Annotated in this window: 68 protein-coding genes, 1 rRNA gene and 1 other annotated feature (1 of these 70 cut by a window edge); of the genes, 67 read left to right on the forward strand and 2 right to left on the reverse strand. The window is 52.0% G+C overall.

The features are described 5' to 3' along the window. The first annotated feature begins 9 nt into the window (after positions 1-9). Both rrf and AC3Y2E_RS28735 read left to right on the forward strand, forming a co-directional pair. Positions 10-126 (forward strand): 5S ribosomal RNA (rrf, locus tag AC3Y2E_RS28730). Positions 127-839: 713 nt separating this feature from the next. Next, positions 840-1,952 carry a hypothetical protein gene (locus AC3Y2E_RS28735; RefSeq protein ID WP_379216649.1) on the forward strand — a complete coding sequence of 371 codons (1,113 nt, stop codon included), beginning with the start codon at positions 840-842 and terminating at the stop codon, positions 1,950-1,952. 29 nt (positions 1,953-1,981) lie between these two features. Here the strand turns inward: AC3Y2E_RS28735 and AC3Y2E_RS28740 are convergent, their stop codons facing one another. Beyond that, positions 1,982-3,238 carry a mannosyltransferase family protein gene (locus AC3Y2E_RS28740; protein ID WP_379216651.1) on the reverse strand — a complete coding sequence of 419 codons (1,257 nt, stop codon included), beginning with the start codon at positions 3,236-3,238 and terminating at the stop codon, positions 1,982-1,984. Positions 3,239-3,679: 441 nt separating this feature from the next. On the opposite strand from AC3Y2E_RS28740, the gene AC3Y2E_RS28745 reads away from it, so the two are divergent. From AC3Y2E_RS28745 to pssA, 7 genes are all read left to right on the forward strand, one after another. After that, positions 3,680-4,141 carry a CtsR family transcriptional regulator gene (locus AC3Y2E_RS28745; RefSeq protein WP_379216653.1) on the forward strand — a complete coding sequence of 154 codons (462 nt, stop codon included), beginning with the start codon at positions 3,680-3,682 and terminating at the stop codon, positions 4,139-4,141. 44 nt (positions 4,142-4,185) lie between these two features. Then, on the forward strand, positions 4,186-4,707 hold the full coding sequence (mcsA, locus tag AC3Y2E_RS28750; RefSeq protein WP_379216655.1) for a protein-arginine kinase activator protein McsA: 522 nt from the start codon (positions 4,186-4,188) through the stop codon (positions 4,705-4,707). A 62-nt stretch (positions 4,708-4,769) separates the two neighbouring features. Next, positions 4,770-5,792: a protein-arginine kinase McsB gene (gene mcsB / locus AC3Y2E_RS28755; protein ID WP_190931924.1), complete on the forward strand. Its 1,023-nt coding sequence runs from the start codon at positions 4,770-4,772 to the stop codon at positions 5,790-5,792. Between the two features lie 98 nt (positions 5,793-5,890). Continuing rightward, entirely contained in the window at positions 5,891-8,314 is a 2,424-nt protein-coding gene (gene clpC, locus AC3Y2E_RS28760; protein WP_190931858.1) for an ATP-dependent protease ATP-binding subunit ClpC, read from the forward strand. 223 nt (positions 8,315-8,537) lie between these two features. Further along, the gene (radA, locus tag AC3Y2E_RS28765; RefSeq protein ID WP_190931859.1) at positions 8,538-9,905 is read left to right on the forward strand and encodes a DNA repair protein RadA; all 1,368 of its coding nucleotides are present in this window, start codon (positions 8,538-8,540) and stop codon (positions 9,903-9,905) included. Between the two features lie 25 nt (positions 9,906-9,930). Beyond that, positions 9,931-11,007: a DNA integrity scanning diadenylate cyclase DisA gene (disA, locus tag AC3Y2E_RS28770; protein ID WP_379216659.1), complete on the forward strand. Its 1,077-nt coding sequence runs from the start codon at positions 9,931-9,933 to the stop codon at positions 11,005-11,007. A 99-nt stretch (positions 11,008-11,106) separates the two neighbouring features. After that, entirely contained in the window at positions 11,107-11,865 is a 759-nt protein-coding gene (gene pssA, locus AC3Y2E_RS28775) for a CDP-diacylglycerol--serine O-phosphatidyltransferase (protein ID WP_190931860.1), read from the forward strand. Positions 11,866-11,976: 111 nt separating this feature from the next. Here pssA and AC3Y2E_RS28780 read toward each other — a convergent pair whose 3' ends face one another. Beyond that, positions 11,977-12,372: a DUF1573 domain-containing protein gene (locus tag AC3Y2E_RS28780; RefSeq protein WP_190931861.1), complete on the reverse strand. Its 396-nt coding sequence runs from the start codon at positions 12,370-12,372 to the stop codon at positions 11,977-11,979. A gap of 267 nt (positions 12,373-12,639) precedes the next feature. Here AC3Y2E_RS28780 and AC3Y2E_RS28785 point away from each other — a divergent pair, with 267 nt between their 5' ends. From AC3Y2E_RS28785 to rpsI, 58 genes are all read left to right on the forward strand, one after another. Then, positions 12,640-13,728: a PIN/TRAM domain-containing protein gene (locus tag AC3Y2E_RS28785; protein ID WP_379216662.1), complete on the forward strand. Its 1,089-nt coding sequence runs from the start codon at positions 12,640-12,642 to the stop codon at positions 13,726-13,728. A 60-nt stretch (positions 13,729-13,788) separates the two neighbouring features. Next, positions 13,789-14,496: a 2-C-methyl-D-erythritol 4-phosphate cytidylyltransferase gene (ispD, locus tag AC3Y2E_RS28790; protein WP_379216665.1), complete on the forward strand. Its 708-nt coding sequence runs from the start codon at positions 13,789-13,791 to the stop codon at positions 14,494-14,496. Beyond that, entirely contained in the window at positions 14,493-14,975 is a 483-nt protein-coding gene (gene ispF, locus AC3Y2E_RS28795) for a 2-C-methyl-D-erythritol 2,4-cyclodiphosphate synthase (protein WP_379216667.1), read from the forward strand. The genes ispD and ispF overlap by 4 nt, the downstream gene beginning before the upstream one ends. Before the next feature lie 48 nt (positions 14,976-15,023). After that, positions 15,024-16,490, forward strand: coding sequence for a glutamate--tRNA ligase (gltX, locus tag AC3Y2E_RS28800; RefSeq protein WP_379216669.1), 1,467 nt, complete (start codon positions 15,024-15,026; stop codon positions 16,488-16,490). Positions 16,491-17,012: 522 nt separating this feature from the next. Further along, positions 17,013-17,738 carry a serine O-acetyltransferase gene (cysE, locus tag AC3Y2E_RS28805; protein ID WP_223837148.1) on the forward strand — a complete coding sequence of 242 codons (726 nt, stop codon included), beginning with the start codon at positions 17,013-17,015 and terminating at the stop codon, positions 17,736-17,738. Further along, positions 17,719-19,116, forward strand: coding sequence for a cysteine--tRNA ligase (cysS, locus tag AC3Y2E_RS28810; protein ID WP_379216671.1), 1,398 nt, complete (start codon positions 17,719-17,721; stop codon positions 19,114-19,116). The genes cysE and cysS overlap by 20 nt, the downstream gene beginning before the upstream one ends. A 13-nt stretch (positions 19,117-19,129) precedes the next feature. Beyond that, positions 19,130-19,540 (forward strand): Mini-ribonuclease 3, encoded by a 411-nt coding sequence (locus tag AC3Y2E_RS28815; RefSeq protein WP_379216673.1) that lies wholly within the window; start codon positions 19,130-19,132, stop codon positions 19,538-19,540. Positions 19,541-19,542: 2 nt separating this feature from the next. Further along, on the forward strand, positions 19,543-20,289 hold the full coding sequence (gene rlmB, locus AC3Y2E_RS28820; RefSeq protein ID WP_379216675.1) for a 23S rRNA (guanosine(2251)-2'-O)-methyltransferase RlmB: 747 nt from the start codon (positions 19,543-19,545) through the stop codon (positions 20,287-20,289). A gap of 21 nt (positions 20,290-20,310) precedes the next feature. Then, positions 20,311-20,823 carry an NYN domain-containing protein gene (locus tag AC3Y2E_RS28825; RefSeq protein ID WP_379216677.1) on the forward strand — a complete coding sequence of 171 codons (513 nt, stop codon included), beginning with the start codon at positions 20,311-20,313 and terminating at the stop codon, positions 20,821-20,823. A 123-nt stretch (positions 20,824-20,946) separates the two neighbouring features. Continuing rightward, positions 20,947-21,591: an RNA polymerase sporulation sigma factor SigH gene (sigH, locus tag AC3Y2E_RS28830; RefSeq protein WP_190931871.1), complete on the forward strand. Its 645-nt coding sequence runs from the start codon at positions 20,947-20,949 to the stop codon at positions 21,589-21,591. A 274-nt stretch (positions 21,592-21,865) separates the two neighbouring features. Further along, on the forward strand, positions 21,866-22,075 hold the full coding sequence (gene secE / locus AC3Y2E_RS28835) for a preprotein translocase subunit SecE (RefSeq protein WP_190931872.1): 210 nt from the start codon (positions 21,866-21,868) through the stop codon (positions 22,073-22,075). A 19-nt stretch (positions 22,076-22,094) separates the two neighbouring features. Then, positions 22,095-22,628: a transcription termination/antitermination protein NusG gene (nusG, locus tag AC3Y2E_RS28840; protein ID WP_190931873.1), complete on the forward strand. Its 534-nt coding sequence runs from the start codon at positions 22,095-22,097 to the stop codon at positions 22,626-22,628. 139 nt (positions 22,629-22,767) lie between these two features. Next, on the forward strand, positions 22,768-23,193 hold the full coding sequence (gene rplK / locus AC3Y2E_RS28845) for a 50S ribosomal protein L11 (protein WP_190931874.1): 426 nt from the start codon (positions 22,768-22,770) through the stop codon (positions 23,191-23,193). 74 nt (positions 23,194-23,267) lie between these two features. Further along, entirely contained in the window at positions 23,268-23,960 is a 693-nt protein-coding gene (gene rplA / locus AC3Y2E_RS28850; RefSeq protein WP_379216681.1) for a 50S ribosomal protein L1, read from the forward strand. A gap of 64 nt (positions 23,961-24,024) precedes the next feature. Further along, positions 24,025-24,182, forward strand: a sequence feature (ribosomal protein L10 leader region). Positions 24,183-24,267: 85 nt separating this feature from the next. Next, complete coding sequence (gene rplJ / locus AC3Y2E_RS28855; protein ID WP_190931876.1) at positions 24,268-24,777, forward strand: 50S ribosomal protein L10; 510 nt, start codon at positions 24,268-24,270, stop codon at positions 24,775-24,777. 49 nt (positions 24,778-24,826) lie between these two features. Then, positions 24,827-25,192: a 50S ribosomal protein L7/L12 gene (gene rplL / locus AC3Y2E_RS28860; protein ID WP_190931877.1), complete on the forward strand. Its 366-nt coding sequence runs from the start codon at positions 24,827-24,829 to the stop codon at positions 25,190-25,192. A gap of 79 nt (positions 25,193-25,271) precedes the next feature. Next, the gene (locus AC3Y2E_RS28865; protein WP_379216684.1) at positions 25,272-25,868 is read left to right on the forward strand and encodes a class I SAM-dependent methyltransferase; all 597 of its coding nucleotides are present in this window, start codon (positions 25,272-25,274) and stop codon (positions 25,866-25,868) included. A 498-nt stretch (positions 25,869-26,366) separates the two neighbouring features. Further along, positions 26,367-29,921 carry a DNA-directed RNA polymerase subunit beta gene (gene rpoB, locus AC3Y2E_RS28870; RefSeq protein WP_379216686.1) on the forward strand — a complete coding sequence of 1,185 codons (3,555 nt, stop codon included), beginning with the start codon at positions 26,367-26,369 and terminating at the stop codon, positions 29,919-29,921. 47 nt (positions 29,922-29,968) lie between these two features. Further along, positions 29,969-33,592 (forward strand): DNA-directed RNA polymerase subunit beta', encoded by a 3,624-nt coding sequence (gene rpoC / locus AC3Y2E_RS28875; protein WP_379216688.1) that lies wholly within the window; start codon positions 29,969-29,971, stop codon positions 33,590-33,592. A gap of 94 nt (positions 33,593-33,686) precedes the next feature. Continuing rightward, positions 33,687-33,938 carry a 50S ribosomal protein L7ae-like protein gene (locus AC3Y2E_RS28880; RefSeq protein WP_190931881.1) on the forward strand — a complete coding sequence of 84 codons (252 nt, stop codon included), beginning with the start codon at positions 33,687-33,689 and terminating at the stop codon, positions 33,936-33,938. A gap of 176 nt (positions 33,939-34,114) precedes the next feature. Continuing rightward, the gene (gene rpsL / locus AC3Y2E_RS28885) at positions 34,115-34,534 is read left to right on the forward strand and encodes a 30S ribosomal protein S12 (RefSeq protein ID WP_190931882.1); all 420 of its coding nucleotides are present in this window, start codon (positions 34,115-34,117) and stop codon (positions 34,532-34,534) included. Positions 34,535-34,594: 60 nt separating this feature from the next. Then, a complete protein-coding gene (rpsG, locus tag AC3Y2E_RS28890) occupies positions 34,595-35,065 on the forward strand; it encodes a 30S ribosomal protein S7 (protein ID WP_190931883.1) in 471 nt (156 codons plus the stop codon). Between the two features lie 73 nt (positions 35,066-35,138). Continuing rightward, positions 35,139-37,211, forward strand: coding sequence for an elongation factor G (fusA, locus tag AC3Y2E_RS28895; RefSeq protein WP_190931884.1), 2,073 nt, complete (start codon positions 35,139-35,141; stop codon positions 37,209-37,211). 33 nt (positions 37,212-37,244) lie between these two features. Then, entirely contained in the window at positions 37,245-38,435 is a 1,191-nt protein-coding gene (gene tuf, locus AC3Y2E_RS28900) for an elongation factor Tu (protein WP_190931885.1), read from the forward strand. Positions 38,436-38,807: 372 nt separating this feature from the next. After that, on the forward strand, positions 38,808-39,116 hold the full coding sequence (gene rpsJ, locus AC3Y2E_RS28905; RefSeq protein ID WP_006212922.1) for a 30S ribosomal protein S10: 309 nt from the start codon (positions 38,808-38,810) through the stop codon (positions 39,114-39,116). A 32-nt stretch (positions 39,117-39,148) separates the two neighbouring features. Next, positions 39,149-39,775 carry a 50S ribosomal protein L3 gene (gene rplC, locus AC3Y2E_RS28910; RefSeq protein ID WP_190931886.1) on the forward strand — a complete coding sequence of 209 codons (627 nt, stop codon included), beginning with the start codon at positions 39,149-39,151 and terminating at the stop codon, positions 39,773-39,775. Between the two features lie 24 nt (positions 39,776-39,799). Beyond that, complete coding sequence (gene rplD, locus AC3Y2E_RS28915; RefSeq protein ID WP_190931887.1) at positions 39,800-40,423, forward strand: 50S ribosomal protein L4; 624 nt, start codon at positions 39,800-39,802, stop codon at positions 40,421-40,423. Beyond that, complete coding sequence (gene rplW, locus AC3Y2E_RS28920; protein ID WP_190931888.1) at positions 40,423-40,713, forward strand: 50S ribosomal protein L23; 291 nt, start codon at positions 40,423-40,425, stop codon at positions 40,711-40,713. The genes rplD and rplW overlap by 1 nt, the downstream gene beginning before the upstream one ends. Before the next feature lie 26 nt (positions 40,714-40,739). Then, positions 40,740-41,570: a 50S ribosomal protein L2 gene (gene rplB / locus AC3Y2E_RS28925; protein ID WP_379216694.1), complete on the forward strand. Its 831-nt coding sequence runs from the start codon at positions 40,740-40,742 to the stop codon at positions 41,568-41,570. A gap of 40 nt (positions 41,571-41,610) precedes the next feature. Continuing rightward, positions 41,611-41,886, forward strand: coding sequence for a 30S ribosomal protein S19 (gene rpsS / locus AC3Y2E_RS28930; RefSeq protein ID WP_190931890.1), 276 nt, complete (start codon positions 41,611-41,613; stop codon positions 41,884-41,886). Between the two features lie 35 nt (positions 41,887-41,921). Further along, a complete protein-coding gene (gene rplV, locus AC3Y2E_RS28935; protein ID WP_190931891.1) occupies positions 41,922-42,254 on the forward strand; it encodes a 50S ribosomal protein L22 in 333 nt (110 codons plus the stop codon). Between the two features lie 13 nt (positions 42,255-42,267). After that, complete coding sequence (gene rpsC, locus AC3Y2E_RS28940) at positions 42,268-42,930, forward strand: 30S ribosomal protein S3 (RefSeq protein ID WP_190931892.1); 663 nt, start codon at positions 42,268-42,270, stop codon at positions 42,928-42,930. 2 nt (positions 42,931-42,932) lie between these two features. Continuing rightward, positions 42,933-43,370, forward strand: coding sequence for a 50S ribosomal protein L16 (gene rplP, locus AC3Y2E_RS28945; protein ID WP_190931893.1), 438 nt, complete (start codon positions 42,933-42,935; stop codon positions 43,368-43,370). Further along, on the forward strand, positions 43,357-43,554 hold the full coding sequence (rpmC, locus tag AC3Y2E_RS28950) for a 50S ribosomal protein L29 (RefSeq protein ID WP_190931926.1): 198 nt from the start codon (positions 43,357-43,359) through the stop codon (positions 43,552-43,554). Before rplP ends, rpmC begins: the two co-directional genes overlap by 14 nt. A 24-nt stretch (positions 43,555-43,578) precedes the next feature. Beyond that, positions 43,579-43,839 carry a 30S ribosomal protein S17 gene (rpsQ, locus tag AC3Y2E_RS28955; RefSeq protein WP_190931894.1) on the forward strand — a complete coding sequence of 87 codons (261 nt, stop codon included), beginning with the start codon at positions 43,579-43,581 and terminating at the stop codon, positions 43,837-43,839. 37 nt (positions 43,840-43,876) lie between these two features. Continuing rightward, complete coding sequence (gene rplN, locus AC3Y2E_RS28960; protein ID WP_190931895.1) at positions 43,877-44,245, forward strand: 50S ribosomal protein L14; 369 nt, start codon at positions 43,877-43,879, stop codon at positions 44,243-44,245. A 54-nt stretch (positions 44,246-44,299) separates the two neighbouring features. Further along, positions 44,300-44,653: a 50S ribosomal protein L24 gene (rplX, locus tag AC3Y2E_RS28965; RefSeq protein ID WP_379216700.1), complete on the forward strand. Its 354-nt coding sequence runs from the start codon at positions 44,300-44,302 to the stop codon at positions 44,651-44,653. A 33-nt stretch (positions 44,654-44,686) separates the two neighbouring features. Then, entirely contained in the window at positions 44,687-45,229 is a 543-nt protein-coding gene (rplE, locus tag AC3Y2E_RS28970) for a 50S ribosomal protein L5 (RefSeq protein WP_190931897.1), read from the forward strand. Positions 45,230-45,264: 35 nt separating this feature from the next. Beyond that, complete coding sequence (locus tag AC3Y2E_RS28975) at positions 45,265-45,450, forward strand: type Z 30S ribosomal protein S14 (protein WP_120751514.1); 186 nt, start codon at positions 45,265-45,267, stop codon at positions 45,448-45,450. A gap of 32 nt (positions 45,451-45,482) precedes the next feature. Then, positions 45,483-45,881, forward strand: coding sequence for a 30S ribosomal protein S8 (gene rpsH / locus AC3Y2E_RS28980; RefSeq protein ID WP_190931898.1), 399 nt, complete (start codon positions 45,483-45,485; stop codon positions 45,879-45,881). A 31-nt stretch (positions 45,882-45,912) separates the two neighbouring features. After that, positions 45,913-46,455: a 50S ribosomal protein L6 gene (rplF, locus tag AC3Y2E_RS28985; protein WP_190931899.1), complete on the forward strand. Its 543-nt coding sequence runs from the start codon at positions 45,913-45,915 to the stop codon at positions 46,453-46,455. 62 nt (positions 46,456-46,517) lie between these two features. Next, positions 46,518-46,886 carry a 50S ribosomal protein L18 gene (rplR, locus tag AC3Y2E_RS28990; RefSeq protein WP_379216703.1) on the forward strand — a complete coding sequence of 123 codons (369 nt, stop codon included), beginning with the start codon at positions 46,518-46,520 and terminating at the stop codon, positions 46,884-46,886. 29 nt (positions 46,887-46,915) lie between these two features. Then, positions 46,916-47,413, forward strand: a complete 498-nt coding sequence (gene rpsE / locus AC3Y2E_RS28995; protein ID WP_190931901.1) for a 30S ribosomal protein S5 — start codon at positions 46,916-46,918, stop codon at positions 47,411-47,413. Positions 47,414-47,426: 13 nt separating this feature from the next. Further along, on the forward strand, positions 47,427-47,609 hold the full coding sequence (rpmD, locus tag AC3Y2E_RS29000) for a 50S ribosomal protein L30 (RefSeq protein WP_190931902.1): 183 nt from the start codon (positions 47,427-47,429) through the stop codon (positions 47,607-47,609). Positions 47,610-47,664: 55 nt separating this feature from the next. Beyond that, entirely contained in the window at positions 47,665-48,105 is a 441-nt protein-coding gene (gene rplO / locus AC3Y2E_RS29005) for a 50S ribosomal protein L15 (RefSeq protein WP_190931903.1), read from the forward strand. Then, entirely contained in the window at positions 48,105-49,412 is a 1,308-nt protein-coding gene (secY, locus tag AC3Y2E_RS29010) for a preprotein translocase subunit SecY (protein ID WP_190931904.1), read from the forward strand. The genes rplO and secY overlap by 1 nt, the downstream gene beginning before the upstream one ends. A 50-nt stretch (positions 49,413-49,462) precedes the next feature. Beyond that, a complete protein-coding gene (locus tag AC3Y2E_RS29015; protein WP_190931905.1) occupies positions 49,463-50,113 on the forward strand; it encodes an adenylate kinase in 651 nt (216 codons plus the stop codon). Then, positions 50,113-50,874 carry a type I methionyl aminopeptidase gene (map, locus tag AC3Y2E_RS29020; RefSeq protein ID WP_190931906.1) on the forward strand — a complete coding sequence of 254 codons (762 nt, stop codon included), beginning with the start codon at positions 50,113-50,115 and terminating at the stop codon, positions 50,872-50,874. Before AC3Y2E_RS29015 ends, map begins: the two co-directional genes overlap by 1 nt. Next, complete coding sequence (locus AC3Y2E_RS29025) at positions 50,871-51,218, forward strand: RNA-binding protein (protein ID WP_379216708.1); 348 nt, start codon at positions 50,871-50,873, stop codon at positions 51,216-51,218. Before map ends, AC3Y2E_RS29025 begins: the two co-directional genes overlap by 4 nt. Positions 51,219-51,220: 2 nt before the next feature. After that, positions 51,221-51,439: a translation initiation factor IF-1 gene (gene infA, locus AC3Y2E_RS29030; protein ID WP_110843848.1), complete on the forward strand. Its 219-nt coding sequence runs from the start codon at positions 51,221-51,223 to the stop codon at positions 51,437-51,439. Between the two features lie 120 nt (positions 51,440-51,559). Beyond that, positions 51,560-51,673, forward strand: a complete 114-nt coding sequence (gene rpmJ / locus AC3Y2E_RS29035) for a 50S ribosomal protein L36 (protein WP_190931908.1) — start codon at positions 51,560-51,562, stop codon at positions 51,671-51,673. A 20-nt stretch (positions 51,674-51,693) separates the two neighbouring features. Beyond that, positions 51,694-52,062: a 30S ribosomal protein S13 gene (gene rpsM, locus AC3Y2E_RS29040; RefSeq protein WP_190931909.1), complete on the forward strand. Its 369-nt coding sequence runs from the start codon at positions 51,694-51,696 to the stop codon at positions 52,060-52,062. 18 nt (positions 52,063-52,080) lie between these two features. Beyond that, a complete protein-coding gene (rpsK, locus tag AC3Y2E_RS29045) occupies positions 52,081-52,479 on the forward strand; it encodes a 30S ribosomal protein S11 (protein ID WP_190931910.1) in 399 nt (132 codons plus the stop codon). 126 nt (positions 52,480-52,605) lie between these two features. Further along, complete coding sequence (locus AC3Y2E_RS29050; protein ID WP_379216712.1) at positions 52,606-53,550, forward strand: DNA-directed RNA polymerase subunit alpha; 945 nt, start codon at positions 52,606-52,608, stop codon at positions 53,548-53,550. A 70-nt stretch (positions 53,551-53,620) separates the two neighbouring features. Further along, the gene (gene rplQ, locus AC3Y2E_RS29055) at positions 53,621-53,989 is read left to right on the forward strand and encodes a 50S ribosomal protein L17 (protein ID WP_190931912.1); all 369 of its coding nucleotides are present in this window, start codon (positions 53,621-53,623) and stop codon (positions 53,987-53,989) included. Positions 53,990-54,183: 194 nt separating this feature from the next. Then, positions 54,184-54,939 (forward strand): tRNA pseudouridine(38-40) synthase TruA, encoded by a 756-nt coding sequence (gene truA / locus AC3Y2E_RS29060; protein ID WP_379216732.1) that lies wholly within the window; start codon positions 54,184-54,186, stop codon positions 54,937-54,939. A 185-nt stretch (positions 54,940-55,124) separates the two neighbouring features. Then, positions 55,125-55,562, forward strand: a complete 438-nt coding sequence (gene rplM, locus AC3Y2E_RS29065; RefSeq protein ID WP_190931913.1) for a 50S ribosomal protein L13 — start codon at positions 55,125-55,127, stop codon at positions 55,560-55,562. A 19-nt stretch (positions 55,563-55,581) separates the two neighbouring features. Further along, positions 55,582-55,666, forward strand: partial view of a 30S ribosomal protein S9 gene (rpsI, locus tag AC3Y2E_RS29070; protein WP_190931914.1) — the start only. 308 nt of this gene lie beyond the right edge of the window; the window shows 85 of its 393 coding nt (coding positions 1-85); its start codon is at positions 55,582-55,584; its stop codon lies off the right edge, out of view.

The following is a 55,666-nucleotide window of genomic DNA, read 5'->3' on the forward strand; positions in this document are numbered from 1 at the left end:
TCATAATCGTTTGGTGATGATGGCGGAGGGGATCCACGCGTTCCCATCCCGAACACGACCGTTAAGCCCTCCAGCGCCGATGGTACTTGGACCGCAGGGTCCTGGGAGAGTAGGACGTTGCCAAGCGGCAAAAGCCTTTAAAGGTGTCACACCTTGAAGGCTTTTTTTGTTTATACGGAGGCATGCTCCTTGACGCCAATCAATGCGGGGAAGCCAGGAGACTCCAATGATTCCTTCTGCAGCGACGGTTCAAGAAAAACCCGGCGCTCGCTCTATTCATGAATGGTTTCGATATAAGTTTTATTCCAACAACCATCTCGCTACTTTCAAACTACTGTAAACCTCATCGGCTATACCCTCGCCTCCTCTATCAAACAGCGTCATTCGCTTCAGTCTGCCTACATCCAAGCAACACGATAAAATTTTCCAAACAGCACGTAACTTTTTGTATCGCCATGCAGTCTTTTATATGGGTAGGATCTGTGACCCGGCACCTGCTTGAAAATACGATAGACACCCCTTACAGAGGAGTACGAACAATGAACCGGTTCTTACCCGAAAGGTATGGAAGCATCCCCCAAGAGAAGCCATCCAGTAAAGCCGCTGAGATCCGGCTTGCTGTACCACAATCAAATCATCGCCGGCGGGTATCCAATTCCGCCTTCTCCATACGCGAATCCAGATGGATTTCGTTAATGGGTCTAGCTCTAATAATCCTTTTGTTGGTTTATGGCTGGGCGCAAATGACGACAGACGGTAAAAATCGCCGGGAGCCTTCACCAGTACTGTCCCCCGTCCAATTAACGAGCAATGAGAAGCATGACTCGGATGACGATAGGATGGAACATGCGGCCGACATCCGCCTCGTCAAAAACGGCCGTGAAGTAGGAAAAGGACCTGTATCCCGAATCGACACAGCGATAGGCGGTATCCGGCTTGGCGATACGCAGGAACAAGTACGGGCCATGCTGGGGGAGCCGACGGAGCGTTCCCAGGCGGGAGGTACGCCCTACCCCCAGTGGTATTATCGCGATCAGGACATGTATGTTCTGTTTTATCGCACGGGCGAGAATGAAGTTCCGGGAGGGGCCGTCTCGATCCGCATCCACGAACGCTCGCCTTCCGTGCTGAGCGACAGACGAACAGCGCCGAAGCTGGCGATCGGAGACAACCTGGAACAACTGTTGAAGGTATACCGCCCGGTAGACGGCACTTCTGCTGAAGGACTGGTAAGGAACTTTTGGATCAGGGGCTCTGAACAGGCAGGAAGCGGATTTTACAAGCCGGTTGTACAGATTAGGATGAAAGAAGGTCGGGTCGTAAGTATTGGGCTGGAGAACGAAGACGAGGACCCGAATCCGGGGAAGCGGGGGCTGCTGATTACAGAAGAAATGCCTCGCGCTCGTGCCGAGGGGGATTCCCGCTACGGCCGATTGGTCGTGCTGCCTGACGATACGGAGCAGATTGAGCCGCTGGGTTCCTACTCGTGCTTGGGCAGGGAGAGCGATTACCGGTTTGAGGCCTCGTATCGCACTTATTTTCTTCCTGACGAAGGAGGGCAAACGTCGTTGTCTGCCGAGCCGATTCCGTCGCTGATTTATCCTTCTTTAGAACCGATTCCGCTGGGGGTATTGGAATTCGATGACTTTGAAGCCTTTTATTTGATCCCGGCTTACGCCGATTGTCATGGAGTGTCCTTTTATATGTATGGGGTTGATGAAGAGGGGGCGTTTCCGTTCCGGTTCGAGCTGAAGGACGGCAATACTTCGAATACGTTTTACGTGCTCCCCTCCACCAAACCGATCGTGGAGAATAACTACCTGATCACGTACGGCGGAGGGGGAGGCGGGCACGACGGTTATTTGCGATATACGTTCAAACCCGATCTGCAATCACAGACGATGATCTTGGTGCGCACGGAAGCAGTTGGGGACGGGGAGCCGTTCGAATAGACGCTCCGGATGGTCTGGACAGCTCGAGTCTAGGCCATAAACGAATAACCGTTGAAAAATCCGATCGTCGTAATAACATTGAGACAGGCGAAGAAGATTTGATAGGCGAACAGCACATTTTCCCGATTCGCAGTCAGTTTGACCAGATACAGATAAAATGGAATACATACCATCATGTACCGGACGACGCTGGCCAAATACCAAGGCTGGCTCGAAAACGGAATAACGATCAGCAAAGCGCCGTATACCCATAACAGCAGACGATGAGGTTGCCGGATCATGTTCTTCCCATTGACGCCCAGGTACGTCAAATACACGATAAACACGGCGGTAGATACCACGAAAGCGATGAGACCGTTGTCCCAGCCGCCTGGCGCCATAAAGTAAGGCTTATCAAAGTAATTCACGTAATTGGTAAACGGGGCGGCGGTGTACCGGTACCAGCTCAAGCTTTGTTCGTGGAACGGGGCCAGGAAATCGCCGGTCAAGTATTTCATGTACAACAAGTACAAGCCCATTGGCACTAAAGAGAGCAGGCCGTACAGCACCGGCTTGATGTACCGTTTCGTCAACGGAAATCCTTCATGCAGGATGACGGTCCCAACTACGAAAAATAAGTTGATAAAGCCGGGAACCCGAGTGACGGTAGATAAACTTGCCGCCAAAAAGGCAAGAGCATACCGCTTGTCCGTAGCATAATAAATAGAAGCCGCAGACAGAAGGAGAAATAAGCTTTCCGTATAAGGCAGCGAATAAAATACGGATGTTGGATACAGCAGCATCAAAATCAAGACCGTTCGCGCCTGTCGTTCGTTCAGGCCGTGTTTGAGGCTAAGGGCGTACACGTAAATGAGACTCAGGCAAAACAGCAGATTCGAAAGCAGCATGCCCAATATAGCCGAATCGACTTGAGCAAATAACCCGACGATCGCACCCGATGCATAAAGAAGCAGAGGAAATAACGGGAAAAAAACCCAGTTGGCGGGCGGATGCGGCTCGTCTATGGCATACTTGTCGTAACCTTGGGTTGCAATTTTCAAATAGAGGTAACTGTCAAACGTGGCGATATGCGACAACTTAAATCCTTCCGTCTCCTTCAACAGATGCGGAAGTTTCATTGCCGTTTCGGGAATAACGCCCGGGGCCTGGTTCTCGTATACAGCCGGCTCGGTGTAGGAGGCGAATAAGTTGATGCCTATGTATCCGGTGAAGGCTAAAGCAGCCCGGCTTATAATAACAAGTAAGAAGATCGATATAATCGCCTTTCGGGTCAATCCGGTTTCCATGATGATTCGGCTCCTTTCCTGCTTCATTACTCCTGTTCGCTCTGTTCGAAACCCCGCTGTCAGTCTATATTATACCATTGAGCCCGATTGAGGCCGAATTTCCCAAGTGAAGATTTGGTTAATGCATGGAAAAAAAGCATCAATTGGAGCGTTCTTCAACGGTAAAGCGGGGTATTTATGTATATACTTATAATCAGAAACGGGAAAGAAGCGATCGACACCGCAGCCCCGCTAATCCACTGGCGCGAACTAAGCCTTCGTTAATTTGACGTATGCATCGGATGGTTTTCTAATAGTATTTGTAATCCGGATACTTGGCAAACGTGGGAAAACCGTATATAATGTTGTTAAAGTCAAAGAAAGTCAAAGTCAATGAGACGAAACTTTCAGACTTTTCAGTTATGGCTTCGGCTGCACAACTTTCATTTGGAGGTTCTTTAGATGCGTAATGTCTCTGATATCATCGAACAATATCTGAAGAACATTTTGCAGCAAAGCCCGGATGGAGTCGTAGAGCTGCAGCGGAGCGAGCTAGCCGAACGGTTCCAATGCGTTCCTTCGCAGATCAACTACGTGATTAGTACCCGGTTTACGCTTGAGAAGGGGTACGTGGTCGAGAGCAAGAGGGGCGGCGGAGGATATATCCGCATACAGAAGGTGGAGCTGCCGTCCAAGGAAGCGATCCATGCGCACATTTTTCGCACAGTGGGCATTCAGATCGATCAAGCTTCCGCCGAAGGCATCGTATACCAGCTGAAGGAAGGCTGTTTCATTACGGCCAGGGAGGCGGACATGCTGAAGGCTGCCGTATCCCGGGACGTGCTGAATTTGAAGCTTCCGCTGCGCGACGAGGTTCGGGCAAGGCTGCTTAAGGCCATGCTGATCACTTTGCTTAGCAAGTAAAGAACCATTCGGTTCGATACGGCGATACCAAAGGAGGGACTCCTGTGCTCTGCCAAGAATGTAATAAGAGACCGGCAACGCTGCATTTTACGAAAATTGTGAATGGGGAAAAAACCGAATTTCACATCTGCGAATCGTGCGCCCGGGAAAAGGGCGAGCTGATTCCGGGAACGCCGAACGGCTTCTCCATCCATAATCTGCTGTCAGGACTGCTCGATTTCGATCCCGCTCAGGCGATCGGGGCCAAGCAGCAGCAGCAGCTACGCTGCGAGCAATGCGGACTGACGTACAGCCAGTTCAGTAAAATCGGACGTTTTGGATGCAGCTCCTGCTACGAGCAATTTTCCGGCAGGCTGGATCCGTTGTTCAAAAGAGTGCACGGCAACACGGTACATGTAGGCAAAGTGCCTAAGCGCACCGGAGGCCTGATTCAATATAAGCGGGAAATCGACAAGCTGAAGCAAGAGATGCAGATGAGCATTACCCGCGAAGAATTCGAGCAAGCGGCCAAGATCCGGGATCAGATCCGCGAACTCGAGACGAAGCTTAACGGTTCAAACGTGTAGGGACAAGGAGGCATACCATCGTGGATCGGACGAATATATTCGAGAATGCGCTCAGCGATTGGATGAAGGGAAGAGGCCCGGAATCGGACGTGGTCATCAGTACCCGAATCCGGCTCGCCCGCAACTTGCGTTCCCTCCCTTTCCCGATGCTGGCGACCAACCAGCAATCCGGGGAGGTGCTGGAGAAGATCGTACGCGTTCTGGACAGCGACGAGCTTAGTACGGTAAGCGGATTTGCCCTATACAAGCTGGATTCGCTCGATGAGCTTCAGAAACGGGTGCTGGTGGAAAAACATCTGATCAGTCCCGCGCTGGCGGACGAATCGCGTAACGGCGCCGTGATGATTAACGATAACGAATCGGTCAGCATTATGATCAATGAAGAAGATCATCTGCGGATTCAATGTCTCAGCCCAGGCTTCCAGATTCGCGAGGCTTGGGATCTGGCCAATCAGATCGACGATATTTTCGAGTCGGAGGTCGACTACGCTTTTGACGAGCAGCGAGGATTTTTGACAAGCTGTCCGACGAACGTAGGTACCGGCATTCGCGCATCCGTGATGATGCATTTGCCCGCGCTTGTGCTCACTCAGCAGATGAACCGGATTTTGCAGGCAATCAATCAGGTGGGGCTTGCGGTACGGGGACTGTACGGCGAGGGCAGCGAGGCAATCGGCAACCTTTTTCAGATCTCCAACCAGATTACGCTGGGACAGTCGGAGCAAGAAATTATCGACAATCTGTACGGAGTCGCAAAGCAGATCATCGAGCATGAACGGGCTGCCCGCCAGAAGCTGCTGGCTGAATCGCGCATGCGTATATCCGACCGGGTGAACCGTTCTTACGGCATCTTGTCCTATGCTTCCATTATGGATTCCAAGGAGGCCGCACAGCGGTTGTCAGACGTTCGGCTTGGTGTCGACCTCGGGTTGCTTGCGCATGTATCGCCGAATATACTGAACGAATTAATGGTGATGACTCAGCCCGGATTTTTGCAGCAATACGCCGGGGCAAAGTTATCGGCCGATGACCGGGATGTTCGCAGGGCGGAATTGATCCGCGATAAAATTACCGGCTCGGAATGAATCGTTCAAGTATACGGTGTTTAATAAAGAATAGCGAAGTTTAATGTTCCTATCCGTTTCTTACATGTTTCCTATAGAATCCGTTGGAGGTGCTTTCCATGATGTTTGGGAGATTTACTGAACGCGCTCAAAAGGTGCTCGCTCTCGCTCAAGAAGAAGCGGTAAGACTGGGCCACAACAACATCGGCACGGAGCATATTTTGCTCGGCCTGATCCGTGAAGGAGAAGGCATCGCCGCCAAGGCGCTCGTCGCTTTGGGTCTGAGTCTGGAGAAAATTCAGGATGAAGTGGAGTCCTTGATCGGCAGAGGACAGGAGCAGCCAAGCAGCATCGCCTACACGCCGCGAGCCAAAAAGGTGATCGAGCTGTCGATGGACGAAGCGCGCAAATTGGGTCATACGTATGTGGGCACCGAACATATCCTGCTCGGTCTCATCCGTGAAGGAGAAGGCGTAGCGGCACGCGTGCTGAACAATCTCGGCGTCAGCCTGAATAAGGCGCGCCAGCAAGTGCTCCAGCTGCTGGGCAGCAGCGAGGCCGTTTCATCCAGCCATTCGACGGCGGTGAACGTTAATACGCCGACCCTGGACGGCCTGGCCCGCGATCTGACGGCATATGCCAAAGAAGGCAACCTGGATCCGGTCATCGGACGCAGCAAAGAAATCGAGCGCGTGATCCAAGTGCTTAGCCGCCGGACCAAAAACAACCCGGTACTGATCGGGGAGCCCGGCGTCGGGAAAACGGCGATTGCCGAAGGGCTCGCCCAAAAAATCATCAATAACGAAATTCCGGAGACGCTGCGCGATAAGCGCGTGATGACGCTGGATATGGGGTCGGTCGTAGCCGGCACGAAATATCGCGGCGAATTCGAAGACCGGTTGAAAAAAATTATGGATGAAATTCGTGCGGCCGGCAACATTATCCTGTTCATTGACGAGCTGCATACGCTAATCGGAGCAGGCGGCGCCGAGGGAGCGATCGATGCCTCCAATATTTTGAAGCCGGCTCTGGCTAGAGGCGAGCTGCAATGCATCGGGGCGACCACGCTGGACGAATACCGCAAATATATCGAGAAAGACGCAGCCTTGGAGCGCAGATTCCAGCCGATCACGGTCGATCAGCCTACTCCGGAGGAAGCGATTCAGATCTTGCACGGGCTGCGCGACCGCTATGAGGCGCATCATCGCGTGAAAATTACGGATGAAGCGATCGAGCAGGCGGTGAAGCTGTCCGACCGTTACATTACCGACCGGTTCCTGCCGGATAAAGCGATCGACCTGATCGACGAAGCCAGCTCGAAAGTGCGGCTTCGCTCGTACACCGTACCGCCGAACTTGAAGCAGTTGGAAGTTCAGCTGGAGAACGTCCGCAAGGAGAAAGACGCGGCGGTGCAAAGCCAGGAGTTTGAGAAAGCGGCCTCGCTCCGCGATACCGAACAGAAAATGCGCGACGAGCTCGATTTGACCAAAAACGAATGGAAAGAAAAGCAAGGGCGCACCGATTCCGAAGTGACGCCTGAAGATATCGCTCAGGTGGTAGGCAGCTGGACCGGCATTCCGGTCAGCAAGCTGGCGGAAGAGGAAACCGAGCGGCTGCTCAAGATGGAGAGCATCCTGCACAACCGCGTGATTGGCCAGGAAGAAGCGGTTAAGGCGGTCAGCCGGGCGATCCGCCGCGCCAGAGCCGGGCTTAAAGATCCGAAGCGTCCGATGGGCTCCTTCATTTTCCTGGGTCCGACCGGAGTAGGTAAAACCGAGCTGGCCCGCGCGCTTGCGGAGTCGCTGTTCGGCGATGAGAATGCGGTGATCCGCATCGATATGTCCGAATATATGGAGAAGCACTCGACTTCCCGCCTCGTCGGAGCGCCTCCGGGATATGTCGGCTATGAAGAAGGCGGCCAACTGACCGAGAAAGTGCGCCGCAAGCCGTATTCGGTCGTCCTGCTTGACGAGATCGAGAAGGCGCATCCGGAAGTATTCAACATCTTGCTGCAAGTGCTGGAAGACGGCCGCTTGACCGACTCCAAAGGACGTACGGTTGACTTCCGCAATACGCTGATCATCATGACGTCGAACGTCGGGGCCGAAATGATCAAGAAAAACTCGACGCTTGGCTTCATGGCGGCAGCAGATAGCGGACGCGATTACTCGAACATGAAGGACAAAGTGATGGGCGAGTTGAAGAAAAGCTTCCGTCCGGAGTTCTTGAACCGGATCGATGAGATCATCGTGTTCCATTCGCTCGAAGAATCTCATATCGCCGAGATTGTCAGCCTGATGTCCGACGAGCTGGCCAAGCGGCTGCGCGAGCAGGAAGTGGAATTTACGCTCACGGATAAAGGCAAGGCGTTTCTCGCCAAGGAAGGATTCGATCCGACCTACGGCGCGAGACCGCTGCGCAGAGCGATCCAGAAGCATATCGAGGACCGTCTGTCCGAAGAGCTGCTGAAAGGCAACATCGCCAAAGGCGATTCGCTGACGATCGACGAAGTAGATGGGGAACTAGTCGTCCAGAAACACTAACGACAAGTCCGACCCCGAACCAAACCTAAGCAATCCGATTATCGGCAGTGCCCGTAAGGGGCTCCTGCTTCCCTGGGCTGGGGAAGCAGGGGCTCTTTATTGCGTCTGGCGAGCTATAAGGCGGTATTCCACAACGGCTGAAAGGAATTGATGAAAGCAGGGTTTTCATTGGTTCCTGGTAATGGTACACTTTGGATAATATGAGGCAGTGAGGGGATGAATAATGTCGAAAACGAAAACGAAATTTTGCTGCCAGGAATGCGGAACCGAATCCCCGAAATGGCTTGGCAAATGTCCCGGCTGTAACTCCTGGAACACGATGGTGGAAGAAATCGAGATCACCGGAAAAGCAAAAGGATTCCAGTCCTCGCTGACCCAGACGAAAGAAAAGGCGACCTCGATCATACATATAGAAAGCAGCCACGAAAAGCGGATTTTGACGGAAATGAACGAGCTCAACCGGGTGCTCGGCGGAGGTGTCGTTCCCGGTTCGCTCATTCTGGTCGGGGGCGACCCCGGAATCGGGAAGTCGACGCTGCTGCTGCAGACTTCGAACCAGCTGGCCGCCATGGGGCTCAAGGTGCTGTATATATCCGGAGAGGAATCGACCCGGCAGATCAAGCTCCGGGCGGATCGTCTGGGAGCTCTGTCGGAACATTTGTTCGTGTTGTGCGAAACGAATGTGGAGATGATCGGAGAAGCGATCGAGAACGTACAGCCCGATTTTATGGTTGTCGACTCGATCCAGACCGTGTTCCATCCGACCGTGACGTCAGCTCCGGGCAGCGTTGCGCAAGTTCGGGAATGCACCGGGCACTTTATGCGAATAGCTAAAATAAGAGGAATCGCTACCGTCCTGGTCGGTCATGTGACTAAGGAAGGGGCGATCGCGGGCCCCCGGCTGCTCGAACATATGGTCGACAGCGTGCTTTATTTCGAAGGGGAGCGCCACCATTCGTACCGGCTGTTGCGGGCGGTCAAAAACCGGTTCGGATCGACGAACGAGATGGGTATTTTCGAGATGGTCGAGACCGGCCTGCGTGAAGTGACCAATCCGTCCGAACTGTTTTTGTCCGAACGCCCTCTCGGCGTATCCGGTTCCACTGTCGTGGCCAGTATGGAAGGGACGCGTCCTGTGCTCGTCGAGCTGCAGGCGCTCGTCTCCAGCACGAACTTTCCGAGCCCGCGCCGGATGTCCGCGGGTATTGATCATAACCGGCTCTCTCTGATTATCGCTGTATTGGAGAAGCGGGTAGGTATGTTTCTGCAAAATCAGGACGTTTACTTGAACCTGGCCGGAGGCGTCAAGCTGGATGAGCCTGCGGTCGATCTGGCTGCTGCGGTGGCGATCGCCTCCAGCTTCCGGGACCGTCCCACCCAGCCGTACGACGTCGTGTTCGGCGAGATCGGCCTGACCGGGGAAGTTCGGGGCGTCTCGCGGATCGACCAGCGGGTGAAAGAGGCGCAAAAGCTCGGGTTCAAGCGGGTTATTATGCCACGCAAGAGCATGAAGGGCTGGACGCCTCCCCAAGGGCTGGAAATTATAGGCGTGGATACGGTGTCCGAAGCTTTGAAGGCGGCACTGGAATGAACGGGTGCGATAGGGGGTTACTGAGGTGAAGGAAGACACGAAGCGGGACGTCATGACGCAAATTTTGCAGCTGGTCGCTCCCGGTACTCCGTTCCGCGAGGGACTTGAGAACGTGCTCCGGGCGAAGACCGGGGCTTTGCTTGTCGTCGGGTACAGCCCGGAAGTGATGGAGATTGTGGACGGCGGCTTTTCGATCAACTGCGATTTTTCCCCGAACTATTTGTACGAGCTGGCCAAAATGGACGGTGCGATTATCCTGAGCGAGGATATCAAACGTATTCTGTATGCCAACACGCAGCTTATACCGGATTCGTCCATTCCTTCGATCGAGACCGGGATTCGCCACCGGACGGCCGAGAGGGTTGCGAAGCAGACGGGCAAACTGGTTGTCTCGATTTCCCAGCGGCGGAACGTGATCACCGTCTATCAGGGGAATCTCCGGTATTCGCTGAAAGATATCGGCGTCATTCTGACGAAGGCGAACCAGGCGATTCAAACTTTGGAGAAATATAAAACGGTGCTCGATCAGGCGTTCACCAACTTGGGTGCGTCCGAGTTCGAGGAGCTTGTCACGCTGCATGAGGTAGCGAACGTTATCCAGCGGTTGGAGATGGTGCTTCGCGTCAAAAACGAAATCAAAAGGTATATCAACGAGCTGGGCACCGAAGGGCGGCTGATCAGCATGCAGCTCGAAGAGCTGGTCGGTAATACCGACGCCGAGGCGCTGCTGCTGATCAAAGATTACTGCCGCGAATACACGGAAGAAAAGGTGCGCGAGATATCGGCTTCGCTCAAGAGGATGAGCTCCGAGGAGCTTCTCGACCAACAGCATATAATCCGGCTGCTCGGTTACCCCTATACCAATACGATGATGGAGGAGACGGTATCTCCCAGAGGGTACCGGATGCTGCATAAGCTGCCTCGGCTGCCGGCTGTCATTATCCATAATTTAGTGGAACGGTTTGAGCGGCTGCCCCACACGGTTATGGCTACCATCGAGGAGCTGGACGAGGTGGACGGGATCGGAGAAGTACGCGCTCGGGCTATCAAGGAAGGGCTGAAGCGGATCCAAGAGCAATTGTTCATTGACAGACATATCTAAATTGCCTACAATCAGAAGATAGGTTCGCGATCCCCAAGGGGCTTGCAGCATGCTCTGCGAACGATTGGGGCATAGTATGATTTAGAGGTGGAGCCTTTCATGATAAGAAATTCGATTCCCAGCATGTTTACGGTAGGTAATCTGTTTCTGGGGATTATCGCAATTATTTTGGCGTTTAATTCGGGTGCGGATAACAGCAATGCGGAACTGGCCGCTATTTTTGTTATCGTAGCCATGCTTCTGGACGGTTTGGACGGACGTGTGGCGCGCGCGTTAAATGCTCAAAGCGAGTTCGGCAAAGAGCTGGATTCGTTGTCAGATGTCATTTCGTTCGGCGTTGCGCCGGCTTTTATTATGTACGTCGTTGCTTTTCAACAGATGGAGACTTCAGCTTTGGCGTGGATCGTCACCGCGATCTTCCCGATCTGTGGAGCGCTGCGTCTGGCCCGCTTTAATGTCGTATCCAGCATGCCCGGCTACTTTATCGGGTTGCCCATTCCGGCCGCAGGCAGCATTCTTAGCACGCTTGCACTGTTCCACAACGAGATTCCGTCGGCCGTACTGCTTGCGAGCACACTGGTATTGTCGTTCCTGATGGTGAGCACCGTCAAGTACCCGAACTTCAAAAAGGTAGGCATTCCCAAAACCGCTATATGGCTGACGCCGATCATTGTCGCAGGTGCTGTCGCGCTTGCCGTGATTTATCCGGGACTTCTGTCGAAGCTTATTTTTATCCCGCTGGTTATCTACGCCTTGTACGGACTGAACGGTCTAAAAAAAAACGCTAGAAGGTTATTCCGCCGCCGCAAGCGGATGAAGAACATGGACGAACCGACGAAAAACGAAACGCACGGGTAACTATCCCGTTCGCTTACAGAAGACCATATCGAAGATAAAAAGCATTTATTTTCCGGATCACCGAGAAAATAAATGCTTTTTTTGTTGCACAGCGGCGGGAAGTAACTGCTGTCAGGACAAATTAAACAACCCGAGCGTGGAGCATTTTTTCGATTCCTTGTCGAGGATGTCGTCCAAATCCAGCTCCAGCAAATTGCATAAGGCCGACAAATAGAACAGTTGCTTGCCAAGCTGTACCGTAATGGCATCGGCGCAGTTCTCACACAGCTCGCCGTTAATATGGGTCTGGATGAGAGCCTTCGCATCTTCAAGCGACAGGTCCTCGGGATAAGGTTGTTTGTTGGCTTGCAGTGTGATGCATCCGCATTCGGTGACGGACTTGATGACACTGCGATTAACGGATGCGCTCGACTGCTGCGATTTGGACAGAACGTCCAGTACACTTCGGTGACGGAGTAGCAATTCGGATACTTGCTCTTGAAACTGCTTTAATGTTAAGCCGCTCATTCCATTCACCCCGAGTTTCCATAATATCACTAAGGTTCATTATAAAAGAAACATAAGCAAAGTTCAATTTGTATCCGAAAGTTACCGGGACGGCAGGATGCGCGGAATTAGGAAGAGCCCCCCAACTGCCTAGCCTTTTCTCTATACGGGAGGCCATAAAGCAGATCCGTTTGGACAAATATACCAATCATTCCGTATAGCGCCGCCCAAATTGGATCATAATTGGTAATGGGAAACATGAATTGGAATTTGGAGGTGAAACCAGGTATGACGAAACAACGGCTTCAACTACTATTGACCGTGATCGGAGGGTTACTTGGATATCGGTGGAATGAAGCGATCGGGCAATTTTTGTTAGGTATTGGAAGTCCTTTGTTCGGAATTGAACAATTACGGGGCCAGCCGTACTGGTCGGCAGCCATCGGCGCTCTTCTGATTCTCGGGCTGTCCGGCTGGTTGCTGGGGTCCGGAGCGTCGCGCATGCAGAGCTGGGAAGACCGCTTGGCCAAAGCGCCGTCGCTTGAACTGCTGTCAGGGATAACCGGACTTATTCTCGGATTGGTCATCTCCGTGCTGCTCGTTCCGGTATTGACCGGAGCAGGATGGGTCGGCACAGTGGCCGCTTGGGCGCTTACCGGAGTGCTTGGCGTATACGGATTTCGCATCGGGTACAAAAAGCGCGAAGATTTGGTTCATTTCGTGTCGTGTTTGTTCGGAGACAAGAAGAAAAAGGGCGGCCCGCAAAAGGACGAGCACAAAATATTGGACACGAGCGTCATTATTGACGGCCGTATCGCCGACATTTGCAAAACCGGATTTATTGAAGGAACGCTGGTTATCCCGGAATTCGTATTGGAGGAGCTTCAGCACATCGCCGATTCGTCGGACTTGCTCAAGCGCAACCGCGGGCGGCGCGGCCTGGATATTTTGAACAAAATCCAGAAAGAGCTGGACGTGAAGGTACTTATCTACGAAGGCGACTTCGAGGAAATATCCGAGGTGGACAGCAAGCTGGTGCGGCTGGCCAAAGCTCTTCAGGGCAAAGTGATCACCAATGACTTCAACCTGAACAAAGTATGCGAGCTGCAGGGCGTGTCGGTGCTTAATATTAACGATCTGGCCAATGCGGTCAAGCCGGTCGTGCTGCCCGGGGAAGAAATTATGGTGCAGGTGATTAAAGACGGCAAGGAGCACGGACAAGGCGTCGCTTATTTGGACGACGGCACGATGATCGTGGTGGAAGGCGGCAGAGACTACATCGGGGCTACGATTGAGGTGCTCGTGACGAGTGTGCTGCAAACCTCCGCGGGCCGGATGATCTTCGCCAAGCCGAAACTGTTGGAAAAAGCGCTGTAAAACGATTATGATAGGAATGGGAAGTATCGATCATTACGTAAACAGCGGGGTAGGGAGATCATGATAAGGTGCGGCGTCGTCGTGGTGGCGGCGGGAAGAGGGACCCGGATGGGCACCTCGGAGAGCAAACAGTTTTTGCAGCTTCGCGGCAAGCCGATTCTCGTGTATACGCTGGAACTGTTCCAGCGGATGCCTCTCGTCGAATCGATCGTGCTGGTGACGGGAGCGGACGAGATCGCAAGATGCGAAGCGTTCGTTCGCGACTATTCACTTGCGAAGGTGTGCGCCGTCGTAGCGGGCGGATCGGAGCGCCAGCATTCGGTGCGGATCGGCCTGGACAAGCTGCCGGCCGGCATTGACGTGGCGGCGGTTCATGACGGGGTTCGTCCTTTCGTGACCGAAGCCGAAGCCGAGCGATGCTTACATAAAGGGTATGAGGCCGGAGGAGCGGTGTTGGCGGTGCCGGTCAAAGATACGATTAAAGTCGTCGGATCGTCCGGAAGGATCGAATCTACGCCGGATCGGAAGAGCTTGTGGGCGGTGCAGACCCCACAGGCTTTTCGTCTTGATCTGCTGCGGGAAGCCCATGTGCAGGCGGAACGCGACGGCTTCGTGGGCACCGACGATGCGATGCTGCTGGAGCGGCTCGGTCACGAGGTGTACGTTGTCGAGGGCGCCTACACGAACATTAAGATTACGACGCCCGACGATTTGATGTGGGCGGAACGACTGCTGCAACAACAAATGGAGAGGACGGATCGTTCATGATACGGATCGGACAAGGCTTTGACGTGCATCAACTGGTGGAAGGGCGCAAGTGCATCATCGGCGGAATCGATATCCCTTACGAGAAAGGGCTGCTTGGTCATTCGGACGCCGACGTTCTGCTGCATGCGATTAGCGATGCGATTTTGGGAGCGCTCGGGCAAGGGGACATCGGTAAACATTTTCCCGATACCGACCCGGCTTATCTCGATGCGGACAGTGTAAAGCTGCTGGAACACGTCTGGGAAATCGCGAAGTCGATGGGCTATCGTCTCGGCAACATCGATTCCACGATTATCGCCCAGAAGCCGAAGATGGCGCCATACATTCCGCAGATGGTCGAGCTGATCGCCCGTGTGCTGGAAGCCGACCCGTCCCAGGTTAACGTCAAGGCGACGACGACGGAGAAGCTCGGGTTTACGGGCCGCGGGGAAGGCGTTGCGGCACAATCGGTAGTTTGTTTGCAGAAGGCTGCACTTTAACCGTTACGGATTAGAGAGCAGGCAGTTCACATTGAGAGGGGATCATCCATGACCAGACCCATTCGTGTCCGTTACGCGCCGAGTCCTACAGGGCATTTGCACATCGGCAACGCCCGGACCGCACTTTTTAACTATTTGTTCGCCCGCCATCATAACGGCAAGTTCATTATCCGCATCGAGGATACCGATGTGAAGCGAAACGTAGCAGGCGGAGAGGAAAATCAGCTCACCTATTTGAAATGGCTGGGCATCGACTGGGACGAGAGCATCGACGTCGGCGGCCCGTTCGGCCCATATCGTCAGACGGAACGTCTCGATCTGTACCGGAAGTACGCCGAGCAGCTAATAACCGAAGGACGCGCTTACTTGTGCTACTGCACGGAGGAAGAGCTGGAGCGGGAGCGGGAGGAACAGACGGCCCGCGGAGAGACGCCCCGGTATTCCGGCAAGCACCGCCATTTGTCGGATGAGCAGCGCAAAGCTTATGAAGCCGAAGGACGGGTGCCGAGCATCCGGTTCCGGGTGCAGGAAGGCAAGTCGTATACGTTCCACGATTTGGTTAAAGGGGACATTACGTTCGAATCGGACGGCATCGGCGATTTTGTAATTGTGAAGAAAGACGGGATTGCCACTTACAATTTCGCTGTTGTGATCGATGATTACTTGATGGAGATTTCGCACGTGCTGCGGGGCGAGGATCATATCTCCAATACGCCGCGCCAGCTGATGATCTACGAAGCGCTGGGCTGGGAGCCTCCGCAGTTCGCGCACATGACGCTGATCGTGAATGAGCAGCGCAAGAAGCTGAGCAAGCGCGACGAGTCAATCATCCAGTTCATCGAGCAGTACGACCAGCTTGGCTTCCTGCCCGAAGCGATGTTTAACTTTATCGCGCTCCTCGGCTGGTCGCCTGAAGGCGAGAATGAACTATTCTCGAAGGAAGAACTGATCGCGGTATTCGATGCGGACCGGCTGTCCAAAAGTCCGGCTGCTTTCGATACGAACAAGCTGAACTGGATGAACAACCAGTACATCAAAAAAGCCGATAGCGGCCGTATCGCCGAGATGGCGATTCCTCACCTACAAAAGGCGGGGCGCCTTCCGGCCGAGCTGGATGACGGGCAGCGGGAATGGGCGGCGGCGCTGGTGGCGCTTTATCAGGAGCAGATGAACTGCGCGTCGGACATCGTGCCGCTGACCGAAGTCTTTTTCCGCGATGCGCCGGAAGACGATGACGAAGGCCGCGCTTTGCTCGGCGAAGAACACGTTCCGGCCGTGCTGCGCGCTTTCCTGGCTCAGATCGAGCAGGCTTCGGCATTTACGCCGGAGACGATCGGCGGGCTGCTCAAGGCGGTTCAGAAGGAAACCGGGTATAAAGGGAAGCAGCTGTTCATGCCCGTGCGAGTTGCCCTGACGGGACAAATGCATGGACGCGACTTGAACCAGACGCTTGCGCTCCTGGGACAAAGCCGTGTGGTGGAGCGGCTTCAAAAGCGGTTGTCAGAAAGAAGCTGATCATGTATACTTGGTGTAATTTCAAGTTACGCTGCAATTATCAAGCCTGTGATAATTGTCAACATACGGTTGCAATTAGCGAGCTTTGATTATTGTCAACAGACGATTGCAATTATCGGGTATGTGGTAATTGTCAACATACACCATAATGGCTTTGATCGGGAAAGTACGTGTCGGCCCGGGTTTTACAGAGAGGGCAATCGGCGGATAGGTCGCCGGCTGCAAGTTGCCCATTCCCGCCTTCATCGGAAATGCACCCGTGAGCCGCACATCCGAGCTGTCATCCGGCAGGGTAGGGGGTGCCGTCCGTCCGCGTTAAGGACATGAAGAGGGATAGCGAACACATCCGGGTCCGCGCCGCATGTAACGTGCGTGCGTGTATCAAGAGGCGCTGTCCAAGCAGAGTGGAACCGCGTGTCGACGTCTCTGCAGCCTAGGCTGCAGGGGCTTTTTTGTTTGGATGGGCGAATATCGGAAGTATAAAACCAGGGGTCCGCGCATACGGTCAAGCGGCTTCAGCTGCTGCCGTTTCCGTTACGGGGGCGACTAAAAGCAGGTGACGACATGTTCCGCACCATGAAATCGGACATTCAGGCCGTTTTCGACAACGATCCGGCCGCGCGCAGCGTATTTGAGGTCGTGCTGACCTACTCGGGTTTGCACGCCATATGGGCACATCGGGTGGCGCATTGGTTTTATGTCCGCAGATGGTTTATGATCGCCCGAATCATTTCCCAATTCAGCCGGTTTATGACCGGCGTCGAGATTCATCCCGGCGCCAGGATCGGCCAGCGGCTGTTCATCGACCACGGCATGGGGGTTGTGATCGGTGAGACTTGCGAGATCGGCGACGACGTTCTGCTGTTCCAGGGAGTTACACTCGGGGGAACGGGCAAGGAAAGCGGGAAGCGCCATCCGACGATCGGAAATCATGTCGTCATCTCCTCCGGCGCCAAAGTGCTGGGTTCGTTCACGGTGGGCGACAACTCCAAGATCGGAGCGAATGCGATCGTCCTAAGCGAAGTCCCGCCGAACAGCACCGTCGTCGGACTGAAAGCGCGCGTCGTCAAGCGCGACGGCGTCAGCCTGAACAAGCTCGATCACGACAAGCTGCCGGATCCGCTCATCGATCTGTTTCAGCAGATGGAGACGCGGATACAAGAGCTCAAACACGAAGTCGAGCAGCTAAAAACAGAGATGCGTAACCAAAACGGAGGGGTTCAACCTTATGAGTCTAAAAGTGTATAACACCATGACTCGGGCTAAAGAAACGTTCGTACCGCTTAACCCAGGCAAAGTGAATATGTATGTGTGCGGTCCGACGGTATACGATTATATCCATATCGGCAACGCCAGGCCGGCTATTTTCTTCGATGTAGTCCGAAGATATCTGCAATTGACCGGGTATGAGGTTAACTATGTAGTGAACTTTACTGACGTCGACGACAAGCTGATCCGCAAATCGGAGCAAACCGGACAACCGGTGCCGGAAATTGCAGATACGTTCATTGCCGCTTATCATGAGGACATCGAAGCGCTCGGGATTCGCAAGGCGGATATGAATCCGCGGGTAACCGAGAATATCCCGGAAATCGTACGGCTTATCGAAGAGCTGGTCACGGGAGGATTCGCTTACGAGAGCGAAGGAGACGTGTACTTCCGTACCGAGAAGTTCGAAGAGTACGGGAAGCTGTCCCATCAAAATCTGGGCGAACTGCAGTTCGGGATTCGCGTCGAGGTCGACTCGCGCAAAGAAAACCCCCAGGACTTCGTCCTGTGGAAAGGCGCCAAGCCGGGCGAGATCCGCTGGTCCAGTCCTTGGGGCGACGGGCGTCCGGGCTGGCATATTGAATGTTCGGCAATGGCCCGCAAATATTTGGGCGTTACGCTCGACATTCACGGCGGAGGCCAGGACTTGCAGTTCCCGCACCATGAGTGCGAGGTAGCGCAATCGGAGTGCGCGAACGGGCATCCACTCGCCAAATATTGGATGCATAACGGATACATCCATATCGATAACGAGAAGATGTCCAAGTCGCTCGGCAACGGGATCAACGTCAGGAAGCTGCTGGAACGGGTGAAGCCTCAAGCTCTTCGTTTCCTGTTTTTGTCGACGCACTACCGCAATCCGCTTAACTTCAGCGAAGAGGGGCTGGAGCAGGCGGCCAACGGGCTTGCAAGAATCGAGAACGGAGTTGCCAATTTAAAGCATCGGCTCAAAAGCGCGGAAAAAGGTGCGGTGAATGAGCAGGTGTCGGAAGCGGTGGAACGGATTAAACGGACGTTTCACGAAAAAATGGACGACGATTTCAACACGGCCGATGCGATCACAGCTGTATTTGACCTGATCTCGGAAGGTAATGCCTACCTCGCCAAGGCGGATGCGAACGCAGAGACGATCGGACTTCTGCTCCAGGTGCTGCAGGAGTGGGATTCGGTATTGGGCATACTAGCGGAAGAGAAAGAAGAATTGCTGGATGACGAAATCGAGCAGTTGATCGCAGAACGGACGGAAGCCCGCAAAGCCAAAAACTGGGCGCGTTCCGACGAAATCCGCGACTTGCTGACGGCTAAAGGCATTGTGCTGGAGGATACGCCTCAAGGCCTCCGCTGGCGGCGGAAATGACGGGGCGGCGCTGATGGATGTCAATCTGTTCCGATTCGATCCCGCCAAGGACCCGTCCCAGTTAAACCCGCTGGTTCTGGCGTATATCGGAGATGCGGTATTTGAAGTATACGTCAGGCAATACGTCATATCGAGACCGAACCATAAGCCGAACCACCTGCACAGGGAATCGGTAAAATTCGTCTCGGCCAAGGCGCAGGCGAAAACGCTGAGATTGTGGCTGCCGCTGTTGACTGAAGAAGAAACGGATATGGTGAAGCGCGGCCGAAACGCCAAGTCCGGAACGATGCCGAAAAATGCGGACGTACTGGATTACCGGCACAGCACCGCCTTCGAATGTCTGATCGGATATTTGTATTATAAGAAACGGTTCGATCGGCTGGAGCAGCTGCTCGAGCTCATGTTGGAAGAACCGGGAGGATAACGATGGAAGAAGAATTTATTGCAGGCAAACATTCCGTGCTGGAGGCGCTGCGCTCCGGCCGGACGATTCATAAAATCTGGATTGCCGAGCAGGCGCAGAAGCATCATACGCAGCCGGTTATCGCAGAAGCGAAAAAACAGAGCGTCGTCGTTACGCAAGCCGACAAGCGCAAGCTGGATCAGCTCGTACCCGGCGTGCAGCATCAGGGTGTAGTCGCCCAAGTGGCCGCCCACGATTATGTGGAAGTGGAAGATTTGCTGGAGAGGGCCAGATCCCGGGGCGAGGTGCCGTTCCTGATCCTGCTTGATGAGATCGAAGACCCGCATAACCTCGGCTCGATCCTGCGCACGGCCGATTGCACGGGCGTTCATGGAGTCGTCATTCCGAAGCGGCGTTCGGTCGGCCTGACCGCAACCGTCTCGAAAACTTCGGCCGGAGCCGTGGAATACGTTCCAGTCGCACGCGTGACCAACATGGCCCAGACGATCGAGTCGCTCAAAAAAGAAGGGATCTGGGTCGCGGGCGCAGACGTCGAGGCGAGCCGTCTTGTCTATGACTTTGACTTTAAAATCCCGCTGGCGATCGTCATCGGCAACGAGAATCAAGGGATCGGCAGACTGATCAAAGAAAAATGCGATTTTCTCGTCAAGCTGCCGATGGCCGGGCAGATCAATTCGCTCAACGCTTCCGTGGCCGCATCCGTATTGATGTACGAGGTCGTCCGCCAGCGCGGCGCGGCGATCTCGTAACCGTCCGCCCCCCGGGAGAGCATGAAACAAGTTGTCATCGTAGACGGCTATAACATTATCGGAGCTTGGCCGGAGCTGCAGAAGCTGAAGGACATCAGTCTGGAAGAGGCGAGAGACAGGCTGATCGACATGCTCGCCGATTATCAGGCTTACAAGGGAAGCAAAGTATATGTCGTGTTTGACGCCTACCAGGTGCCGGGCCTTGGGGGAATCTACCGGCAGCATCAAATCGAGGTGCTGTACACGCGCGAGAAAGAAACGGCCGACGAACGGATTGAGCGGCTGGTAACGGATCTGAGAGGAAGAAGAACGCAGATCTATGTCGCGACATCCGACTCGGTCGAGCAGAACGTGACGTTTGGACAAGGCGCTCTTCGCCTTCCGGCGAGGGAATTGCGTCTGGCGATCCGGGAGATCCGCAAGGAAATCCGTGTCAAGATCGAGGAGTCGGCGGCACCGGCCAAAAACACGTTCGAAAGTAAATTAAGCGGCGAGCAGCGGGATTTGTTCGAGAAGTGGCGCAGAGGCAAATAAGGAACCCGGAGCCTAGTACTCTAGCGGGGCTTTCGGTTGACGATGTTAGATTACATAATGTATACTAGTCCTATCTTTTGTAGCAACGTCGCCAGGTTTAGCTTGCAGCCGGAGGGATATTGGGTGAGCATCGACCTCAAAGAACTGAGAATGCACGATTTCGACTTGAAGTCCGACGAAGAAGTCGTCGAATCGGTCCGCGATGGCAGCAGCGAAGCGCTGGAGTACTTGATCAACAAGTACAAAAACTTTGTTCGTGCTAAAGCCCGTTCCTATTTCCTGATCGGAGCCGATCGTGAAGACATCGTCCAGGAAGGCATGATCGGCCTGTACAAGTCGATCCGCGATTTTCGCGAGGACAAGCTCGCCACGTTCAAAGCTTTCGCCGAACTGTGTATAACCCGCCAGATTATTACCGCTATCAAAACTGCCACCCGGCAAAAGCATATTCCTTTAAACTCTTACGTGTCGCTGGACAAGCCTATATACGACGAGGATTCGGACCGAACCCTTCTCGATGTGATATGCGGCACCCGTGTCACCGATCCTGAAGAGTTGATTATCAACCAGGAAGAATTTAGCGGTCTGGAAGACAAGATGGGCGAGATCCTAAGCGATCTGGAACGCAAAGTGCTTATGCTGTACTTGGACGGCCGGTCGTATCAGGAAATTGCTGTCGATTTGGACCGTCACGTCAAGTCGATCGACAATGCATTACAGCGTGTCAAGCGCAAGCTTGAGCGTTATTTGGAAGTGCGCAACATCTAGGAGGACATTCTTCACTCCGTCCCGGAGGTAAGGATGTCCTTGTTGTTTTGCAGCTCATTGCCGCTGGCAGGGTGTAAACCTCTTCTTTCATGACAGGTTTGCATAGGGGCAACTTGGGCCAAACTGGTAGAAGAAGCCGACAGGCGCGGCACACACGAGCGCGTTTTCTTGACACGCTTGGAAGACTGTGATAAAGTAGTTCAGGTAGCCCTATTTCCGGGGGTTTTTTGTTATGGACCGGTAAATGGCTAGCCGTAGGTTTGGAGGGGTAATCGTGACGTTTGTGCAAAGAATGAAGCGAGGTTTCGGCTCTACGTTTTCGTTTCTTACCGACAGTTGGTCGGAGCTTAAGAAAGTCAAATGGCCGAGCCGTAAAGAGCTCATCAGTTACACCCTTGTGGTGCTTGTGACGTGCACGTTCATGACCATCTACTTTTGGCTGATTGACCTCGGACTGAGCGAAATCCTGCGCCTGTTCGAATGATGGGAGCCGGGTGACGATAATGGAGAAAAGATGGTACGTCGTACATACCTATTCCGGGTATGAGAACAAAGTTAAAGCCAACTTGGAAAAACGCGTCGAATCGATGAACATGCAGGACAAAATTTTCCGTGTGCTCGTTCCGATGGAAGAAGAAATCGTGAACAAGGACGGCAAGAAAAAAACCGTCATGCGGAAAGTGTATCCGGGCTATGTGCTCGTCGAGATGATTCAGACGGACGATTCCTGGTATGTGGTGCGCAATACGCCGGGTGTAACCGGCTTTGTCGGATCGACCGGTTCCGGTTCGAAACCGACGGCGCTGCTGCCTGAGGAAGTCGATGCGATCCTGAAGCATATGGGGATCGAAGAGCCGAAGCCGAAGATCGACTTCGAGCTTAAGGAAACCGTACGCGTCAAGGTGGGACCGTTCGCGAACTTTGTCGGCACGGTAGAAGATATTTTGACCGACAAGGCCAAGCTCAAAGTGCATGTCAACATGTTTGGACGGGAAACCCCGCTTGAGTTGGAATATACCCAAGTGGAGAAGATATAAGGATTTTTCGTGATCGGACTTCCGGTCATGCTGGAATCTGTCTGGTTTCTGGGCTTATTCCGCTAGAGTAAGCCTTCAATCGTGGGAGGGTGCCGCAAGGTCCCGCTCGCACCACATTATGCGCAAGGAGGTGTGTCGCATGGCTAAAAAGGTAATTAAACTGGTTAAGCTGCAAGTTCCAGCTGGTAAAGCGAATCCGGCTCCGCCAATCGGTCCGGCACTCGGTCAAGCAGGGGTCAACATCATGGCTTTCTGTAAAGAGTTCAACGCGCGTACCGCTGATCAAGCAGGCTTGATTATTCCGGTTGTCATCACAGTATTCGAGGACCGCTCTTTCACTTTCGAGACGAAAACTCCTCCGGCTGCTGTTTTGCTTCGCGTAGCCGCCAAGATCGAAAAAGGATCCGGCGAACCGAACAAAAAGAAAGTTGCAACTGTGAAGCGTGACGTTGTTCGTCAAATCGCCGAACAAAAAATGCAGGATCTCAATGCAGCATCCGTTGAAGCTGCAATGCGGATGGTTGAAGGAACAGCCCGCAGCATGGGCGTTGTTATTCAAGACTAATGGTTTTGGGTGCGGAGTTCATCCGCACAAGTGGGAGGATTTTCCGCTAACACCACAAAAGGAGGAATACGAACATGGCAAAACGCGGTAAGAAGTACCAGGAAGTTGCCAAGCTGGTCAATCCGGACGCTAGCTACGAGCCGGCGGAAGCGATTGAACTTGTTAAAAAAGCAGCTCCTGCTAAGTTCGACGAAACCGTCGAAGTAGCCGTTCGTCTCGGGGTTGACCCGAAAAAGCAAGACCAAGCCGTACGCGGTGTAGTCGTGCTTCCGAACGGAACAGGTAAAACAAAGCGCGTCCTCGTGTTCGCAAAAGGCGACAAGGCGAAAGAAGCCGAAGCGGCCGGAGCGGATTTCGTAGGCGATCAAGATTTGATTGCAAAAATCCAGCAAGGCTGGTTCGATTTCGACGTCTGCGTCGCTACGCCGGACATGATGAGCGAAGTCGGTAAACTCGGCCGTCTGCTTGGGGGCAAAGGCTTGATGCCGAACCCGAAAGCCGGTACGGTAACGTTTGATGTAGCTAACGCCGTGAAAGAAATCAAAGCCGGTAAAATTGAGTACCGTCTCGACCGTGCTGGACAAATTCACGCGCCGATCGGCAAAGTATCGTTTGGTGCCGAGCAACTGCAAGAAAACTTCCGCGCATTGGTGGAAGCTCTTGTCCGTGCTAAGCCGGCAGCAGCCAAAGGCGTATACTTGCGCAACATCGCCGTTTCGTCCACGATGGGACCGAGCGTACGCGTAAACGCCCAAACCTTCAGATAAACCGTGCTGGCGAACTTCGCCATTTGCATTTTGCAAACGGACATGGTAATCTGTTAAAGGTTCTTAAAACGAATATAGTTGACCGTAGACAGTAGGTGCCGCGAGGCTTAATTTCCTACCGAGGTGTTACGATACAATGCAGCGTGCTTTTTCTGTCTAAGAGAAAGTTGCAGTGGAACGTTATGCCTCCGTCTAACCCGCGGAGGCTTTTCTATTGGCTGCTCGTCTTCATCGCTCTGATGGGGACGGACTCCGAAGTCTCTCGGTCAACGATAGGTTGAAAGTAAGTTCTCAGGAGGTGTAACATATGCCAAACGCAAAAGTACTTCAAGAGAAACAACAAGCGGTTACCGAAGTATCGGCAAAGCTGCGCGAGAGCGCAAGCACAGTCGTAGCGGATTACCGGGGATTGAACGTCGCGCAAGTGACGGAACTCCGTAAACGTCTTCGCGAAGCTGGTGTTGATTTTCAAGTATTGAAAAACACATTGGTACGCCGTGCGACTTCTGATGCCGGACTGACGGAGCTCGACAGCGCTCTGACTGGACCGACAGCAGTTGCGTTCAGCAAAGACGATGTAGTGGTAGCTGCAAAGATTTTGTCGGAATTCGCGAAGAAAAACGATGCGCTGAAAGTAAAAGGCGGCGTCGTTGAAGGTCGCGTTGTAGACGCAGCTCAAATCAAGGCGCTGGCGGATCTTCCTTCCCGCGAAGGACTTCTGTCCATGCTTCTCAGCGTCCTTCAAGCACCGATCCGCAACTTCGCGCTTGCGGTTAAAGCGGTATCGGAAAAGCAAGAAGGCGGAGCACAAGCTTAATCGGATTTTCAACGTACAACAACATATTTCCTAATTGGAGGGTTAACTCATGAGCAAAGAGCAAATCTTGGAAGCCATCAAAGGCATGTCCGTTCTTGAACTGAACGATCTCGTGAAAGCAATCGAAGAAGAATTCGGCGTAACTGCAGCAGCACCTGTAGCAATGGTAGCTGGCGGCGGCGCTGCAGCTGAAGTTGAAGAGCAAACCGAATTCGACGTTATCCTCGTCGAAGCTGGCGCTTCCAAAATCAACGTTATCAAAGTCGTTCGCGAAATTACAGGTCTTGGCCTGAAAGAAGCGAAAGACGTAGTAGACGGCGCACCGAAGCCGATCAAAGAAAAAGTATCCAAAGAAGATGCGGATGCGGTTAAAGCGAAGCTTGAAGAAGCTGGCGCAAAAGTAGAAGTGAAGTAATTCGGATCACAGATCCCCTTTGGAGCCTAACCGCTTCAAGGGGGATTGTTTTTCGTAACCGAAGTGGCGGAGGGATCTTATGGCGGACCATTATTATTCGAGAAAACCTACTGCGGCCAGCGACAGACATACGATTCAGTGCGAGCTTCGAGGGCGCAAATTTGTCTTCGTAACCGACGCCGGGGTGTTTTCCAAGGAAGGGATTGACTTTGGCAGCAGGCTTCTGATCGATACGATGGATATCGCCCTTACGGATGAAGTGCTGGACGTAGGCTGCGGGTACGGTCCTATCGGGCTTTCGGCTGCGGCACTTGCCGAGCAAGGCCGGGTTACAATGGTAGATATTAATGAAAGAGCGGTGGAACTGGCCAAAGAAAATGCGGCCCGCAACGGAATCGGGAATGCGGATATCGTTCAGGGCGATTTGTTTGAGGCGGTTCAGGGCAGGACGTTTACGAAAATTTTATCCAATCCCCCGATCCGGGCGGGCAAGCAGGTGGTGCATCGTATTTTTGAAGAAGCTTACCATCATCTGACCGAAGGAGGACAATTGTGGATCGTGATCCAGAAGAAGCAGGGTGCTCCGTCGGCGCTCGCCAAGCTGGAATCGCTTTTTGAAAATGTGCGGGAAGCGGATAAGGACAAGGGCTACCGGATTTACTGCGCGACGAAATAAGGTTAAGGGTTGACGAACGCCCGAGTAAGTTGTATTTGACTCGCGTTGCTGGTTGTGGTAATATTATAAAATGTCAGTATTAGGATGGGTGTTATGTCTTTATTTCGCTAAAATGTCAAGTCTTTTTTTTACAGAGGCATGAATAAAAATTAGCGAATGAAGTATAATGTTTACATTTTGGGGAAAATCTACTTAAATGTGAACATTGGGAAAGGCTGCCACGTTACCGCAGAAAAAAGGTCTCATGCAATGCCGTTAAGTGTGAGTTCAAAAAGTCCGGTTTTCAGCACCGAGAAGATTGGATGAAGCTAGGAAATGAGGAGCGGAGCGTAGTGGGAGCTACGTGAGCACCGGAAGTTCCGGCTGAATTCAATATTCGATGTCGAGTAAGCTTCCTGATCTGCTTCGTGATCAAAAGTGGACTTTTTGAACAACCTCGTTAAGGCTAACCAATCGAGGCTTTTCTTCTTTTTTGTTTGCAGTATTTTTTGAGTCGATGTGAGGGGTGAAGGAAAGTTGGCGGGTCATACTGTTCAATACGGACGTCGCGAGCGAAGAACGTACGCGCGGATTAACGAGGTACTGGAAGTCCCGAACCTGATCGAGATCCAGCAGAAATCGTACCAGTGGTTTTTGGACGAAGGCTTGCGCGAAATGTTCCAGGATATTTCGCCGATTCAGGATTTCACGGGTAACTTGGTGCTGGAATTTATCGATTACAGCCTGGGAGAGCCGAAATATTCCGTCGATGATTCAAAGGAACGTGATGTCACGTACGCAGCTCCGCTGCGCGTCAAGGTACGTTTAATCAATAAAGAGACCGGAGAAGTAAAGGAGCAGGAAGTGTTCATGGGCGATTTCCCGCTCATGACCGAGACCGGAACCTTTATTATTAATGGTGCCGAACGGGTTATCGTCAGTCAGCTCGTTCGTTCCCCCAGTGTTTATTTTAGCACAAAAGTCGACAAAAACGGCAAAAAAAGTTACACCGCAACCGTTATACCGAACCGGGGAGCTTGGCTGGAGCTGGAGACGGACGCTAAGGACATTATCTACGTACGGATCGACCGGACGCGGAAAATTCCTGTAACCGTGCTTCTTCGCGCACTCGGATTCGGAACTGACGCAGAGATTATCGATCTGCTCGGAGATGACGAGTATATCCGCAATACGCTGGATAAAGACAATACCGATACGACCGAGAAGGCGTTGATCGAGATTTACGAGCGGCTCCGCCCAGGCGAACCGCCTACGCTCGATAATGCCAAAAGCTTGCTGATCGCCCGCTTCTTCGATCCGAAGCGATACGATCTGGCGAACGTCGGCCGCTACAAGATCAATAAAAAGCTGCACATCAAAAATCGTCTGTTCAACCAAAGATTGGCGGAAACGCTGGTCAATCCGGAAACGGGCGAGATTATTGCGGAAACGGGTCAGGTGCTGGACCGCCGTCTGCTGGATGAAGTGCTGCCTTTTCTGGAGAAAAACGTAGGCTTCATCGAGTATGGCGTCAGCAACGGCGTCCTGGATGCGGACCGTATCCCGATGCAGGCTATTAATGTATACTCGCCGGTGGAAGATGGCAAAGTCGTCAAAGTCATCTCCAACGGGATCATCGATAAATCGGTCAAGAACATTACGCCGGCGGATATTATTTCGTCGATCAACTATTTCATCAACTTGCTGCACGGCATTGGCAGCACGGACGATATCGACCATCTCGGCAACCGTAGACTGCGTTCCGTAGGGGAACTGCTGCAAAATCAGTTCCGTATCGGTTTGTCCCGGATGGAACGCGTTGTACGCGAGCGGATGTCGATTCAGGACGCAAACGTCATCACGCCTCAGGCGCTGATCAACATTCGTCCGGTTATCGCATCGATTAAAGAGTTTTTCGGCAGCTCGCAGCTGTCGCAGTTTATGGATCAGACGAACCCGCTTGCGGAACTTACGCACAAGCGCCGTCTGTCCGCTCTCGGCCCTGGCGGTCTGACCCGGGAACGCGCCGGCTTCGAAGTCCGCGACGTTCACCATTCCCACTATGGACGGATGTGTCCGATCGAGACCCCGGAGGGACCGAACATCGGTCTGATCAACTCGTTGTCGTCGTTTGCCCGCATCAACGAGTACGGCTTTATCGAAGCTCCATATCGTTGGGTCGACCCGAAAACCGGTCAAGTAACTGAGCAGATCGCGTACTTGACGGCCGACGAGGAAGACAACTATGTGATCGCTCAGGCGAACGCCGAGCTGAACGAGGACGGAACGTTTACGAATGATTCGGTTATCGTTCGTTACAAGGACGATATTTTGACTCTTCAAAAAGAACGTGTCGACTATATGGACGTATCTCCGAAGCAGGTCGTTTCAGTCGCTACCGCGCTTATTCCGTTCCTGGAGAACGACGACTCGAACCGTGCTCTCATGGGATCGAACATGCAGCGGCAGGCGGTTCCGCTTCTTATACCAAAGTCGCCTCTCGTAGGTACCGGAATGGAGCACAAAAGTGCAAAAGACTCCGGGGTGTGCGTCGTCAGCAAGCATGACGGTTATGTAGAACGCGTATCCGCCAACGAAGTTTGGGTGCGCCGCCGTCAGGTGGTAGACGGACGTATGGTAGAGGGAGACTTGATCAAGCACCGTCTGCACAAGTTTATCCGTTCCAACCAAGGGACTTGCATTAACCAGCGTCCTATCGTGCGTAAAGGACAGCCTGTCAAAGTCGGCGATATTCTGGCCGACGGTCCGTCGACCGAGCTGGGCGAACTGGCTCTTGGCCGCAACGTCGTCGTAGCGTTCATGACTTGGGAAGGCTACAACTATGAGGATGCGATCCTGCTTAGCGAGAAGCTCGTGAAGGAAGACGTCTATACGTCCATTCACATTGAAGAATACGAGTCCGAAGCCCGTGATACGAAGCTTGGACCTGAAGAAATTACACGCGATATTCCGAACGTGGGCGAAGACGCTCTGCGCAACCTTGACGAGCGCGGTATTATCCGCGTAGGCGCCGAGATCAGCGCGGGAGACATTCTCGTCGGCAAAGTTACGCCAAAAGGCGTTACCGAGCTGACAGCGGAAGAACGTTTGCTTCATGCGATTTTCGGCGAGAAAGCGCGTGAAGTCCGCGATACGTCGCTGCGAGTACCGCACGGTACGGACGGGATCGTCGTGGATGTCAAAGTATTTACCCGGGAGAACGGTGACGAACTGCCTCCTGGCGTTAACCAGCTCGTTCGTGTTTATATTGCCCAAAAACGTAAAATATCCGAAGGCGACAAAATGGCAGGCCGTCACGGCAACAAAGGGGTTATCGCCCGCATTTTGCCGGAAGAGGATATGCCGTTCCTGCCGGACGGTACGCCGGTACAAGTCGTGCTGAACCCGCTTGGGGTTCCGTCGCGGATGAATATCGGTCAGGTGCTTGAAGTGCATCTTGGCATGGCCTCGCTGCGGCTTGGTATTCATACTGCCACTCCGGTATTCGACGGAGCGCGCGAGTATGACGTGTTCGATACGATGGAAGAAGCCGGCATGCAGCGCAACGGCAAGACGATTTTGTACGATGGACGCACAGGCGAGCCGTTCGAGCGTGAAGTAACAGTCGGCGTCATGTACATGATCAAGCTGGCGCACATGGTCGACGATAAGATCCATGCCCGTTCCACCGGACCATACTCGCTCGTTACCCAGCAGCCTCTCGGCGGTAAAGCCCAGTTCGGCGGCCAGCGTTTCGGGGAGATGGAAGTTTGGGCGCTTGAAGCATACGGCGCAGCTTATACGCTGCAAGAGATATTGACAGTCAAATCCGATGACGTCGTCGGACGTGTCAAAACGTACGAGTCGATCGTCAAAGGCGAAAACGTACCTGAACCGGGTGTTCCGGAGTCGTTCAAAGTTTTGATCAAAGAGCTGCAAAGCTTGGGTATGGACGTCAAGATTTTGTCGGAGAACGAAGAAGAAATCGAGATGAAGGAACTGGACGACGAGGACGATGTGTCCGGCGACAAGCTCAATCTCAACTTGGAAGGCACCGAAGTCGGCATGGAATAATCGTGCGGATGGCGCGATAGCAGCACACACTAGAGGAGGGTTGCTCCTTGTTGGATGTAAACAATTTTGAGTACATGAAGATCGGCCTTGCTTCGCCCGATAAAATCCGTTCCTGGTCCCGAGGGGAAGTTAAAAAACCGGAAACAATCAACTATCGTACGCTCAAACCGGAGAAAGAAGGTTTGTTCTGCGAGAAAATTTTCGGACCGACCAAAGACTGGGAATGTCATTGCGGCAAGTACAAGCGTGTCCGTTACAAAGGCGTCGTCTGCGACCGCTGCGGCGTCGAAGTGACCCGCGCTAAAGTGCGCCGCGAGCGTATGGGCCATATCGAGCTGGCTGCTCCGGTTTCGCATATTTGGTACTTTAAAGGAATTCCGAGCCGTATGGGGCTTGCGCTCGATATGTCTCCCCGTTCACTCGAAGAGATTATCTACTTCGCATCCTATGTGGTAACCGATCCGGGCGACACGCCGCTTGAGAAAAAGCAGCTGTTGTCCGAGAAGGAATACCGCAGCTACCGCGAAAAGTACGGGTATGCCTTCCAGGCGGGAATGGGTGCGGAAGCGGTCAAGAAGCTGCTGCAGGATATCGATATCGATAAAGAAGTCGATCAACTAAAGGAAGAGCTTCGTACGGCCCAAGGCCAGCGCCGTAACCGTGCAATCAAGCGTCTTGAAGTCATGGAGGCGTTCCGGAATTCGGGTAACGAGCCGGAGTGGATGGTACTGGATGTGCTTCCAGTCATCCCGCCGGAGCTTCGTCCTATGGTACAGCTGGACGGCGGACGTTTTGCGACGTCTGACCTGAACGACTTGTACCGCCGCGTTATTAACCGGAACAACCGGTTGAAGCGGCTGCTCGATCTCGGGGCGCCGGACATTATCGTGCAGAACGAGAAAAGGATGCTTCAAGAAGCAGTGGACGCGCTGATCGATAACGGCCGCCGCGGTCGTCCGGTCACTGGACCGGGTAATCGCCCTCTGAAGTCGCTCAGCCACATGCTGAAAGGGAAGCAAGGACGTTTCCGCCAAAACCTGCTCGGGAAGCGCGTTGACTATTCCGGACGTTCGGTTATCGTCGTAGGACCGAGCCTGAAGATGTACCAGTGCGGACTTCCGAAGGAAATGGCGCTTGAGCTGTTTAAACCTTTCGTCATGAAAGAACTGGTTAATAAAGGGCTTGCCCATAACATCAAGAGCGCGAAGCGTAAAGTGGAGCGCATCAGTCCCGAAGTATGGGACGTGCTTGAAGAAGTCATCAAGGAGCATCCGGTTCTGCTGAACCGTGCCCCTACGCTTCACCGTCTCGGGATTCAGGCGTTCGAGCCGATTCTCGTAGAAGGTCGCGCGATCAAGCTTCATCCGCTCGTATGTACGGCTTACAACGCCGACTTCGACGGTGACCAGATGGCCGTACACGTTCCGTTGTCTGCCGAGGCTCAGGCGGAAGCCCGCATCCTGATGCTGGCATCCGGCAACATCCTGAACCCGAAAGACGGCAAGCCGGTCGTGACGCCGTCGCAGGATATGGTACTCGGAAGCTTCTATTTGACTATGGATAATGTGGAAGCTCCGGGATCGGGTACGATTTTCCGCAACGTTCATGAAGCTGTGTCGTCGTATCATCGCGGAGCCGCTACCTTGCACTCGCGCGTAGCTATACCGGCTAGAGCGCTCGGCAAAACGAGCTTTACCGAAAAACAGCAAAATTCGCTTATTGTTACGACGGTAGGGAAAATCATCTTCAATGAAATTTTCCCGGCCGACTTCCCGTATATTAATGAAGCGACGAAGGCGAATTTGTTCAACGGTACGCCGGACGAGTATTTCATTTCCGAAAAAGGCGCCAATGTACAGGAAATCCTTCGGGGATTGCCATCGCGCGGCGCAGTGGGCAAAGACTACCTCGGAGCGATTATCGGAGAATGCTTCCGTCGTTACCATACGATGGAGACGTCCGTTATTTTGGATAAAATCAAGCAAAACGGTTTTACGTATTCGACGCGCGCAGGGATTACTGTTGCTGTCTCGGATGTAATCGTCCCGCAGGAGAAAGAAGTTGTCCTGAGGGAATCCGAAGAAAAAGTAAAAGTCGTTATGCAGCAATACCGTCGCGGTCTCATTACCGACGACGAGCGCTACGCCAAAATTATCGACATCTGGGGCCAAGCGAAGGACCGGATTACCGACGTCCTCATGAAATCGCTCGAAAAGTTCAATTCGATCAACATGATGGTCGAATCGAAAGCGCGCGGTAACAAATCGCAGATTACCCAGCTGGGCGGCATGCGGGGTCTGATGGCTACGCCATCCGGACGGATTTACGAGCTGCCGATCAAATCGAACTTCCGTGAAGGCCTGACTGTATTGGAGTACTTTATCTCCACACACGGTGCTCGTAAAGGTTTGGCGGATACCGCGCTCCGTACGGCGGACTCGGGCTACTTGACCCGCCGACTCGTAGACGTCGCTCAAGACGTCATTGTCCGTGAAGACGACTGCGGAACCGATAAAGGGTTTGTCGTCAGCCGGATTCAGGACGGTAAGGAAGTAATCGAGGATCTGTTCGACCGGATCGAAGGACGTTATTCGTTCGAAACGATTCGTCATCCTCAAACGGGCGAATTGATTGTTGGACGTAACGAACTGATCGAGTCGAAAATTGCGGATGCGATTATCGATGCCGGAATCAAAAAGCTGCAAATCCGTTCCGTGCTGAGCTGCCGATCGCGTCATGGCGTCTGCAAGAAGTGCTATGGCCGTAACCTGGCGACAGGTACGCATGTAGAGATCGGCGAAGCGGTCGGTATTATCGCGGCGCAATCGATCGGAGAGCCGGGAACCCAGCTCACGATGCGTACGTTCCATACCGGGGGCGTTGCCGGAGACGATATTACGCAAGGTTTGCCGCGTATCCAGGAGCTCTTCGAAGCGCGTAACCCGAAAGGGCAGGCGACGATCTCCGAAATCGACGGTAAAGTTAAAGATATTCGTGAGGGCAAGGACCGCCGCGAGATCGAGATCGAAGGCGAAGCCGAGTCGAAGACGTACGCCGTCACCTACGGTTCCCGTATCCGCGTAGCGGTAGGGCACCAGGTAGAGGCAGGCGACGAGCTGACCGACGGTTCGATCGACCCGAAAGAAATGCTGCGAATCAAAGGCATTCGCGGCGTTCAAAACTACATTTTGCAAGAAGTTCAGCGCGTTTACCGGAACCAGGGCGTTGAGATTAACGACAAGCATATCGAAGTTATGATCCGTCAGATGCTGAGGAAGATTCGCATCGTGGACAGCGGTAATACCGTCCTGCTCCCGGGTGCATTCGTAGATATGCACGAGTACGAGGAAGCGAACCGCCAAGTGTTGTTGTCTGGTGAGGAGCCGGCGGTTGCCAAACCGGTACTTCTCGGGATTACAAAGGCGTCGCTGGAGACGGATTCGTTCTTGTCAGCCGCTTCTTTCCAAGAGACGACCCGTGTCCTGACCGATGCGGCAATCAAAGGCAAAGTGGATCAGTTGCTCGGTCTGAAGGAAAACGTCATTATTGGGAAACTCATTCCGGCCGGTACGGGAATGAACCGTTACCGCAGCATTCGGGTCATCGATCCGAATGAGGAAGAGGAAGCAGAGGGCGAAGAAACGAAGGAAACGGTAGCAGTCGAATCTTAAGTTTTCGTCCTTGACACGTGTTTTTCGAAGTGCTAAACTAGCAAAGTGTGTGTCGGATGCTCATTTTCACTCCTGTTCCTTTGGAGGATGCGCAATGTCTTATGATAAAGTTAAGCAGGCGGAGAAAATAGCGATAGGCACGAAGCAAACGACAAAAATGGTAGAGCAAGGTATGGCTGCCGAAGTGTTTGTCGCCAGTGATGCAGATCCTAGAATTACGGCCAAGATCGTGAACCTTTGCAAGAAGATGGGGGTTCAAGTGACATATGTCGATTCGATGAAGCAGCTTGGCAAAGCTTGCGGAATCGAAGTGGGTGCGGCGATGGCCGCAGCGGGGAACGAATAACGAAGCATTGCGGATAGATCGCAGCTCATAACATGTTTTTGCCGCCAGCTTAAGCTGGAAGCAGCTGAAGGCGGGCGGCAAAAACTTTTCGTTTGCCAATACGCGAACCACCTGGATCTGTGGACTTGAATAAAGACGACGCTAGCACGTCTTAGAAATGGGAAGGAGGTGGCGACATGCCAACTATCAATCAATTGGTTCGTAAAGGCCGCACGGCTAAAATCACCAAGTCGAAGTCCCCTGCTTTGCAAAGAGGCTTTAATGCTCTTAAGCGGGAAGCTACCGATATCAGCGCTCCACAAAAGCGTGGTGTTTGCACTCGTGTAGGCACGATGACGCCGAAAAAACCGAACTCTGCACTGCGGAAATATGCCCGCGTACGCTTGACCAACCGCGTCGAGGTAACGGCTTATATCCCGGGGATCGGGCACAACCTGCAAGAGCACAGCGTGGTACTCATTCGCGGAGGCCGGGTTAAAGACCTTCCAGGGGTACGTTATCACATCGTGCGCGGCGCATTGGATACTTCCGGCGTAAACAACCGGAAACAAGCCCGTTCCAAATACGGAACGAAACGTCCAAAAGTGAAGAAATAAGATTAACGGTCATACTATGACCGATTACTTGGATGAAACTCGCAAGAAAGGGGGATAACTATGCCTCGTAAAGGTCCAGTACCGAAAAGAGATGTTTTGCCGGATCCGATTTACAGCAGCAAGCTCGTTACCCGACTGATTAACCGGATTATGATTGATGGAAAGCGCGGAGTTGCTCAGACGATTCTGTACAATTCGTTCAATTTGATCAAGGAACGTTCCGGGAAAGAGCCTATGGAAGTATTCGAGCAGGCTATCAAAAATATTATGCCTGTACTCGAAGTAAAAGCTCGCCGCGTCGGCGGCTCGAACTATCAGGTGCCGATCGAAGTTAAGCCTGAGCGCCGTACAGCGCTTGGTCTTCGCTGGTTGGTACACTACTCGCGTCTTCGCGGCGAGAAAACGATGGAAGAGCGTTTGGCGGCTGAAATTTTGGACGCCAGCAACAACACCGGTGCTTCCGTTAAAAAACGCGAAGACACTCACAAAATGGCGGAAGCCAACAAAGCGTTTGCACACTATCGCTGGTAGGAATGTGAGAAAGGCTTCTTGAAGGAAGTCTTTCTACATACAGCCCAGGGACATCTTGAAAGGAGACGGTTATATGGCAAGAGAGTTCTCCTTAGAAAAGACGCGTAATATCGGGATCATGGCGCATATCGATGCCGGCAAAACCACCACGACTGAACGGATTCTGTTCTTTACAGGCCGTACCCACAAAATCGGCGAAGTGCATGAAGGTGCCGCGACGATGGACTGGATGGAGCAAGAGCAGGAGCGCGGAATTACGATTACTTCCGCCGCTACGACTTGCCAGTGGAAAAACCACCGGGTTAATATTATCGATACGCCAGGACACGTAGACTTCACGGTTGAAGTTGAACGTTCCCTGCGCGTTCTTGACGGAGCGGTTGGCGTATTCAGTGCCAAAGAAGGCGTTGAACCCCAATCCGAGACCGTCTGGAGACAAGCGGATCGCTATGGAGTACCGCGGGTTGCGTATGTCAATAAGATGGATATCATCGGCGCCGACTTCCTTGGCGTTATTGGCCAAATGCGCGATCGTTTGCGTGCTAATGCTGTAGCTATCCAGCTTCCGATTGGAGCGGAATCCGACTTTGCCGGAGTTATCGATCTGGTCGAGCAAGTCGCTTACATGTTTAAAGACGATCAAGGCAAGTTCGAAAAAGAAGAAATCCCGGCAGAATTCCTTCCGAAAGTTGCCGAGCTTCGCACCGAGCTTGTTGAGAAAGTTGCCGAGTTGGACGAAGAGCTTACGATGAAGTACTTGGAGGGAGAAGAAATCTCCGTCGAAGAAATCAAAGCGGCTCTACGCAAAGGCGTATGTGAAGTGAAAATCTTCCCTGTCTTCTGCGGTTCGTCTTACAAAAACAAAGGTATCCAAATGATGTTGGATGCCGTCATCGATTACTTGCCGGCGCCGGTCGACGTTCCAGACATTCGCGGAACGCTGGAAGACGGTTCGGAAGTAATTCGTAAATCGAGCGACAATGAGCCGTTCTCGGCGCTTGCGTTCAAAATCGCGACTGACCCTTATGTAGGTAGATTGACATTCTTCCGCGTATACTCCGGTATTCTTGCATCCGGCTCTTACGTATTGAATGCTACCAAAGGCAAGCGCGAGCGGATCGGACGTATTCTGCAGATGCACGCCAACAGCCGTCAAGAAATCAGCGAGGTATACTCGGGTGATATCGCGGCTGCGGTAGGTCTGAAAGATACGACTACCGGCGACACGCTTTGCGACGAGAAACACCCGGTCATTCTGGAGTCGATGAACTTCCCGGAGCCGGTTATCTCCATCGCCGTCGAGCCGAAAACGAAAGCCGACCAGGACAAGATGGGCGTTGCTCTCTCCAAGCTGGCTGAAGAAGATCCGACTTTCCGTTACTTTACGGATGAAGAAACGGGCCAAACGATCATTCAGGGTATGGGCGAGCTCCACCTTGAGATTATCGTTGACCGTATGCTTCGCGAATTTAAAGTGGAAACAAACGTGGGTAAGCCGCAAGTTGCTTACCGCGAGAGATTCCGCAGCCCGGCGAGAGTCGAAGGCAAGTTCGTGCGTCAGTCCGGCGGACGCGGTCAATACGGTCACGTATGGATCGAATTCGAACCGCTTGAGCCAGGCACGGGTTTTGTTTTCGAAAACAAAATTGTCGGTGGCGTAGTACCAAGAGAATACGTTCCTGCCGTTCAGGCCGGTATCGAAGAATCGATGAAAAACGGCGTACTTGCCGGATATCCGCTCGTGGATCTGAAAGCTACTATCGTAGACGGATCTTACCACGATGTCGACTCCAGTGAGATGGCGTTTAAAATCGCAGGATCGATGGCTCTGAAAGCAGCGAAAGATAAATGTAATCCGGCCATCCTAGAGCCGATTATGAAAGTCGAAGTTACCGTTCCGGACGAGTACATGGGCGATGTTATGGGTGACTTGAACTCCCGCCGCGGCCGCATCGAAGGTATGGATGCCCGTGCAGGCGCACAAGTAATCCGCTCCAAAGTGCCGCTCTCCGAAATGTTCGGCTACTCCACGACTCTTCGCTCGCGTACACAAGGCCGCGGCGTTTATTCGATGGAAATATCCCATTATGAAGAAGTGCCTAAGAGTATTGCAGACGAAATTATTGCAAAGAACAAGGGCGCATAATCATACTCTCTTATTAGAGGAGGAATTGTTGTCATGGCAAAAGCGAAATTTGAACGCACCAAACCGCACGTTAACATCGGTACCATCGGTCACGTTGACCATGGTAAAACTACGCTGACGGCGGCAATTACTACGGTTTTGGCGAAAAAATACGGAGGAACTGCCTTCGCATTCGACCAAATCGACAAAGCTCCAGAAGAGCGCGAGCGCGGTATTACGATCTCGACGTCCCACGTTGAGTACGAAACTCCTAACCGCCACTACGCACACGTTGACTGCCCAGGGCACGCCGACTATGTTAAAAACATGATCACCGGTGCTGCTCAAATGGACGGCGCAATCCTGGTTGTATCCGCAGCTGACGGCCCTATGCCGCAAACTCGCGAGCACATCCTGTTGTCCCGTAACGTAGGCGTTCCTTACATCGTCGTATTCTTGAACAAATGCGACATGGTTGAAGACGAAGAGCTCCTTGAGCTTGTTGAGATGGAAGTTCGCGACCTTCTGAACGAGTATGAGTTCCCAGGCGACGACACTCCAATCATCCGTGGTTCCGCTCGTGAAGCTCTGCAAAACCCGGATGGCGAGTGGGCTAACAAAATCGTTGAGCTGTTCGAGCATGTTGACAGCTACATCCCAGAACCAACTCGTGACACTGACAAGCCTTTCTTGATGCCTGTCGAGGACGTGTTCACGATCACGGGTCGCGGTACAGTTGCTACCGGACGCGTAGAGCGCGGCGTTGTCAAAGTCGGCGACGAGATCGAAATCGTTGGTCTTGCTGAAGAAACTCGCAAATCCATCGTTACTGGCGTTGAAATGTTCCGTAAGTTGCTCGATTCCGCTCAAGCGGGCGACAACATCGGCGCATTGCTCCGCGGCGTAGAGCGTAAAGACATCGAGCGTGGACAAGTTCTGGCTAAACCGGGTTCGGTTAAGCCTCATATGAACTTCACTGCACAAATTTACGTTCTGACCAAAGAAGAGGGTGGCCGTCATAAGCCTTTCTTCACAGGCTACCGTCCACAGTTCTACTTCCGTACAACTGACGTTACAGGCATCATCAACCTGCCAGAAGGTACAGAGATGGTTATGCCAGGCGACAACATCGAAGTTACGGTTGAACTGATCTCCTCAATCGCTATCGAAGAAGGTACTCGCTTCTCGATCCGCGAAGGTGGACGTACAGTTGGATCAGGCGCTGTTGTAACAATCACGAAGTAAGCTGCTGTGGGCGTTCGCCCGCAAAGCTGAAGGCGGCTCTTTTACGGAGACGCTATATAATAGAAGAAACAGTCCCTGACGATTTCGTCAGGGGCTTTTTTTGCTTTTTTGCTCCAGAAAAGGCAAGAACGATTTCATGAACAAGGTTCCATTTTGGGCTTCCAAGAGGACTGAATTGGCGTCGTGAAAATTCTTTGAAAAATTTCTTGCTTTCCGTCCCGGTTTTTTATATAATAGTGAACGTTGGTCTGTGACGTTGCGATGATGCGAGAGGTTGCTGACACACCCGGCCCCTTTGCCATGGTAGGTGGTCAGGAGATTTTCGCGGAGTATGTCCGATAATCAAATTGGGCGATAAAAGGAGGGAACAATATGGCAAAGCAAAAGATTCGTATCCGCTTGAAGGCATACGATCACAGAGTGCTCGATCAATCCGCAGAGAAAATCGTCGAAACGGCGAAACGTTCCGGTGCAGGTGTATCTGGTCCGATTCCGTTGCCGACTGAGAAGCAAATCATTACGATTTTGCGCGCGGTGCACAAGTACAAGGATTCCAGAGAGCAGTTCGAAATGCGCACACACAAGCGTCTGATCGACATCGTGAATCCGACTCCGCAAACGGTCGATGCTTTGATGCGCCTGGATCTGCCATCTGGTGTAGATATCGAAATCAAGCTGTAAGGAATTAAACGCAAAAGAAATGAGGTGTCAACATGAAGGGTATCTTAGGAAAAAAACTGGGTATGACTCAGGTGTTCGCCGCTGACGGTACAGTAATTCCTGTAACAGTAATCCAAGCGGGTCCATGCGTCGTTCTTCAGAAGAAAGACCAAGATAACGACGGATACGAAGCGATCCAAATCGGCTTCGACGACAAAAAAGAAAAGAACGCAACAAAACCTGCGATTGGCCATGCTAAGAAAGCCAATGCCGCACCTAAGCGCTACATTAAAGAGATTCGCGGAGTAAACCTTGGCGAGTACGAAGTTGGCCAGGAGCTCAAAGCAGATCTTTTCGCCGAAGGCGAATATGTTGACGTGACAGGTACTTCCAAAGGTAAAGGAACAGCCGGTGCGATCAAACGTTGGGGCTTCTCCCGCGGACCGATGTCTCACGGCTCCAAATATCATCGTGGTGCAGGTTCTCTTGCCATCGCCCGTACTAGTAACAAAGTACCGAAGGGTAAGAAAAATGCCGGCCGCATGGGCAACGAAACGATTACGATTCAAAAATTGCAAGTTGTTAAGGTCGACACAGAGCGCAACGTGATTCTGGTGAAAGGCTCCATTCCGGGACCTAGAAACAGCTACGTCAGCGTAAAAGCGACTATAAAGCAGTAAGGTAGCGAGAAAGGAGGAACACACATGCCAAAAGTAGCACTGTATAACGTGAGTGGTGCGCAGGTGGGCGAAGTGGAGCTTGCGGAATCCGTTTTCGGAATCGAGCCGAACAAGCACGTCGTTCATTCTGCAGTCGTTCTGCAACAAGCGTCCCAGCGTCTCGGTACGCACAAGACCAAAGGGCGTTCGGAAGTGCGTGGCGGCGGCCGTAAACCTTGGAAACAAAAAGGAACAGGGCGCGCTCGTCAAGGAAGCATCCGTTCTCCGCAATGGAAAGGCGGCGGCGTCGTATTCGGACCTACACCTCGGAGCTACGGTTTCAAACTGCCGAGAAAAGTTCGTCGTCTTGCGATCAAATCCGTGCTCTCCGCAAAAGTGATTGACAGTGAAATCATCGTGCTTGATCAATTGTCTTTGGCACAACCGAAGACGAAAGAATTCGCAGCGATCCTGAACAACCTGAAAGTGGAGCGCAAAGCTCTGGTTGTTACCGGCAGCTACGATGACAACGTGGCATTGTCCACACGCAACATCCCAGGCGTGAAATTCGTTTCCGCAGACGGAATCAGCGTGCTTGACGTTCTTGCTCATGACAAGTTGATCATTACGAAGGAAGCTATTCAGAAAGTAGAGGAGGTGCTTGCGTAATGAAGAACCCACGCGATATTATCAAGCGCCCGATCATTTCTGAGAAATCCAGCGACTTGATGGGTAACAACACGTACGTGTTCGAAGTCGACAAGCGTGCGAACAAGACAGAGATTAAGCTCGCGATCCAAGAAATCTTCAAAACGAAGGTTGAGAAGGTCAATACGATGATCGTTCCTGCCAAGCCGAAGCGTTACGGCCGTTACAACGGTTATACGTCGGAATGGAAAAAAGCGATCGTATCGCTCGATAAAGACAGCAAGCCGTTGGAATTTTTTGAGAGTGTCTAATTTCGTAAAGTAAGGAGGGAAACATAGTGCCTATCAAATCGTTTAAGCCGACAACTCCGTCCAAACGCGAGATGACGGTTTCTACTTTCGAAGAGATTACGGCGTCTAAGCCGGAGAAGTCTTTGCTTGCTCCGCTTATGAACAAAGCCGGTCGCAACAACCAAGGTAAAATTACGGTTCGTCACCAAGGTGGCGGTCATAAACGTAAATACCGGATCATCGATTTCAAACGCAACAAAGATGGAATACCAGGACGCGTTGCTTCAATCGAGTACGATCCGAACCGTACGGCGAACATCGCACTGATCAACTATGCGGACGGTGAGAAGCGTTACATCATCGCTCCTAAAGGGTTGAAAGTCGGAGATACGGTCGTTTCCGGTCCGGATGCGGATATCAAAATCGGTAATGCACTCCCGCTGGAGAACATTCCGGTCGGTTCCGTTATTCACAACATCGAGCTGAGACCAGGCAAAGGCGGGCAAATGGTTCGCGCAGCCGGTACGGAAGCTCAATTGCTCGGTAAAGAAGGCGAATATGCAACGATTCGTTTGTCTTCCGGTGAAATGCGCCGCATCTTGAAAGTTTGCCGCGCTACAATCGGTTCCGTTGGTAACGAAGACCACGAGCTGATCAACATCGGTAAAGCTGGACGTAATCGCTGGCTCGGCAAGCGCCCTGAAGTACGCGGGGTCGTTATGAACCCGGTTGATCACCCTCACGGTGGTGGTGAAGGCCGCGCGCCAATCGGACGCAAATCGCCAATGTCCCCATGGGGCAAGCCTACACTCGGTTACAAAACGCGCAAGAAGAAAAAAGCGTCCAACCAATACATCGTCCGTCGCCGCACGAAGTAAGACGGGATCTAGCAGGTTGGATGAAAGGAGGATTTCGTAAATGGGCCGCAGTTTGAAAAAAGGACCTTTTGTGGACGATCACTTGATGAAGAAAGTCGAGGCTATTGGCCAAGGCAAGAAAGTAGTCATTAAGACCTGGTCTCGCCGCTCCACCATCTTCCCGCAATTCGTTGGACATACATTTGCCGTTTATGATGGCAGAAAGCATGTGCCAGTATACGTAACCGAAGACATGGTCGGACACAAGCTTGGCGAATTCGCGCCAACTCGTACGTACAAAGGTCACGACGATGACAAGAAAACCGGCAAACGGTAATTAGATACACCTTTTTTTGAGAGGAGGTACTCCCTATGCAAGCAAAGGCACACGCAAATCACATTCGTATCGCTCCTCGTAAAGTTCGTCTCGTGATCGACCTGATCCGTGGCAAACAAGTAGGCGATGCGATCGCTATTTTGCGCAATACGCCGCGTTCCGCATCTCCGGTCGTGGAAAAGCTGTTGAATTCGGCTATTGCAAACGCCGAGCACAATCATTCGCTCGAAGCTAACAATCTGGTTGTTAGCGAAGCTTATGTTAACCAAGGGCCGACCTTGAAGCGGATCCGTCCGCGTTCCCAAGGCCGCGCGTTCAAAATCTTGAAAAGAACCAGCCACATTACTTTGGTGGTATCTGAGAAATAAGGAGGGAATACGTGTGGGTCAAAAGGTAAGCCCGGTTGGGTTAAGAATCGGTGTTATCCGTGATTGGGAATCCAAGTGGTATGCCGACAAAGAATTCGGCACACTGCTGATGGAAGACGTCAAAATTCGTGAATACCTGAAAAACAAGCTGAAAGATTCGGCTGTTTCCCATATCGACATCGAGCGTGCCGCTAATCGCGTTAACGTTACGATTCATACTGCTAAGCCTGGTATGGTTATCGGTAAAGGCGGCTCCGAAGTCGAAGTTATTCGTAACCATATCTCCAAAATGTCGGGCAAAAAAGTCCACATTAACATCGCGGAGATCAAAAATCCGGAACTCGACGCAATCCTGGTCGCAGAAAGCATTGCCCAGCAGCTGGAACGCCGCATTTCGTTCCGTCGTGCAATGAAACAAGCGATTCAACGGACGATGAGAGCCGGCGCGAAAGGAATCAAAACTGGAGTAAGCGGTCGTCTCGGCGGTGCAGAGATTGCACGGAGCGAAGGCTACAGCGAAGGTACGGTTCCTCTTCACACGCTGCGTGCGGATATCGATTACGGTACAGCGGAAGCTCATACGACTTACGGACGGATCGGCGTGAAAGTGTGGATCTACCGTGGTGAAGTTCTTCCAACAGCGAAGAAAAAGGATGTCCAGGAAGGAGGAAACTAATCATGTTGTTGCCTAAACGTGTCAAGCACCGCAAAGAACAACGCGGAAGCATGAAGGGTCGCGCAAAGGGCGGCACTGAGGTTGCGTTTGGCGAATACGGACTGCAGGCGCTCGAACCGGCTTGGGTCACCAACCGTCAAATCGAAGCTGCACGTATCGCAATGACCCGTTATATCAAACGGGGCGGTAAAGTGTGGATTAAAATTTTCCCTTCCAAGCCGATTACGCAAAAGCCGCTTGAGGTTCGGATGGGTAGCGGTAAAGGTAATGTGGAGAAGTGGGTAGCGGTCGTGAAACCCGGCAAGATTTTGTTTGAGCTGGCTGGGGTGAGTGAAGAAATCGCACGCGAAGCAATGCGTCTTGCTTCTCACAAGCTCCCAATCAAGACGAAGTTTGTGAAAAGAGAAGAAGTGGGTGGTGAAGCAAATGAAAGCCAGTGAATTTCGCAACTTGACCACTGCTGAAATCGAGCAAAAAATTTCCGGATTCAAAGAAGAACTGTTTAACCTCCGTTTTCAATTGGCGACGGGCCAACTGGATAACCCGGTTCGACTTCGTGAGCTTCGCAAGGAAATTGCCCGTGCGAAAACCGTGATACGGCAAAGAGAACTCGGGATCAGCTGACGAATTTAGAGAGGAGGGCATTCGATGCAACGCAACGAACGCAAAGTGCAGATCGGCAAAGTCGTAAGCGACAAAATGGACAAAACGATCGTTGTCGCCGTTGAGACTTACAAGAAGCACAGCTTGTACCACAAGCGTATCAAATATACGAAAAAGTTTAAGGCGCACGACGAAAACAACGAAGCTAAAATAGGCGATACTGTAGAGATCATGGAGACTCGTCCATTGTCGAAAGACAAGCGGTACAGACTCGTGAAAATCGTTGAAAGAGCAGTTCTCGTGTAATTGGACTTAACTCACAGCTGAAAGGAGGGCATACAAAATGATCCAACCATTTACTCGACTGATCTCGGCCGACAACTCCGGCGCTAAACAACTGATGTGCATTCGTGTTCTTGGCGGTACTGGCAGACGTGTTGGCAGCATCGGGGATTTGATCATTTGCTCTGTGAAAGAAGCAACACCAGGCGGCGTTGTCAAGAAAGGCGACGTAGTCAAAGCGGTTATCGTACGCACGAAGCGTTCCACTCGTCGTAAAGACGGTTCCTATATTCGTTTCGATGAAAATGCGGCTGTAATCGTTAAGGATGACAAGAGCCCGCGCGGAACCCGTATTTTCGGACCAGTTGCTCGTGAGCTTCGCGATAAAGACTTTATGAAGATCGTTTCGCTGGCGCCGGAAGTTATTTAATTTCGGATGTAAGCCAGTCTGAATTATCGGGGTTCCCATTGGAGGTGTACAATAATGCCGAAAACGAAAAAACAACTTGAGTCCCACAACAACACGCTTCATGTTAAAAAGGACGATACGGTAATGGTCATTACCGGTAAAGATAAAGGTAAAAAAGGCCGCGTTATCGCAGCTTATCCTCGTGAAAACCGCGTTCTCGTCGAAGGCGTGAACATGGTGAAGAAGCATCAAAAGCCGAATCAGCAAAACCCGCAAGGCGGCATCCTGAACCAGGAAGCAAAAATTCACGTTTCGAACGTGATGCTGCTCGATCCGAAGAGCGGAGAGCCGACTCGCGTTGGGTACAAAGTGCTGGATAACGGCAAAAAAGTGCGCGTAGCAAAAAAATCGGGCGAAGTGATCAACTAATTCATTTGGCTTAGAAAGGAGGTCCACTCATCAATGGCAACTAGAATGAAAGACCGTTTCTTGAACGAAGTAACTCCTGCTTTGATGCAGAAGTTTAACTATACGACTGTCATGCAAGTTCCAAAGATCGAGAAGGTTGTAATTAACATGGGTGTTGGTGACGCTGTTAGCAACTCCAAAGTGATCGACACGGCAGTAAACGATTTGCAAATCATCGCAGGTCAAAAGCCGGTTGTAACTCGTGCAAAAAAATCGATCGCGGGCTTCAAACTTCGTGAAAACATGCCGATCGGCGTTAAAGTTACGCTGCGTGGCGACCGGATGTACTATTTCCTCGACAAGTTGTTCAACATTGCACTGCCACGTGTACGTGACTTCCGCGGCGTATCGACGAAAGCATTCGACGGACGCGGCAACTACACGCTCGGCGTTAAGGAACAACTGATGTTCCCGGAAATCGAGTATGACAAAGTGGATAAAGTGCGCGGCATGGACATCGTTATCGTAACGACTGCGAAGTCGGACGAAGAGTCCCGCGAATTGTTGGAACAACTCGGAATGCCTTTCACGAAGTAAGAACGGAAATATGAAGAGAATTCGGAGGTGTAACAGTGGCAAAAACTTCGATGATTATTAAGCAGCAGCGGAAACCGAAGTTCAAAGTTCAGGCATACACGCGCTGCGAGCGTTGTGGTCGGCCGCATTCCGTACTGCGCAAATTCAAAATTTGCCGTATCTGTTTCCGTGAATTGGCTTATAAAGGTCAAATTCCTGGCGTGAAGAAAGCAAGCTGGTAATAAACCCGTCTCTAGGAAGGAGGTTCGCTACTATGGTTATGTCAGATCCGATTGCAGATATGCTTACACGCATCCGCAACGCAAATGTCGTACGTCACGAAACGGTAGAAGTGCCCGCTTCGAAAATCAAGAAGGAAATCGCCGAGATTTTGAAGAAAGAGGGCTTCATCCGCGACGCTGAATATGTCGAAGATAGCAAACAAGGGATCATCCGTATTTTCCTGAAATACGGCCCGAATCAAGAACGCGTCATCACCGGCCTGAAACGCATCAGCAAACCGGGATTGCGTGTTTACGCGAAAAGCCAGGAAGTGCCGAAGGTTCTCGGCGGACTCGGAATCGCCATCCTGTCCACTTCCAAAGGCGTTATGAGCGACAAAGACGCTCGCCAGGCTAAGTCCGGCGGGGAAGTTATCTGCTACGTGTGGTAATTTACATCGCGTAAGAATGGAGGTGCAATGAATGTCTCGTATTGGTCGTAAACCCATTGCGATCCCATCAGGGGTTAATGTTTCTTTAGATAATACACTAATTACGGTTAAAGGCCCGAAAGGGACGCTGAGCCGTGAACTGCATAAAGATATGAAAGTTGTTGTAGAAGACAGCGTCATTAACGTGGAGCGTCCTTCTGACAACAAACTGCACCGCTCTCTGCACGGTACGACCCGCAGCATCATTTTCAACATGGTGAGCGGCGTAACGGAAGGTTACTCCAAAACACTCGACCTCGTAGGCGTCGGTTACCGCGCTAACAAGAGCGGCACGAAGCTGGTCTTGAACGTAGGTTACTCCCACCCGGTTGAAATCGTACCGGAAAACGGAATCGAGTTCGATGTTCCATCCAACACGAAAATTATCGTGAAGGGTATCGATAAGGAGCTCGTAGGAGCAACGGCTGCAAAAGTTCGTTCCGTACGTGAGCCTGAGCCTTACAAAGGTAAAGGGATTAAGTACGAAGGCGAGCGGATCCTTCGCAAAGAAGGTAAAGCTGGTAAGAAGAAATAAGACGTATAATCCACTAAGAAGCCGAATGAGCTTCTTGGCATAAGGGAAGGAGTGAACACCCGATGATTACAAAAGGCGATAAAAATAAAGCCCGTCAGAAGAGACACCTTCGTGTACGTAAGAAAATTCAGGGCACTCAAAGTCGTCCACGTTTGAACATTTTCCGTTCCTCCAAGCACATGTACGCTCAGCTGATCGATGATGTGACTGGAGTGACGATCGCGTCCGCATCGACTCAAGATAAGGAATTGAAAGGTCAAATCTCGAACGGCGGCAACAGCGAGGCAGCTCAGAAAGTAGGCCAATTGGTCGCTGAGCGAGCTAAAGCGAAAGGTATCAAAACCGTAGTTTTCGACCGCGGCGGATACTTGTATCATGGACGCGTTCAGGCGCTTGCTGATGCAGCCCGCGAGGCGGGACTTGAGTTCTAAACGAAATCTTTAACAAGGAGGTAAGAAACTTGCGCGTAGATCCCAATACATTGGACCTTAAAGAGAAGTTGGTTAACCTGAACCGCGTTGCCAAGGTCGTTAAAGGCGGTCGTCGGTTCAGCTTCAGCGCACTCGTCGTCGTTGGAGACGGCAACGGTTGGGTAGGCGCCGGCATCGGTAAAGCAGGCGAAGTACCAGACGCGATCCGCAAAGGCATCGAGGACGCGAAGAAAAACCTGATCCACGTTCCAATCGTCGGCACGACGATCCCGCATCAAGTTATCGGTCATTTCGGAGCAGGCCGCGTACTCTTGAAGCCGGCATCGAAAGGTACAGGAGTTATCGCTGGTGGCCCGGTTCGCGCCGTATTGGAACTGGCTGGCATCGGCGACATTTTGACAAAGTCGCTCGGATCTTCCAACTCCATTAATATGGTTCATGCAACTTTGGAAGGTTTGCAACGTTTGAAGCGAGCTGAGGAAGTCGCAAAGCTTCGCGGCAAAACGGTTGAAGAGCTTCTAGGTTAAGGAGGGAAACGGAATGTCCAAGCAATTGCAAATTACCCTCAAGCGCAGCTTGATCGGCCGCCCGGAGACTCAACGCGTTACTGTTAGAACGCTTGGTTTGCGCAAGCTTCACCAAACGGTCGTACACAACGATGTGGCGTCGATCCGTGGCATGATCAACCAAGTCAGCCACTTGGTTGAAGTCAAAGAAGTATAATTCGGACATTACGGTCCGGTTTGTTTTTTAACCAACATGTTGAGGAGGTGCACCGATGAAGTTACACGAACTGACACCTGCACCGGGTTCGAAAAAAACTCGCAACCGTGTAGGTCGCGGGATCGGAAGCGGAAACGGAAAAACTTCAGGTAAAGGTCACAAAGGTCAAAACGCACGCTCCGGCGGCGGCGTTCGCCCAGGATTCGAGGGCGGACAAAACCCTCTGTATCGCCGTTTGCCGAAGCGCGGCTTCAACAATCGCTTCCGTACGGAATACGCGATTGTAAACCTGGATGAATTGAGCCAGTTTTCCGCAGGAACGGAAGTTACTCCGGAACTGCTTTTGCAATCGGGTGTAGTTAAGAACCCGAAAGACGGTATCAAGATTTTGGGTAACGGCGAGCTTACTGTACAACTGACAGTAAAAGCGAATAAGTTCTCTCAATCTGCCGTCGAAAAGATCCAAGCTGCCGGCGGTAAAACCGAGGTGATTTGATGTTCAAGACGTTGTCCAACATCATGAAGGTACAAGATCTGAGAAGAAGAATTATATTCACGCTTCTCGTTTTGATCGTGTACCGGATCGGTGCTTTTATCCCGGTACCGAACATCGACGCGGATATCTTGAAGAGCATCGATCAATCTTCGAGCGGAGGCGTATTCGGCTTGCTGAATACTTTTTCCGGTGGCGCTTTGTTCCAGTTCTCGATTTTCGCACTCGGGATTATGCCTTACATCACGTCTTCCATCATCGTGCAGCTTCTGTCGATGGACGTTGTACCACGATTCGCCCAATGGGCGAAGGAAGGCGAAGTGGGCAGGAAAAAGCTGGCGCAAATCACTCGATACGGCACAATCGTGCTTGGATTAATTCAGGCATACAGCGTTGCATTTGGATTTAACCGTCTGTACGGCATGCAGCTTGTGCTTGATCCTGGTTTCACCACTTATTTGCTTATCGCGATCGTATTAACCGCGGGTACCGCGTTCTTAATGTGGCTCGGTGAGCAAATTACCGAATATGGTATCGGAAACGGCATCTCGATTATTATTTTCGCCGGGATTATCGCTTCGATTCCGAACGGAATCAACATGATTTACTTGCGTTTGTTTGCAGAGTCTGCGGACAGCGCCCTGTTCCTGAACATCCTGAAGGTTGTCATTATCGTATTGGTCGTAGTCGCGATCATCGTTGGTGTCATCTTCGTTCAGCAAGGCGTACGCAAAATTCCGGTGCAATATACGAAACGCGTTGTGGGACGTAAAATGTACGGCGGTCAATCGACGCACATTCCGCTCAAAGTAAACGCAGCCGGTGTTATCCCGGTTATCTTCGCATCGTCCTTGCTCGTGTTTCCTCCGACGATCGCCCAGTTCTGGCGCGGTAACGTGGTGGCCGACTGGATTATCAACAACTTGGCGTTCACTGCCGCTTTGGGCATGGTGCTTTACGTTCTGTTGATTATCGGTTTCACGTACTTCTACACGTTCGTGCAAATCAATCCGGTCCAAATGGCTGAGCAGATGAAGAAGAACGGCGGCTATATCCCGGGCATCCGCCCTGGTAAGACGACGGCGACTTACTTGACGCGTGTCATGACACGTATCACTTTGTCCGGTGCGATCTTCCTGGCTGTTATCTCGATCCTTCCGGTGTTCTTCACCAACCTGGCCGGCTTGCCTCAGCAAGTTACGATCGGCGGTACATCGCTGCTAATCGTGGTCGGCGTTGCTCTGGAGACGATGAAACAGATCGAAAGCCAACTGATTAAGCGCCACTACAAAGGGTTCATCAACAAATAACGCATGAGGGAAGTTTTCGCCCGCGGAAACCTCCAGGGAGGGTGCGTAAATTGAACATTCTTTTCATGGGTCCTCCGGGAGCCGGTAAAGGAACGCAAGCCGAACGAATCGTCGATGGATTTCGTGTACCGCACATATCCACCGGAGACGCGTTCCGGCTCGCGATGAGCCAAGGAACTCCGCTCGGCGTTCAGGCCAAAAGCTTTGTCGATCAAGGCTTGCTGGTACCCGACGAGATTACGAACGGAATCGTTAAGGAGCGTCTGGAGAAGCCGGATTGCGACGAAGGATTTCTGCTCGACGGTTTTCCAAGAACACTCGCTCAAGCGGAAGCTCTGGACGAGATGCTCGCTTCCATGGGGAAGAAGATCGATCACGTTGTCAATTTGAAAGTGGATCGGGATTTGCTGCTCGGACGGTTGACCGGCCGGCGCATCTGCAAATCTTGTGGAGCCACTTATCACGTTATGTTTAATCCTCCAAAATCCGAAGGCGTCTGTGACAAATGCTCCGGTGAGCTGTACCAGCGTTCCGACGATACGGAGGAGAAGGTAGGGACCCGGTTGGACGAATACTCGAACAAAACGGCACCTTTGCTTACTTATTATTCGAACAAAGGGCTACTGCGTGAAGTAGACGGACAACAGGACATCGATGCAGTAACGGCTGAGATTTCTTCCTTGCTGCGAGGTCAAGCCTGATGATCATTTGTAAGTCCGAAGCTGAACTGGAATTCATGCGGGAAGCTGGCCGGATCGTCGCCAAGACGCACCGGCTGATGGCCAAAGCTGTTCAGCCTGGCATTACAACCAAGGAATTGGATCAGATCGCTGAAACTTTCATTCGAAGTCAGGGCGCTACACCATCTTTTAAAGGCTATAACGGTTTTCCTGCCAGCATCTGTGCTTCGGTCAACGAGGAACTGGTTCACGGTTTTCCCAGTGACAGAAAGCTGAAGGAAGGCGACATCATCAGCATCGATATCGGAGCGCAGTACAAAGGATACCATGGCGATTCCGCCTGGACGTATCCGGTGGGCGAAGTTTCGGAAACGGCCCGCAAGCTGCTCGAAGTATCGGAGCGATCGCTATATGCAGGCCTCGCGTTAGCGGGACCGGATGTACGCCTGTTTACTATCTCGCACGCGATTCAAACTTGCGTGGAAGAAGAAGGTTTCTCTATCGTGCGCGAGTATGCGGGGCACGGAATTGGTAAAGACTTGCATGAGGAACCGGAGATACCCAACTACGGACTTCCGAACCGCGGCCCCCGGCTCAAACCGGGCATGGCGCTAGCCATTGAACCAATGGTTAACGTAGGCGAACGGTACGTAAGAACGCTGGAGGACGACTGGACGGTCGTAACTGTCGACGGTTCGCTCTGTGCGCATTTCGAGCATACGATCGTCATCACTCCGGATGGATACGAGATTTTAACGATCGACGGATCTGGTGACGAATGATGAATGATGCGAACCAAGGGCATCTAGTATCTACCTCCGATCATACGGTTATGCCGGAGATCGGGCGGATCGTGAAAGTGCTGCGCGGCAGGGAGCAAGATCAATACGCGGTTATTGTCGGCTTGCTGGATGACCGGTTCGTATGGATTGCCGACGGCGACAAGCGCAAGTTCGCTGGGCCGAAGAAGAAAAACCTGCTTCATCTGCGACTGTTTGATTTTGTCAGCAGCGAGGTAGCCGGCAGCATTTCGGAGACGGGATGCGTAACCAACGGCAAACTTCGTTACGCAATCTGCAAGTTTATGGAAAGCGGACAATCCGAAGCGCATGAGAAAGGAGAATGACCGTGGCCAAAGAAGATGTAATTGAGGTAGAAGGTAAAGTAATCGAGCCACTTCCGAACGCGATGTTCAAAGTGGAGCTCGAGAACGGACACCAGGTGCTGGCCCATGTATCGGGTAAGATTCGGATGCACTTTATCCGTATATTGCCGGGGGATAAAGTCACTGTCGAGTTGTCGCCTTACGATTTGAGCAGAGGTCGGATCACGTACCGATTTAAATAAATACTTTGCTCCGGCAAAGTTCGGCAATGCTTAAGCAGCTTTGCAGCGCAGAGCTCATTGATTTCTTAAGATGTCAACTTTGGGGCTTCGCCATGGCAAAGTTCTCAGGAGGTAATAAACATGAAGGTAAGACCGTCGGTCAAACCGATTTGCGAAAAATGCAAAGTCATCCGTCGCAAGGGCGCCGTCATGATCATTTGCGAAAATCCGAAGCATAAGCAAAAACAAGGTTAAAAGGAGGTGCACGATCACTAATGGCTCGTATAGCTGGAGTAGACTTGCCCCGTGACAAACGGTTGGAAATCGCGCTGACGTACATTTTCGGTATCGGCAAAACGACTTCCCAAAAAATTATCGCCCAAACTGGCGTTAACGGGAACACTCGTGTACGCGAACTAACGGAAGATGAAGTAAACAAAGTCCGTGAAGCGATCGACAAAACGTTGAAAGTGGAAGGCGACCTTCGTCGTGAGATTGCCCTTAACATCAAGCGACTTGTGGAAATCGGCTGCTATCGTGGCATTCGCCATCGTCGCGGTTTGCCGGTTCGCGGTCAACGCACCAAAACAAACGCCCGTACGCGTAAAGGACCTCGTCGTACAGTAGCGAATAAGAAGAAATAATAAGGGGGGATAACTCTCATGGCTAAACCGAAAAAGGCAGTAGCACGGACTAAACGTCGTGACCGTAAAAATATCGAATCTGGTGTCGCTCACATCCGTTCGACATTCAACAACACGATCGTAACAATCACGGATCCGCATGGTAACGCAATTTCTTGGGCGAGCTCCGGAAACCTCGGTTTCAAAGGTTCGCGTAAAAGCACTCCGTTCGCAGCTCAAATGGCTGCTGAATCTGCAGCGAAAGCCGCTATGGAGCATGGAATGAAAGTTGTTGAGGTAGTCGTTAAAGGACCAGGCGCAGGACGCGAAGCTGCAATCCGTTCGCTCCAGGCAGCAGGCCTTGAAGTCAACCTCATCAAAGACGTAACTCCGGTACCTCATAACGGTTGCCGTCCGCCGAAACGTCGTCGTGTCTGATTATGGTTCCTATAGTATATTTATCGGAAACATGTGAATAATGGATGTGGACGATAGGCATACTATTCCTTTTTGCGCTTGCAGGGAATCCGGAGGGAAACGACGTTTTTAAGGAGGGTTAAGTTCATGATCGAAATTGAAAAGCCAAAAATCGAAACCGTTGAACTGAGCGATGACGGCAAATACGGCAAGTTCGTGATCGAACCGCTGGAGCGCGGATACGGCACAACGCTCGGGAACTCCTTGCGCCGCATCTTGCTTTCCTCGTTGCCGGGAGCTGCGGTCAATTCCGTTCAAATTGACGGCGTTCTGCACGAGTTTTCGACGGTGCCCGGCGTGATGGAGGATGTTACGGAGATTATCCTGAATTTGAAAGGATTGTCTTTGAAGATCCACTCCGACGAGGAGAAGGTACTGGAAATTGACGCTGAGGGCGAAGGCAGTGTAGTCGCCGGCGATATTCGCGCGGATAGCGATGTAGAAATCCTTAATCCGGACTTGCACATTGCAACGCTTGCTGCAGACGCTCGTTTGCACATGCGTATTCACGCGGGTCGCGGCAGAGGCTATGTTGCTGCAGATCGGAACAAAAGAGAGGATCAGCCGATTGGAGTTATCCCGGTAGATTCCATCTATACCCCGATCACTCGTGTCAATTACAGTGTCGAGAATACTCGTGTCGGTCAAGTCACGAATTACGACAAACTTACCCTCGAAGTGTGGACCGATGGAAGCATTCGACCGGAAGAAGCCGTCAGCCTTGGCGCGAAAATTTTGACCGAGCATCTAATGTTGTTCGTCGGCCTGACCGATGAGGCGAAAGATGCGGAAATTATGGTCGAAAAAGAAGAAGACAAGAAAGAAAAAGTGTTGGAGATGACGATCGAAGAGCTTGATCTTTCGGTTCGTTCCTACAACTGCTTGAAACGTGCGGGTATCAACACCGTGCAAGAGCTTATTACGAAAACCGAAGAAGATATGATGAAGGTCCGCAACCTGGGCCGCAAATCTTTGGAGGAAGTTCAAGAGAAGCTGGAAGAGCTCGGACTCGGCTTGCGCGCGGAAGATTGATCGACGGACGGAACTCCTGCGCGGCTGTTCCTGAGGTTCTACCGTACGATTACAGAAGGAGGGGAAACAGATGGCATACCAAAAATTGGGTCGTGACTCCAGCGCCCGGAAAGCTTTGTTCAGGGATCTGGTAACCGATCTGTTCTTATACGAACGCATTCAGACGACGGAAGGTAAAGCGAAAGAAGTTCGTTCCATTGCGGAAAAGCTGATTACGCTGGCTAAGCGCGGAGATTTGCACGCGCGTCGTCAAGCAGCCGCTTTTGTTCGTCGCGAACAGTTGGAAGGATCGGATCAAGACGCGATCCAGAAGCTGTTCACGGAACTTGCAACTCGCTACTCCGAGCGTCCAGGCGGATACACGCGTATCCTCAAGCTGGGACCTCGTCGCGGCGACTCTGCACCGATGGTATATTTGGAACTGGTTGACCGAGCTTAATTAACCGGATGAAAGGGTGGACAGAATCATTGATTCTGCTGAAGCCCTTTTTTTGTAAGCAGATAGTACAAGGAACGAATTCGGCGAGGAGCATTCGTGTCTGACACGGTATAACCATACCAGACCGCATGCGCCTTGTACGAATGACTTCCGGCAGACGCGGAAACAGCCTTTGTCGCTTTGGGGTGGTCTACCTGAGAAACCTGGTCATGACCGTAAGCTATGAAGGGACCCGTTATTTCGGTTTTCAATCTCAGCTGCAAGGCAACACGATTCAAGACCGAATCGAAGAGGCCATTGAGAAGCTTATGGGCGAGAAAATTCACATTACAGCTTCGGGGCGTACGGATGCTGGGGTGCATGCGCGCGCGCAAGTATTCAACTTTATTACCTCGTCCTCCATACCGATTCAACGGTTGGCTCTTGCGCTCAATTCGCGCCTGCCTCCGGACATTCGCATCCTGGAGGCGCGTATGGCGGATCCGGATTTCCACGCGCGTAGATCGGCCAAGAGGAAGACGTACCGGTATACGATCAATTGCAATCGCGTGCCGGACGTATTTCAGCGACATATGCAATTTCACCATCCGACTCCGCTAAACGTGGAAGCGATGCGCCATGCGCTCCAGGCGCTGATCGGCGAACACGATTTCACCTCGTATTGTTCCGTGAAGTCGACGAAACCCTCTCATGTCCGCACCATTTATGACGCTTATATCGAGACAGTGGATGCGGAGACGGGAAGCGGTCCGGGTCTCATTCACGTATGGGTAACTGGTAACGGTTTTTTGCAGCATATGGTACGAATCATCGTGGGTACGCTTATGCAGGTCGGCGAGGGCAAGCGCACAGCTGCGAACATGGGAGACGTGTTAAGAGCCCAAAATCGCAGCCTTGCAGGACCGACAGCGATGGCTCACGGATTGATGCTGTGGGAAGTGGTGTATTAGCCGGTTTGTACGGTTTAAAATGTAAGAAATGACTTGCGCCACACCCGGAAATGTTGTAATATATTAAATGGTCTTTCATAACTGGCCTCCCACGCCCCGCGTTATGAGAGCACCAACCAATGAAAATGTTTTTTCTAACCTAAACAATTGTTTTCGATGTAGATTTATTTAGGAGGACATTGCGAATGCGTACCACATATATGGCTAAGCCACAAGAAGTTGAAAAGAAATGGTACATTATCGATGCAGCCGGACAAACGCTCGGACGTATGGCAAGCGAAGCTGCTTCCATTCTGCGCGGTAAGTTGAAGCCTGAATTTACACCGCATGTCGATACGGGTGACTTCGTGATCATTATCAATGCTGACAAAGTCGTATTGACCGGTAAAAAATTGCTGCAAAAAAAATACTATCGCCATTCTCAATATCAAGGCGGATTGAAGACGGCGACAGCTCAAGAGATGCTGAACAAAAAAGCAGATCGCATGGTTGAACTGGCTGTTTACGGCATGCTCCCGAAAAACCGTCTGGGCGACTCGCTGAAAACGAAGCTTAAAGTGTACACTGGCTCGGAGCACCCACACGAAGCACAAAAACCTGAAGTTTGGCAACTTCGCGGATAATTAAGAGGAGGACCTGTTCATGGCACAAGTTCAATATTATGGAACCGGCCGTCGGAAGCACTCGGTAGCACGTGTACGTCTTGTACCGGGAGAAGGACGGATTG

This window comes from Paenibacillus sp. MAH-35, from assembly GCF_058135425.1.

Excerpts from the sequence above, each read along its gene's own strand:
- rplL (WP_190931877.1), top strand. The coding sequence starts at position 24,827 with ATGAGCAAAGAGCAAATCTTGGAAGCCATCAAAGGCATGTCCGTTCTT.
- AC3Y2E_RS28780 (WP_190931861.1), bottom strand. The coding sequence starts at position 12,372 with ATGAGCGGCTTAACATTAAAGCAGTTTCAAGAGCAAGTATCCGAATTG.
- rlmB (WP_379216675.1), top strand. The coding sequence starts at position 19,543 with ATGGAAGAAGAATTTATTGCAGGCAAACATTCCGTGCTGGAGGCGCTG.
- AC3Y2E_RS28815 (WP_379216673.1), top strand. The coding sequence starts at position 19,130 with ATGGATGTCAATCTGTTCCGATTCGATCCCGCCAAGGACCCGTCCCAG.
- AC3Y2E_RS28880 (WP_190931881.1), top strand. The coding sequence starts at position 33,687 with ATGTCTTATGATAAAGTTAAGCAGGCGGAGAAAATAGCGATAGGCACG.
- AC3Y2E_RS28785 (WP_379216662.1), top strand. The coding sequence starts at position 12,640 with ATGACGAAACAACGGCTTCAACTACTATTGACCGTGATCGGAGGGTTA.
- rpmJ (WP_190931908.1), top strand. The coding sequence starts at position 51,560 with ATGAAGGTAAGACCGTCGGTCAAACCGATTTGCGAAAAATGCAAAGTC.
- rplE (WP_190931897.1), top strand. The coding sequence starts at position 44,687 with ATGGCAACTAGAATGAAAGACCGTTTCTTGAACGAAGTAACTCCTGCT.
- rplJ (WP_190931876.1), top strand. The coding sequence starts at position 24,268 with ATGCCAAACGCAAAAGTACTTCAAGAGAAACAACAAGCGGTTACCGAA.
- AC3Y2E_RS28740 (WP_379216651.1), bottom strand. The coding sequence starts at position 3,238 with ATGGAAACCGGATTGACCCGAAAGGCGATTATATCGATCTTCTTACTT.
- ispD (WP_379216665.1), top strand. The coding sequence starts at position 13,789 with ATGATAAGGTGCGGCGTCGTCGTGGTGGCGGCGGGAAGAGGGACCCGG.
- pssA (WP_190931860.1), top strand. The coding sequence starts at position 11,107 with ATGATAAGAAATTCGATTCCCAGCATGTTTACGGTAGGTAATCTGTTT.
- rpsK (WP_190931910.1), top strand. The coding sequence starts at position 52,081 with ATGGCTAAACCGAAAAAGGCAGTAGCACGGACTAAACGTCGTGACCGT.
- rpsS (WP_190931890.1), top strand. The coding sequence starts at position 41,611 with ATGGGCCGCAGTTTGAAAAAAGGACCTTTTGTGGACGATCACTTGATG.
- tuf (WP_190931885.1), top strand. The coding sequence starts at position 37,245 with ATGGCAAAAGCGAAATTTGAACGCACCAAACCGCACGTTAACATCGGT.
- rpsL (WP_190931882.1), top strand. The coding sequence starts at position 34,115 with ATGCCAACTATCAATCAATTGGTTCGTAAAGGCCGCACGGCTAAAATC.
- rplF (WP_190931899.1), top strand. The coding sequence starts at position 45,913 with ATGTCTCGTATTGGTCGTAAACCCATTGCGATCCCATCAGGGGTTAAT.
- rplM (WP_190931913.1), top strand. The coding sequence starts at position 55,125 with ATGCGTACCACATATATGGCTAAGCCACAAGAAGTTGAAAAGAAATGG.
- rplV (WP_190931891.1), top strand. The coding sequence starts at position 41,922 with ATGCAAGCAAAGGCACACGCAAATCACATTCGTATCGCTCCTCGTAAA.
- map (WP_190931906.1), top strand. The coding sequence starts at position 50,113 with ATGATCATTTGTAAGTCCGAAGCTGAACTGGAATTCATGCGGGAAGCT.
- fusA (WP_190931884.1), top strand. The coding sequence starts at position 35,139 with ATGGCAAGAGAGTTCTCCTTAGAAAAGACGCGTAATATCGGGATCATG.
- AC3Y2E_RS29050 (WP_379216712.1), top strand. The coding sequence starts at position 52,606 with ATGATCGAAATTGAAAAGCCAAAAATCGAAACCGTTGAACTGAGCGAT.
- nusG (WP_190931873.1), top strand. The coding sequence starts at position 22,095 with ATGGAGAAAAGATGGTACGTCGTACATACCTATTCCGGGTATGAGAAC.
- rplR (WP_379216703.1), top strand. The coding sequence starts at position 46,518 with ATGATTACAAAAGGCGATAAAAATAAAGCCCGTCAGAAGAGACACCTT.
- rplW (WP_190931888.1), top strand. The coding sequence starts at position 40,423 with ATGAAGAACCCACGCGATATTATCAAGCGCCCGATCATTTCTGAGAAA.
- clpC (WP_190931858.1), top strand. The coding sequence starts at position 5,891 with ATGATGTTTGGGAGATTTACTGAACGCGCTCAAAAGGTGCTCGCTCTC.
- rplA (WP_379216681.1), top strand. The coding sequence starts at position 23,268 with ATGGCAAAACGCGGTAAGAAGTACCAGGAAGTTGCCAAGCTGGTCAAT.
- rplP (WP_190931893.1), top strand. The coding sequence starts at position 42,933 with ATGTTGTTGCCTAAACGTGTCAAGCACCGCAAAGAACAACGCGGAAGC.
- rpsQ (WP_190931894.1), top strand. The coding sequence starts at position 43,579 with ATGCAACGCAACGAACGCAAAGTGCAGATCGGCAAAGTCGTAAGCGAC.
- secY (WP_190931904.1), top strand. The coding sequence starts at position 48,105 with ATGTTCAAGACGTTGTCCAACATCATGAAGGTACAAGATCTGAGAAGA.
- rplO (WP_190931903.1), top strand. The coding sequence starts at position 47,665 with ATGAAGTTACACGAACTGACACCTGCACCGGGTTCGAAAAAAACTCGC.
- AC3Y2E_RS29025 (WP_379216708.1), top strand. The coding sequence starts at position 50,871 with ATGATGAATGATGCGAACCAAGGGCATCTAGTATCTACCTCCGATCAT.
- rplX (WP_379216700.1), top strand. The coding sequence starts at position 44,300 with ATGCCGAAAACGAAAAAACAACTTGAGTCCCACAACAACACGCTTCAT.
- AC3Y2E_RS28825 (WP_379216677.1), top strand. The coding sequence starts at position 20,311 with ATGAAACAAGTTGTCATCGTAGACGGCTATAACATTATCGGAGCTTGG.
- rpsG (WP_190931883.1), top strand. The coding sequence starts at position 34,595 with ATGCCTCGTAAAGGTCCAGTACCGAAAAGAGATGTTTTGCCGGATCCG.
- rpsM (WP_190931909.1), top strand. The coding sequence starts at position 51,694 with ATGGCTCGTATAGCTGGAGTAGACTTGCCCCGTGACAAACGGTTGGAA.
- radA (WP_190931859.1), top strand. The coding sequence starts at position 8,538 with ATGTCGAAAACGAAAACGAAATTTTGCTGCCAGGAATGCGGAACCGAA.
- AC3Y2E_RS28735 (WP_379216649.1), top strand. The coding sequence starts at position 840 with ATGGAACATGCGGCCGACATCCGCCTCGTCAAAAACGGCCGTGAAGTA.
- AC3Y2E_RS28865 (WP_379216684.1), top strand. The coding sequence starts at position 25,272 with ATGGCGGACCATTATTATTCGAGAAAACCTACTGCGGCCAGCGACAGA.
- rplC (WP_190931886.1), top strand. The coding sequence starts at position 39,149 with ATGAAGGGTATCTTAGGAAAAAAACTGGGTATGACTCAGGTGTTCGCC.
- rpmC (WP_190931926.1), top strand. The coding sequence starts at position 43,357 with ATGAAAGCCAGTGAATTTCGCAACTTGACCACTGCTGAAATCGAGCAA.
- gltX (WP_379216669.1), top strand. The coding sequence starts at position 15,024 with ATGACCAGACCCATTCGTGTCCGTTACGCGCCGAGTCCTACAGGGCAT.
- ispF (WP_379216667.1), top strand. The coding sequence starts at position 14,493 with ATGATACGGATCGGACAAGGCTTTGACGTGCATCAACTGGTGGAAGGG.
- rplD (WP_190931887.1), top strand. The coding sequence starts at position 39,800 with ATGCCAAAAGTAGCACTGTATAACGTGAGTGGTGCGCAGGTGGGCGAA.
- mcsB (WP_190931924.1), top strand. The coding sequence starts at position 4,770 with ATGAAGGGAAGAGGCCCGGAATCGGACGTGGTCATCAGTACCCGAATC.
- rplK (WP_190931874.1), top strand. The coding sequence starts at position 22,768 with ATGGCTAAAAAGGTAATTAAACTGGTTAAGCTGCAAGTTCCAGCTGGT.
- rplQ (WP_190931912.1), top strand. The coding sequence starts at position 53,621 with ATGGCATACCAAAAATTGGGTCGTGACTCCAGCGCCCGGAAAGCTTTG.
- rpsH (WP_190931898.1), top strand. The coding sequence starts at position 45,483 with ATGGTTATGTCAGATCCGATTGCAGATATGCTTACACGCATCCGCAAC.
- rplN (WP_190931895.1), top strand. The coding sequence starts at position 43,877 with ATGATCCAACCATTTACTCGACTGATCTCGGCCGACAACTCCGGCGCT.
- rpmD (WP_190931902.1), top strand. The coding sequence starts at position 47,427 with ATGTCCAAGCAATTGCAAATTACCCTCAAGCGCAGCTTGATCGGCCGC.
- AC3Y2E_RS28745 (WP_379216653.1), top strand. The coding sequence starts at position 3,680 with ATGCGTAATGTCTCTGATATCATCGAACAATATCTGAAGAACATTTTG.
- rpsJ (WP_006212922.1), top strand. The coding sequence starts at position 38,808 with ATGGCAAAGCAAAAGATTCGTATCCGCTTGAAGGCATACGATCACAGA.
- cysS (WP_379216671.1), top strand. The coding sequence starts at position 17,719 with ATGAGTCTAAAAGTGTATAACACCATGACTCGGGCTAAAGAAACGTTC.